A 57387-nucleotide genomic window follows, 5' to 3' on the forward strand; every position below is an offset into this window, starting at 1 on the left:
GTCGGACAACATGATTGTGAAGTTGCCTTGCGCTTCTCGCCTCGTTGGGGTGGGTGTGTGGGTGCGTCCGATCCTTGAGAACTCAACAGCGTGCACTTGTCAAATGCCAAATTATCCTCGTCCAGCTTTTTGCTGGGTTGAGAATTCCTTTGGATCAAAGTCCAATCCTCTTCTTGGGGGTTGGCGTATGGATATGTCAGCAATGATTTATTCATTTTGGTCATGATTGAACTCGCTGCCTTCGAACCGTTTTCCCGGTTGTTGGTGGCTATCGTTTTTTACGGAGAGTTTGATCCTGGCTCAGGATGAACGCTGGCGGCGTGCTTAACACATGCAAGTCGAACGATGAAGCCCAGCTTGCTGGGTGGATTAGTGGCGAACGGGTGAGTAACACGTGAGCAACCTGCCCCTGACTCTGGGATAAGCGCTGGAAACGGCGTCTAATACTGGATATGTCCCATCACCGCATGGTGTGTGGGTGGAAAGATTTTTCGGTTGGGGATGGGCTCGCGGCCTATCAGCTTGTTGGTGAGGTAATGGCTCACCAAGGCGTCGACGGGTAGCCGGCCTGAGAGGGTGACCGGCCACACTGGGACTGAGACACGGCCCAGACTCCTACGGGAGGCAGCAGTGGGGAATATTGCACAATGGGCGCAAGCCTGATGCAGCAACGCCGCGTGAGGGATGACGGCCTTCGGGTTGTAAACCTCTTTTAGCAGGGAAGAAGCGAAAGTGACGGTACCTGCAGAAAAAGCACCGGCTAACTACGTGCCAGCAGCCGCGGTAATACGTAGGGTGCAAGCGTTATCCGGAATTATTGGGCGTAAAGAGCTCGTAGGCGGTTTGTCGCGTCTGCTGTGAAATTCCGAGGCTCAACCTCGGGCTTGCAGTGGGTACGGGCAGACTAGAGTGCGGTAGGGGAGATTGGAATTCCTGGTGTAGCGGTGGAATGCGCAGATATCAGGAGGAACACCGATGGCGAAGGCAGATCTCTGGGCCGTAACTGACGCTGAGGAGCGAAAGGGTGGGGAGCAAACAGGCTTAGATACCCTGGTAGTCCACCCCGTAAACGTTGGGAACTAGTTGTGGGGTCCTTTCCACGGATTCCGTGACGCAGCTAACGCATTAAGTTCCCCGCCTGGGGAGTACGGCCGCAAGGCTAAAACTCAAAGGAATTGACGGGGACCCGCACAAGCGGCGGAGCATGCGGATTAATTCGATGCAACGCGAAGAACCTTACCAAGGCTTGACATATACGAGAACGGGCCAGAAATGGTCAACTCTTTGGACACTCGTAAACAGGTGGTGCATGGTTGTCGTCAGCTCGTGTCGTGAGATGTTGGGTTAAGTCCCGCAACGAGCGCAACCCTCGTTCTATGTTGCCAGCACGTAATGGTGGGAACTCATGGGATACTGCCGGGGTCAACTCGGAGGAAGGTGGGGATGACGTCAAATCATCATGCCCCTTATGTCTTGGGCTTCACGCATGCTACAATGGCCGGTACAATGGGCTGCGATACCGTAAGGTGGAGCGAATCCCAAAAAGCCGGTCCCAGTTCGGATTGAGGTCTGCAACTCGACCTCATGAAGTCGGAGTCGCTAGTAATCGCAGATCAGCAACGCTGCGGTGAATACGTTCCCGGGTCTTGTACACACCGCCCGTCAAGTCATGAAAGTCGGTAACACCTGAAGCCGGTGGCCTAACCCTTGTGGAGGGAGCCGTCGAAGGTGGGATTGGTAATTAGGACTAAGTCGTAACAAGGTAGCCGTACCGGAAGGTGCGGCTGGATCACCTCCTTTCTAAGGAGCATCTGACACCTCCGGGTGTCCAGAACCCAGATCGAAGGCATACGTTCTTCGCTGGGAGCTCATGGGTGGAACATTTGACATGCCGTCAGCGCAGCTGACTTCATTTAGTACGGTCTTCGGATCTGGAACGGTGGGGGAAGCCAGCAGGCGGCTGCACGCTGTTGGGTCCTGAGGGACCGGGCCGGCCTTATGGTCGTTCTGAACCTCTAGGCCCCTTTCGTCGTTTCCTTTCGGGGTTTCGGTGTTGGGGGACCGCCCGTACTTTGAGAACTACACAGTGGACGCGAGCATCTTAAAGAATTATTGATCACCAGTCTTTTCCTGGACTGGTGGTTACTCATGTGATTTCAAGTCTTTAAGAGCAAACGGTGGATGCCTTGGCATCTGGAGCCGAAGAAGGACGTAGCAATCTGCGATAAGCCTCGGGGAACTGATAAGCGAGTTTTGATCCGAGGGTGTCCGAATGGGGAAACCCCGCCAGGCGTTTTGCGACCTGGTGACTCCCGCCTGAATATATAGGGCGGGTAGAGGGAACGTGGGGAAGTGAAACATCTCAGTACCCACAGGAAGAGAAAACAACAGTGATTCCGTGAGTAGTGGCGAGCGAAAGCGGATGAGGCTAAACCGGGTGTGTGTGATAGCCGGCAGGCGTTGCATGCCCGGGGTTGCGGGACTTTTTTGATCATTCTGCCGAGTGGTCGACGTGATGTGACGATATAGACGAATGGTCTTGAAAGGCCAGCCATAGTGGGTGCCAGCCCCGTAGTCGAAATGTTGTGCGCAGCGTGAAGAGTATCCCAAGTAGCACGGGGCCCGAGAAATCCCGTGTGAATCTGTCAGGACCACCTGATAAGCCTAAATACTCCCAGATGACCGATAGCGGACAAGTACCGTGAGGGAAAGGTGAAAAGTACCCCGGGAGGGGAGTGAAATAGTGCCTGAAACCGTTTGCTTACAAACCGTTGGAGCCTCCTTAGTAGGGGTGACAGCGTGCCTTTTGAAGAATGAGCCTGCGAGTTAGTGATATGTGGCGAGGTTAACCCGTGTGGGGTAGCCGTAGCGAAAGCGAGTCTGAATAGGGCGATTCAGTCGCATGTCCTAGACCCGAAGCGAAGTGATCTATCCATGGCCAGGTTGAAGCACGTGTAAGAGCGTGTGGAGGACCGAACCCACTTAGGTTGAAAACTGAGGGGATGAGCTGTGGATAGGGGTGAAAGGCCAATCAAACTTCGTGATAGCTGGTTCTCTCCGAAATGCATTTAGGTGCAGCGTTGCGTGTTTCTTACCGGAGGTAGAGCTACTGGATGGCCGATGGGCCTCAACAGGTTACTGACGTCAGCCAAACTCCGAATGCCGGTAAGTGAGAGCGCAGCAGTGAGACTGTGGGGGATAAGCTTCATAGTCGAGAGGGAAACAACCCAGACCACCATCTAAGGTCCCAAAGCGCGTGCTAAGTGGAAAAGGATGTGGAGTTGCTTAGACAACCAGGAGGTTGGCTTAGAAGCAGCCACCCTTGAAAGAGTGCGTAATAGCTCACTGGTCAAGTGATTCCGCGCCGACAATGTAACGGGGCTCAAGCACGCCACCGAAGTTGTGGCATTGACATTTTTGGTAGGCCTTCGTGGTCCAGCCGTGTTGATGGGTAGGAGAGCGTCGTGTGGCGAGTGAAGCGGCGGTGTGAACCAGCCGTGGACGCTACACGAGTGAGAATGCAGGCATGAGTAGCGAAAGACGTGTGAGAAACACGTCCTCCGGAAGACCAAGGGTTCCAGGGTCAAGCTAATCTTCCCTGGGTAAGTCGGGACCTAAGGCGAGGCCGACAGGCGTAGTCGATGGACAACGGGTTGATATTCCCGTACCGGCGAAGAACCGCCCAAGCTAATCCAGTAGTGCTAAGTATCTGAATCCCAGTGACTGATCCCTTCGGGGTGACGCTCTGGGCCTAGCGTACGACCCCATTCTGGTGCGGTTAGCGTATTAACAGGTGTGACGCAGGAAGGTAGCCCAAGCCAGGCGATGGTTGTCCTGGTGCAAGCGTGTAGGCCGAGTCGTAGGCAAATCCGCGACTCATGCAGGCTGAGACGCGATGCGGATAAAAAGTGGGTGATCCTATGCTGCCAAGAAAAGCATCGACGCGAGGTTCAAGCCGCCCGTACCCCAAACCGACTCAGGTGGTCAGGTAGAGAATACCAAGGAGATCGAGAGAATCGTGGTTAAGGAACTCGGCAAAATGCCCCCGTAACTTCGGGAGAAGGGGGGCCACCCGCTTATACGGACTTGCTCCGAAAAGGGTGTGGTGGCCGCAGAGACTAGTGGGTAGCGACTGTTTACTAAAAACACAGGTCCGTGCGAAGACGCAAGTCGATGTATACGGACTGACGCCTGCCCGGTGCTGGAAGGTCAAGAGGACCGGTTAGCCGCAAGGCGAAGCTGAGAATTTAAGCCCCAGTAAACGGCGGTGGTAACTATAACCATCCTAAGGTAGCGAAATTCCTTGTCGGGTAAGTTCCGACCTGCACGAATGGCGTAACGACTTCCCAACTGTCTCAACCGCGAACTCGGCGAAATTGCATTACGAGTAAAGATGCTCGTTACGCGCAGCAGGACGGAAAGACCCCGTGACCTTTACTACAGCTTGGTATTGGTGTTCGGTGTGGCTTGTGTAGGATAGGTGGGAGACTTTGAAGCCATGACGCCAGTTATGGTGGAGTCATTGTTGAAATACCACTCTGGTCACTCTGGATATCTAACTTCGAACCGTGATCCGGTTCAGGGACAGTGCCTGGTGGGTAGTTTAACTGGGGCGGTTGCCTCCCAAAAAGTAACGGAGGCGCCCAAAGGTTCCCTCAACCTGGTTGGTAATCAGGTGGCGAGTGTAAGTGCACAAGGGAGCTTGACTGTGAGACTGACAGGTCGAGCAGGGACGAAAGTCGGGACTAGTGATCCGGCAGTGGCTTGTGGAAGCGCTGTCGCTCAACGGATAAAAGGTACCTCGGGGATAACAGGCTGATCTTGCCCAAGAGTCCATATCGACGGCATGGTTTGGCACCTCGATGTCGGCTCGTCGCATCCTGGGGCTGGAGTAGGTCCCAAGGGTTGGGCTGTTCGCCCATTAAAGCGGTACGCGAGCTGGGTTTAGAACGTCGTGAGACAGTTCGGTCCCTATCCGCTGCGCGCGTAGGAAGTTTGAGAGGATCTGACCCTAGTACGAGAGGACCGGGTTGGACGAACCTCTGGTGTGCCAGTTGTTCCGCCAGGAGCACCGCTGGTTAGCTACGTTCGGGATGGATAACCGCTGAAAGCATCTAAGCGGGAAGCCGGCCTCAAGATGAGACTTCCATCACCTTCGGGTGGAGAGGCTCCCAGCCAGATTACTGGGTTGATAGGCCAGATGTGGAAGCACCGCAAGGTGTGCAGCTGACTGGTACTAATAAGCCGATGACTTGATAACACCAATTCTTTCTAGATGAACGCGTCCACTTTGTGGTTCTCGACGTACGGTCGGGAACCGAACAACCACACTCAACGTGTGTGTTGCCTGATACATGTCAATAGTGTTTCGGCGGCCATAGCGTGAGGGAAACGCCCGGTCACATTCCGAACCCGGAAGCTAAGCCTCACAGCGCCGATGGTACTGCAGGGGGGACCCTGTGGGAGAGTAGGACACCGCCGGACTTCTCTTAAGTAAGATGGCCACCCAGGGTTGGGTGGCCATCTTGCGTTAACAAACAAACAGGGAGTCAGAATGTCGGATGAGCAGCGGGACCGCCGAGACGGTGAGGGCGCGCGCGATCGACGTTCGGACTCCGAGCGCAAGCCGCGCTCTTCGGACTCCTCGTCACGCACCCCTCGAGGGGCTGGCGGAGACCGTCGCCCTCAGGGCGATCGTGATCGTTCCGGTGAGCGTCGCCCATACGGTGACCGCCCGCAGTCGGGTGAGCGTCGCCCTTATGGGGACCGCAAGCCCAACGATCGCCCGCAGGGTGAGCGTCGCTCTTACGGCGATCGTGACCGCAGCCAGGGTGACCGCCCGCAATCCGGTGAGCGTCGTCCCTATGGTGACCGCCCGCAGTCCGGTGAGCGTCGTCCGTATGGTGACCGTTCCCAGTCGGGTGAGCGTCGTCCGTATGGTGACCGTTCCCAGTCGGGTGAGCGTCGTCCGTATGGTGATCGCGACCGCAACCAGGGCGACCGCAGCCAGTCGGGTGAGCGTCGTCCGTATGGTGACCGCCCGCAGTCGGGTGAGCGTCGTCCGTATGGTGACCGCCCGCAGTCGGGTGAGCGTCGTCCGTATGGTGACCGCCCGCAGTCGGGCGAGCGTCGCCCGTATGGCGATCGTCCCCAGTCGGGTGAGCGTCGCCCGTATGGCGATCGTCCCCAGTCGGGTGAGCGTCGGCCGTACGGTGATCGCGACCGCAACCAGGGCGACCGCAGCCAATCGGGCGAGCGTCGTCCGTACGGTGACCGCCCGCAGTCTGGTGAGCGTCGCCCCTATGGCGATCGTCCGCAGTCCGGTGAGCGTCGTCCGTATGGTGACCGCCCGCAGTCGGGTGAGCGTCGTCCGTATGGTGACCGCCCGCAGTCGGGTGAGCGTCGTCCGTATGGTGACCGCCCGCAGTCGGGTGAGCGTCGTCCGTATGGTGACCGCCCGCAGTCGGGTGAGCGTCGTCCGTATGGTGACCGCCCGCAGTCGGGTGAGCGTCGTCCGTATGGTGACCGCCCGCAGTCGGGTGAGCGTCGTCCGTATGGTGACCGCCCGCAGTCGGGTGAGCGTCGTCCGTACGGTGATCGCCCGCAGGGTGAGCGTCGTCCCTTCGGTGACCGCGACCGCAACCAGGGCGACCGCCCCCAGTCGGGGGAGCGCCGTCCGTATGGTGACCGTAAGCCCAGCGATCGCGCCGGCAGCGAGCGGCGCTCGTTCGGCGACCGCGACCGTGGCCAGTCCGGTGAGCGCCAGTCGTTCCGCGATCGCCCGCGCGGCGGGGTGGACCGCCCGATCAACGAGTTCGCGCCGGTTCGCGAGCACATCCCGGAGCCGCCGCTGCCCGATGAGATCACGGCTCGTGACCTGCCGGCATCCGCACGCAACGAACTGAAGACCCTCAGCAAGGAGAACGCCGAGCAGACCGCTCGCCACCTCGCGATGGCCGCGCAGCTGATCGACGACGAGCCCGAGCGCGCGCACGAGCACGCGCTGGCCGCCTCCCGCCGAGCCGGCCGCATCGCCGTCGTCCGGGAGACTCTCGCGATCACGGCATACGCCACCGGGGAATTCGCCCTGGCGCTGCGCGAACTGCGCACCGCCCGACGGATCTCCGGCAAGAACGACATGATCGCGCTGATCGTCGACAGCGAGCGCGGTGTGGGCAAGCCCGACCGCGCCCTCGAGGAGGGTCGCACCGTCGACCGCTCCGAGCTGACACCCGAGGTGCGCGTCGCGCTGGCGATCGCCATGTCCGGCGCCCGGCTTGACCGGGGAGAGACCGAGCTGGCACTGGGCGAGCTGGAGATCCCGGAACTCGATCCGGACCGCGCCTTCGAGTGGAGCCCAGCGCTGTTCTCCGCGCGCGCCGCGGTACTCGAGGACCTGGGTCGCGCCGACGAGGCCGCATTCTGGGCTGAGCGGGCAGACGTCGCGGCATCCGCTCTCGGTCTGGACGGCCAGTTCGACGAGATGATCGTCGAAGACGGCTTCGACGAGGACTACGAAGACGAAGACGCAGACGACGAGGGCGCGCCCGAATCGCAGGACGACGATGCAGACGACGACGAGGCTGACGCAGTCGACGACGCTGAGTCCGAGGAGAACGTCGAGCCCGAGGGCGAAGCCGATTCCGACACCGACGAGCCCGAGCTCGCTTCGGAAGAAGCGGCTGACGAGGCACGCGATGACGTGCAGGACGACGTGCAGGCCGAGGAGACCGACGACTGATGGCGCTGTTCCGCCGCGCGAAGACGGCATCCACTCCGCTGACCGACCGCGACGCGCTGCTCGCCGATCTCGACGGCGTGGTGTACGCCGGACCAGGGGCGCTGCCCCATGCGATCGAGAGCCTCAACCGCGCAAGCGAGTCGATGCGGCTCGGGTACATCACGAACAACGCATCCCGCACCGACGCTGCCGTCGCCGAGCACCTCACCAGCCTCGGCCTGACCGTGGCCGCGGATGACGTGGTGACCAGCCCGCAGGCCGCCATGCGCCTGCTGGCCACGATGGTCCCGGCACCGGCGACCATCCTCATCGTCGGGGGAGACGGGCTCGTCGACGAGGCGCACAAGGCCGGATACACGGTCACCCGCAGTGCGGAGGACTCGCCGGCCGCGGTCGTGCAGGGCTTCGCCCCCGAGGTCGCCTGGACGGATCTCGCCGAGGCGGCCTTCGCTCTCCAGCTGCCGGAAGACGAGGGCGGCATTCCCTGGATCGCCACCAACACGGACTGGACCATCCCGCGCGAGCGCGGTGTGGCACCCGGCAACGGCACGCTGGTCTCCGCCGTGCACACCGCGATCGGGCGCCTGTCCGTCGTCGCGGGCAAGCCCGAGAAGCCGATCTTCGAGGTCGCGGTCGAGCGCTTCGACGCGCAGCGTCCGCTGTTCATCGGCGACCGCCTCGACACCGACATCTCCGGCTCGACTCGGGCCGGCATCGACTCGGCCCTCGTGCTGACCGGCATCGACCGGCCCAAGCACGTGCTGGCGGCACCGCAGGGCTCGCGTCCGGACTACATCCTCAGCGACCTGCGCGAGCTGCACGAGCCGTATCCGGAGACCGTCGAGAAGAACGGCGTGTTCACGGTCGGCAGGTCCTCCGTGCGCGTCGTCGACGCCGATGTGCAGATCATCGAGGCGGGCGACGCGCAGATCGACCTGCTGCGTGCCGGCGCCGCGGCCATCTGGGCCACGGGGCTGGCGATCTACGCCTTCCGGGTTCCCGAGCAGCTCTACGCGGATCCTTTCCACAGGCCCTGAGCGTCGCCGGGCGCAGCCCAGCCCCGGGCGTTACAGTGGTCGGATGGAGCACACGCGCGACGAGCCCACCGACGCTCTCTGGAGTCGGCTGCGCCTCATCGAAGGACAGCCCCTCGCTGCCCGCGCCGATGCCTACGGCGCCGTGCACGACGAACTCATGAAGCGACTCGAGAGCGCACCCCGCGGCGACGCCGCACCGGGGAACCGATGACCAGACTCGACGCCGCCCTCGCCGCGCGCGGGCTCGCACGCTCGCGCACGCACGCCGCCACCCTGATCGCCGACGGACGCGTGCGCATCGACGGCCATCCCGTCGTGAAGGCCTCCACACCGGTCGCCGACGATGACGTGATCCGCGTGGACGGCGACGACCACTACGTCAGCAGGGGAGCCCACAAGCTCATCGCCGCGCTCGACGGCTTCGGCATCGCGGTGCAGGACCGCCTGGCACTGGACATGGGCGCCTCCACCGGCGGATTCACCCAGGTGCTCCGCGAGCGCGGCGCACGCCGCGTGCTCGCCGTCGACGTCGGACACGGACAGCTCGCCGACGTCGTCGCCGCCGACCCGGGTGTGACCTCGGTCGAGGGCTTCAACGTGCGGAACATGACTGCAGAGAATCTCGGCGAGGCGACCGGGGAGAGCGGGCGCCCCGAGCTGGTCGTCGGCGATCTGTCGTTCATCTCGCTCGCCCTGGTGCTGCCTGCTGTCGCCGGTGTCGTCGCGCCCGGCGGGGATGTCGTGCTGCTCGTCAAGCCGCAGTTCGAGGTCGGCCGCACTGCCGTCAGAGGCGGGCTGGTCACGAACCCCACCCTGCGCACCGATGCCGTCGAGCGCACGCTCTGGGCCGCGCACGACGTCGGACTCGGGATGCTCGGCATCATCGCCTCGCCGATCCTCGGAACGCACGGCAACGCCGAATTCCTGGTCCACCTCGCGCCCGGGCGGGGAACCGATCCGTCAGAATGGACCGAGCAGATCACGCACGTGGCAGGAGGACGATGAACGAGCGCCGCATCCTGGTCGTCGCCCACGCCAAGCGGCCGGACACCGTCACCGCCGCTCTGCGCGTCATCGATGCACTGCGCGAGGCGGGAGCCGTGCCGGTCATCCCCGCTCCGGACCGCGACGAGCTCATCGCCGCTGACCCGCGCTTCGCGGGCATCGGTCTGCTCGGCGAGGACGTCGCGGCCGACGACCTCGAGCTGGCCATCGTCCTCGGCGGCGACGGGACGATCCTGCGTGCGGCAGAACTGGTCCGCGACTCCGGCGCCCCGGTGCTCGGCATCAACATGGGGCACGTCGGATTCCTCGCCGAGATCGACCGTGAGGACATGGACGCCGCGGTGCGCCGCGTCATCGACCGGGACTACGAGGTCGAGGAGCGTCTGGCCCTCTCCGTGCGCGTCAAGGACGTCGCAGGCCACGTCGTCTACGAGACGTGGGCTCTGAACGAGGCGACCGTCGAGAAGGCCAGCCGTGAGCGGATGATCGAGGTCGTCATCGAGATCGACGGCCGCCCGCTGTCGAGCTTCGGATGCGACGGCATGGTCGTCTCCACTCCCACAGGTTCGACGGCGTACAACTTCTCCGCCGGCGGGCCGGTCATCTGGCCGACCGTCGAGGCGATCACCGTGGTGCCGCTGTCCGCCCATGCCCTGTTCGCCAAGCCGCTGGTGGTGGGTCCGGAGGCTTCGGTGGCCATCGAGATGCTCGAGCGCACCGACGGCTCCGGCATCCTCTGGTGCGACGGGCGACGCTCTCACGAGCTGCCGCCGGGTGCACGCGTGGTGGTGCGCCGATCCTCCCGGCCCGTGCGGCTGGCGCGCCTGCATCCGACCGCGTTCACCGAGCGTCTGGTGCGCAAGTTCCAGCTGCCCGTCGCGGGATGGCGGGGAGCGTCGTGATCGACGAGATGCGCATCCGCGGTCTCGGCGTCATCGACGACGCCGTGCTGCCGCTCGGGCCCGGATTCACCGCCGTGACCGGCGAGACCGGTGCCGGCAAGACCATGGTCGTCACAGGCCTCGGCCTGCTGCTGGGTGCTCGTGCGGACTCGTCCGCCGTGCGCGCCGGCGCCGCCCAGGCATCGGTGGCGGGCGTCTGGCTGGTGCCGCAGCAGGGGCCGGTCGCCGACATCGTGACGGATGCCGGCGGCGAGCTCGAACCCGCCGGAGGAGACTCCGCCGAGCTGTACGTCTCGCGCACGCTCAGCACCGAGGGGCGCAGCCGCGCCAGCGTGGGCGGTCGCGCGGCCCCGGCATCTGTGCTGGCGGCCCTGGCCGACGAGCTGGTCGTCGTGCACGGTCAGTCCGATCAGCTGCGCCTGCGATCGGCTTCCGCGCAGCGCGATGCCCTGGACCGTTTCGGGGGCGGGCGGGTCGCCGCGGCCCTGGCCGCGTACACGGAGCGGTTCGACGCCTGGCGGCGACTGGATGCCGAGATCACCGATCTCACCGAGAACCGCGACCGCCGCGCGGCCGAAGCCGCGGCGCTGCGCGAGCAGCTCGCCGAGATCGAACAGATCGAACCCCAGGCCGGGGAGGATGTGTCGCTGAGCGAGCGCGCCGAACGCCTGGCCAACGCCGAGGAGCTGCGCCAGGCGGCATCCGTCGCGCGCTCCGCGCTCTCGAGCGAGGACGACGAACCGGATGTCACCCTGCTGCTCGCGGAGACCCGCCGCTCGCTGGAGCGCGCCGCCGACCCGCAGCTGGCGGAGATCGCCGAAGCCGTCGCCGACCTCGGCTACCGCGCCGCCGACCTCGCCGGGCAGCTGTCCACGTACCTCGCCGACCTCGACGAGTCGGGCCCGCACGAACTGGCCGCCGTCGAGGAGCGTCGCGCGGCGATCGGCGGACTCGTCCGACAGCACGGCTCCCTCGATGAGGCGCTGGAAGTCTGGCGCACCGGATCGCTGCGACTGGCCGAGCTCGATGACGACGGCGACCGCATCGAACGCCTGACCGCCGAAGCCACGGCCGCCCGCGGCAGCCTCGACGAAGCGGCAGCGGCTCTCAGCGCCACGCGCACCGAGGCCGCGGTGCGGCTGTCCGCGGCCGTCACCGACGAGCTGCACGCCCTCGCCATGCCCGACGCCCGGCTCGAGGTGCGCGTGGCGGAGGGCGCCGAGTCCCTGCACGGGCGCGACGACGTGTCGATCCTGCTCGCGCCGCATCCCGGCGCCGAACCGCGGTCGGTCTCGCGCGGAGCATCCGGCGGCGAGCTCTCCCGCGTCATGCTCGCGATCGAGGTCGTCATGGCCGGCACCGACCCGGTCCCCACCTTCGTGTTCGACGAGGTGGATGCCGGCATCGGCGGTGCCGCCGCGATCGAGGTCGGCAGGCGCCTCGCGCAGCTGGCCCGCACCTCCCAGGTCATCGCCGTCACCCATCTCGCACAGGTCGCCGCCTTCGCGACCAACCACCTGTCCGTCGTGAAGTCGAACGACGGAGCCGTGACCGCCTCCAGCGTGACCCGACTGGCGGGAGAGCAGCGCGAGGCCGAGATGGCCCGACTGCTCTCCGGACTCGCCGACTCGGATGCCGCTCTCACCCATGCCCGTGAACTTCTGAGCCTCGGCTCGCAAACGAACTGATAGGATAAAAGCCCGTGATGAACTCTTCTGTTGCGGCGCCCAAGAACGACACCACCCGACACATCTTCGTGACCGGAGGTGTCGTTTCGTCGTTGGGGAAGGGTCTCACAGCGGCCAGCCTGGGAAACCTGCTCACCGCGCGCGGTCTGCGCGTCGTGATGCAGAAGCTCGACCCGTATCTGAACGTCGACCCGGGCACCATGAACCCGTTCCAGCACGGTGAGGTCTTCGTCACCGACGACGGCGCCGAGACCGACCTCGACATCGGGCACTACGAGCGGTTCCTCGACATCAACCTGTCGCAGGCCGCCAACGTCACCACCGGCCAGATCTACTCGCAGGTCATCGCGCGCGAGCGCCGCGGAGAGTACCTCGGCGACACCGTGCAGGTCATCCCGCACATCACCGACGAGATCAAGCGCCGCATGCGCCTGCAGGCCACCGAGGAGCCCCGCCCCGACGTGATCATCACCGAGGTCGGCGGCACGGTCGGCGACATCGAGTCGCAGCCGTTCCTCGAGGCCGCACGCCAGCTTCGCCACGAGCTCGGCCGCGGCAACGTGTTCTTCGTGCACGTCTCGCTCGTGCCGTTCATGGGCGCCTCCGGCGAGCAGAAGACCAAGCCCACCCAGCACTCCGTGGCGGCCCTGCGCCAGGTCGGCATCCAGCCCGACGCCCTGGTGCTGCGCAGCGACCGGCCCGTCAGCGCGAGCAACCGCAACAAGATCGCGCTGATGTGCGACGTCGACATCGAAGGCGTCATCAACACCGTCGACCTGCCCAGCATCTACGACATCCCCTCGACCCTGAACGACCAGGGCCTGGACTCCTACATCACCCGCCGCCTCGACCTCGACGAGAAGGCCGCCGCGGATGTCGACTGGACGCGCTGGCAGAAGGTGCTGCACGCGGTGCACAACCCCAAGCACGAGGTCACCATCGGCCTGGTCGGCAAGTACATCGACCTGCCCGACGCGTACCTGTCCGTCACTGAGGCGCTCAAGGCCGGCGGCTTCGCGCAGGAGACCAAGGTCAACATCCGCTGGATCCCCTCCGACTCCTGCGAGACGCCAGAGGGCGCCGAGAAGGCGCTCGGCGAGCTCGACGGCATCTGCGTGCCCGGCGGCTTCGGCATCCGCGGCATCGAGGGCAAGCTCGGCGCGCTGCGCTTCGCCCGCGAGCAGGGCATCCCCACGCTCGGTCTGTGCCTGGGCCTGCAGTGCATGGTGATCGAGTACGGCCGCAACATGGCCGGCATCGCCGGAGCCTCGTCCACCGAGTTCGACCCCGAGACCGCCGAGCCGATCATCGCGACGATGGCCGAGCAGGTCGAGATCCTCGACGGCGGGGACCTGGGCGGCACCATGCGCCTGGGTCTGTACGAGGCGGCTCTGTCCGAGGGATCGCTGGCGCGCGAGCTCTACGGCTCGGACGTCGCATCCGAGCGTCACCGGCACCGCTACGAAGTCAACAACGCCTACCGTGGTCGTCTCTCCGACGCCGGCCTGGTGTTCTCGGGTCTGAACCCCGACCTCGACCTCGTCGAGTACGTCGAGCTGCCGCGCGACATGCACCCGTTCTACATCGCCACGCAGGCGCACCCCGAGCTGCGTTCGCGTCCGACCTCGCCGCACCCGCTGTTCCGCGGACTGGTCGGTGCGGCCATCGAGCGCTCCCGCTCCAGCGAGCTGTTCGACGATGACGACGACGCCTGATCCGATGCCCGGGACCCACGGACCGTTGAAGGACGAGCCCTTCGAGCCCGAGGTCCTCTCCAGCGACCTGGTCTACAAGGGCTGGGTGTGGGATGTGCGCTCGGACCGGGTGGCGTACGGCGACGGCGAGATGGTGCGCGAGTACGTCGCGCACACCGGTGCCGTAGCGGTCGTCGCCCTCGACGATCAGGGTCGCGTGCTCCTGATCCAGCAGTACCGGCATCCGATCCGTCATCGCGACTGGGAGCTGCCGGCAGGGCTGCTCGACATCCCGGGGGAGGACCCGCTGGTCGCCGCGCAGCGCGAGCTGGCGGAGGAGGCGGATGTCACCGCCGGCCATTGGGAGCACCTGGTGTCGTCCTGGACCACGCCGGGCGGCAACGACGAGATGATCCACATCTACCTCGCCACCGACATCGCGTCAGCGGAGACAGCGCACGAGCGCGAGGACGAGGAGGCGGACATCCGCGTCGAGTGGGTGCCGCTGTCCGAAGCCGCGGATGCGGTGCTGGCAGGACGGATGCACAACGGCATCCTCTCCATCGGCGTGCTGGCCACCGAGCGGCGGCTGCGCGAGCGGACCTGAGATGCAGCTCGATCGTGCACTCAACGCATATCTGCGCCACGTCACGATCGAGCGCGGTCTCTCCGAGCACTCCATCGCCGCCTACCGACGCGACCTGAACGGCTACCTGGACTGGCTCGCCGAGCAGGAGGTCTCGGAGACCGGGGAGATCACTCCCGCCGTCGTGGCCGCATTCATCGCCGACCGCTCCGCCGCCGACCCGCCGCCCGCCGCGACGAGCCTGGCGCGCCTGCAGTCCTCGGTGCGCGGCTGGCACCGGTTCCTCGCCCGCGAGGGCATCGAGCAGGACGACCCGACCGGCCGCCTCCGGCCGCCGAAGACGCCGCGCCGGCTGCCGAAGGCTCTGACCATCGAGCAGGTCGAGCGGCTGCTGGGTGCGCCCTCGCCGGAGGACCCCCTCGGCATCCGCGACCGCGCCCTCCTCGAGCTGCTGTACGCGACCGGCGCCCGCGTCTCAGAGGCCGTGTCCCTCGATGTCGACGACCTCGCCTACGGCGACGTGCTGCGCCTGCGCGGCAAGGGCGACAAGGAGCGCATCGTGCCGGTGGGCTCATACGCCCGAGCCGCCGTCGACGCCTACCTGACCCGAGTGCGTCCGCAGCTCGCCGCGAAGGGGAGAGCCACGGCGCGGCTGTTCCTCGGCGCTCGGGGAGCCCCGCTGTCGCGGCAGAGCGCCTGGCTGGTGATCCGCGCCGCGGCCGAGCACGCCGAGATCACCAGCGAGGTGTCGCCGCACACGCTCCGGCACTCGTTCGCCACGCACCTGCTGCAGGGCGGCGCCGATGTCCGCGTCGTGCAGGAGCTGCTCGGCCACGCGTCGGTCGCGACCACCCAGATCTACACGCACGTCTCGGTCGACACCCTGCGCGACATCTACATCACCTCGCACCCGCGCGCCCGCTAAATGGATTGAAGTCAGACCATTGACACGGTTGACTCCCGAAGGCCAGAATCGCTCCAAACGCTCCCTCCACTGAAAGCAGGTAGCAATTCCATGAGCGAATCCACACAGGCCGTGGGTGCTGGTCCCGTCGATGATGACGCCGCCGCCCTGGCCGAACTCGGTTACAAGCAGGAACTCCATCGCGGGATGTCGGGGTTCTCGAACTTCGCCGTCTCCTTCTCGATCATCTCCATCCTCGCCGGCTGCATCACCTCGTTCAACATCGCGCTGAAGTCGGGGGGACCCAGCGCTATCACCATCGGCTGGCCGCTGGTCGGCGTCTTCGTGCTGTGCGTGGCGCTGGCGATGGCAGAGGTCTGCTCCCGCTATCCCACAGCCGGCGGCCTGTACTTCTGGGCCGGACGCCTGGCCAAGCGCGACAAGCGCAAGTGGGCCTGGTTCGTCGGCTGGTACAACTTCCTCGGCGAGGTCGCCGTCACCGCGGCGATCGACTACGGCGCCGCCGCCACGATGATGGCCTTCGCCAACCTCATGTGGGGCACCGAGGTCACCGCACTGAACACGTTCCTGCTGTTCGTCGTCCTCATCGTCATCCACGGTCTGCTGAACACCTTCGGCGTGAACCTGGTCAGCCTGCTGTCCTCGGTCTCGGCCTGGTGGCACAGCGTCGGCGTGGCGATCATCGTCGCGATCCTGTGGATCATGCCGGCCGAGCACCAGGACATCGGCTGGACCTTCACGACCTGGCACAACGAGACGGGCTGGGGCTTCGGCCCGTACGTCTTCCTGATGGGTCTGCTGATGGCGCAGTACACGTACACGGGATACGACGCCTCGGCGCACGTCGCGGAGGAGACGAAGAACGCCTCCGTCGCCGCGCCCAAGGGCATCGTGATGAGCGTGCTCGTCTCGATCATCGGTGGATGGATCCTGCTGTTCACGATCGTCGCGGCGATCCAGGACGGCAGCCAGGAAGGCCTGTCCAAGATCGTCAACACCGATCTCGGCTCGGGCCCCGCGCAGATCTTCATGGACGCGCTGGACAACCCGGACGTGGCGAAGTTCCTGCTGTTCATCGTGTGCGGCGCGCAGTTCTTCTGCGGCATGGCGTCTGTGACGGCCAACTCGCGGATGAGCTACGCGTTCTCACGGGACAACGCCATCCCCGGTTCGCGCCTGTGGGCGAAGGTCAACAAGCGCACCGGCACCCCGACCAACTCGATCTGGCTGTGCGTCGTGCTCTCGATCCTGGTCACGATCCCCGCCCTGTTCAACGTCACCGCGTACGCGGCGGTCACCTCCATCGCGGTCATCGGTCTGTACATCGCCTATGTGACGCCGGTGCTGCTGCGTCGCCTGAACCCCGACTTCGCACCCGGCCCGTGGAACCTGGGCCGATGGAGTGCGGTCGTGGGCTGGATCGCGGTGGTCTGGGTGGTCTTCATCGTGATCCTGTTCGTGCTGCCGCCGGTCACACCGGTCACGGTCGAGACGTTCAACTACGCGCCGATCGCGGTGGCGGTCGTGGCCATCCTGTGCGTCGTGCTGTGGTTCGCCTACGGCAGGCGCGACTTCATGAACCACGACGAGGCCGAGCACCTCACCAAGGCCTCGGACAAGCTCCTGGAAGAGTGAGCCCGAGACCGCCGGAGACAGAACGGACATGATGGATTCCCCCCTGGTGGATGCCGCGCTGCACCCCGTGCGCGGACAGATGGCCTTCGAGTCCTGCGTCGAGCAGCTCGGATCCGCCATCCAGCTCGGCATCTTCCGGGTGGGGGAGAAGCTCCCGGGTGAGCGCGCGCTCGCCGAACGACTGGGCGTCTCGCGCGCCACCCTCCGGGAGGCCATCAGCGCCCTCCGCGCCGCCGGGCTCGTCACCACGACCCGGGGGCGCGGAGGAGGCACCTTCGTCGAGCCGCTCGTTCGGAGATGGCCCGAGGGCCAGCATCCGCCCCGCCGCGCCGAGATCGATGACCTCATCGTCTTCCGCTCCGTGATCGAACCGGGAGCCGCCCACCGGGCCGCGATGACCGAGCTCACCGTCGAGCAGCGCGAGCTGCTGGCGGAGAGCCTCGCCGAGGTCGACGCGGCCACGGAGCCGGCCGACTACCGGACAGCGGATGCCCGACTCCACCTGGCCATCAGCACCGTGTGCGGTTCGGATGAGCTCGCACACGCCTGCAACGGCGTGCAGGTGAAGATCCACCAGCTCCTCGCCGAGATCCCATTCCTCAAGAAGAACATCGAACACGCGGACGCCGAGCACCGTGAGATCGTCGCGGCGATCCTCGCGGGCGAGGCGGAGCGTGCGCGCCAGGTGATGGCCGCGCACTGCGACGCCACGGCCGCACTCCTGAAGGGCCTTCTGAAATGAGCACGATCACCACCGCCTCCGAACCCCGCAACGAGCGGATGCTGAGCGTCGACCGACTGCGCAGCATGATCCTGGAAGACGAGATCGACACCGTCGTGCTCGCCTTCACCGACATGCAGGGGCGACTGCAGGGCAAGCTGCTGCACGCCCGCTTCTTCCTGGACTCCGTCCTCGGCCACGGCACGGAGGGCTGCAACTACCTGCTCGCCGTCGACGTCGACATGAACACGATCGACGGCTACGAGCACGCCTCCTGGGCGAGCGGGTACGGCGACATGGAGTTCGTCCCCGACCTGTCCACCATTCGCCGGATGCCGCACCGGGCGGGCACCGTGATGATCCAGTGCGATCTGACCAGCACCACGGGCGAGGCGCTGCGGGTGTCGCCGCGATCCATGCTGCGCGCCCAGACCGACCGTGCCGCCGCGCACGGCTGGAAGGCCGTGGCCGGCACCGAGCTGGAGTTCGTGATCTACAACACGCCGTACGAGAAGGCGTGGGACGACGGCTACCGCAATCTGATCCCGGCGAACCAGTACAACGTCGACTACTCGATCCTGGGCTCCTCCATCGTCGAACCGCTGCTGCGTGACATCCGCAACACTATGTACGCGTCGGGACTGACGGTCGAATCCGCCAAGGGGGAGTGCAACTTCGGTCAGCATGAGATCGCGTTCCTGTTCGACGAGGTGATCGCCACGGCCGACAATCACTCGTACTACAAGACCGCGTCCAAGGACATCGCCCGCCAGCACGGCCAGTCGCTCACGTTCATGGCCAAACCCAATCAGCGCGAGGGCAACTCCTGTCACGTGCACATGTCGCTGCGCGGCAAGGACGACGACTCGCTGGTGTTCTGGGACGAGGAGCGCGGCGCGCGCTCGGCCGTGTACGAGCACTTCATCGCCGGAGTGCTGGCCACCATGCGCGAGTTCACGCTCTTCTACGCCCCGAACATCAACTCGTACAAGCGCTTCGTGAAGGGCTCGTTCGCGCCCACCGCGGTCGCCTGGGGCGTCGACAACCGCACCACCGCGGTGCGCCTGGTCGGCAGCGGGCGCAGCGCCCGCATGGAGAACCGACTGCCCGGAGGCGACATGAACCCCTACCTGGGTCTGGCCGCCATGCTCGCGGGCGGGCTCTACGGCGTCGAGAACGAGCTGAGCCTGGAAGCGGAGACCGGCGGCAACGCCTACGAGTCCGGGGCACCGACGGTGCCGACGACCATGCGCGAGGCGCGGGATGCGCTCGCGAACTCCGCGATCGCGGCGGAGGTGTTCGGCGAGGACGTCGTGCGCCACTACGTGCACTACGCCGACGTCGAGATCGAGGCCTTCGACGCCGCTGTCACGGATTGGGAGCTGACCCGCGGATTCGAGAGGCTGTGAGCATGAGGATCCCCACCACCCCGTTCGGTGCCGCAGGCACCTTCACCGTGCTGAACCCCGCCACCGGCGTCGCCGTCGCAGACGTCCCCCAGGCGGACCTCGGGGAGACGGATGCCGCGATCGAACGCGCCCACCGCGCGTTCCCCGCCTGGCGCGCGATCGCCCCGGCCGAACGCGCACGTCTGCTGCGGTCGTTCGCCTCGGTCGTCGACGCGCACATCGACGAGCTCGCCGATCTCGAGGTGGCCGGCTCCGGCCACACGATCGGCAACGCCCGCTGGGAGGCGGGCAACGTGCGCGACGTGCTGAACTATTACAGCGCGGCGCCGGAGCGGCACTTCGGCCGTCAGATCCCCGTGCCCGGAGGCGTGGACATCACCTTCCACGAGCCGCTCGGCGTGGTCGGCATCATCGTGCCGTGGAACTTCCCGATGCCGATCGCCGGCTGGGGCTTCGGTCCCGCGCTCGCCGCGGGCAACACCGTCGTGCTCAAGCCCGCCGAGCTCACCCCGCTCACCGCTCTGCGCCTGGGTGAACTGGCGTCGGAGGCAGGCCTCCCCGAGGGCGTCTTCACGGTGATCCCCGGCAAGGGCAGTGTCGTCGGCGATCGGTTCGTCACACATCCGCTGGTGCGCAAGGTCTGCTTCACCGGATCCACCGACGTCGGCAAGGGGATCATGCGCGGGTGCGCGGATCAGGTCAAGCGGCTCACGCTGGAGCTCGGCGGCAAGAACGCGAACGTCGTGTTCGAGGATGCCGATCTCGAGCTCGCCGCCGCAACGGCACCCGGTGCGGGGCTCGACAACGCCGGCCAGGACTGCTGCGCGCGCTCGCGCATCCTCGTGCAGCAGAGCGTCTACGACCGCTTCCTGTCGCTGCTGCAGCCGGCGGTGGAGGCCTTCCGGGTGAAGGACCCGGCGGCGGAGGACGCCGAGATGGGCCCGCTGATCTCCGCCCGTCAGCGCGACGCCGTCGCCGGGGCCCTGGACGGCGCAGACGTGGCCTTCCGGGGTCAGGTTCCTGACGGCTCGAGCGGATACTGGCTCGCGCCCACGGTCGTGCTGCCGCGCGACGCGACCGACCCGGTGTGGACGCAGGAGCTGTTCGGCCCGGTGCTGGCGGTCATGCCGTTCACCGACGAGGCGGATGCCATCGCCAAGGCCAACGACACCGAGTACGGGCTGTCGGGCTCGATCTTCACCCGGGACGTCGGCCGCGCGCTGCGGGTGGCCCGCGGGGTCGACAGCGGCAACCTCTCGGTCAACTCGCACTCCTCGGTGCGCTATTGGACCCCGTTCGGCGGGTTCAAGCAGTCCGGGCTCGGACGCGAGCTCGGACCGGACGCGCCGGACTCCTTCTCCGAGGTGAAGAACGTCTTCATCTCGACCGACAATTGATCAGCAGCGACGAAAGGCAACAGGGAGAACTGATGGGAAAGCTCGACGGCAAGGTCGGCGTCATCACCGGCGGATGCAGTGGGATCGGACTCGCGACCGCGAAGAAGTTCGTCGCCGAGGGCGCGAAAGTGGTCATCGGTGATCTCGACGAGGTCAACGGGCCGCGCATCGCCGAGGAGCTCGACGGCGTCTTCGTGAAGGTGAACGTCACGGATCAGGCGCAGGTGGAGAACCTCTTCAAGGTGGCGAACGACACCTATGGTCACATCGACATCGCGTTCAACAACGCCGGCATCTCCCCGGCATCCGACGACTCGATCCTGAAGACCGGGATCGAGGCGTGGAACCTGGTGCAGGACGTCAACCTCACGAGCGTCTACCACTGCTGCAAGGCCGTGCTGCCGTACATGCTCGCGCAGGGCAAAGGGTCCATCATCAACACGGCCTCGTTCGTGGCGATCATGGGGGCTGCGACCTCCCAGATCTCGTACACCGCGTCCAAGGGCGGCGTGCTGGCGATGACTCGTGAGCTGGGCGTGCAGTTCGCGCGCAAGGGCATCCGGGTGAACGCGCTCTGCCCCGGACCGGTGAACACGCCGCTGCTGCAGGAGCTGTTCGCCAAGGATCCCGAGCGCGCGGCCCGACGCCTGGTGCACGTCCCGATGGGCAGGTTCGCCGAGCCCGAGGAGATCGCGAACGCGGTCGCGTTCCTCGGCAGCGACGAGTCCAGCTTCATCACGGCGATGGACTTCCTCGTCGACGGCGGGCTCTCGAACGCGTACGTGACCCCGCTGGAGAGCGACTTTGATTAGTGCACCCGTCATCGGGATCACCATGTACCGCCAGCCGGCGGACTGGGGCGCCTGGCGCGGGATCCCGGCCGACCTGCTGCCGGCGGACTACGCGATCTCGATCGATAAGGCGGGCGGGGTGCCGGTGCTGCTGCCCCCGCTCGCCTCGCCCGAGGCCGCGCGGGTCGCGCTGAGTCGCCTGGACGGGCTGCTGATCGCCGGCGGCGCGGACATCAACCCGGCCAGGTACGGGCAGGCCCCGGACGCGCACGTGACGACCTGGTACGACGATCGCGACGCCTGGGAGATCCAGCTGCTCGCCGAAGCCGATCGCGAGCGGCTGCCGGTGCTCGGCATCTGCAGGGGGATGCAGATGATGGCCGTGGCCGCCGGCGGCACTCTCGTGCAGCACCTGCCGGATGTCGTGGGCCACGCCGCGCATGCCGGAACAGCCGTCGGGTACAGCAGCACCGAGGTCACCGTCGACGGCGAGGGACGCATCGCGTCGCTCATCGCCGAACGCCTCACGGTGCCCAGCCACCACCATCAGGCAGTGGCCGAACACCCGGGATACCGCGTCGTCGCGCACGATGCGGACGGCGTCGTGCAGGCCATGGAGGCTGACGGCGCGCGCTTCGCGGTGGGAGTGCAGTGGCATCCGGAGACCGACGACGACTCCGGCGTGTTCGACGGTCTGGTGGCGGCAGCACGGGAGCGCGCCGCGCGCCGACCCTGACCGCGCCCGCCCTGCGGCTACAATCGAGCAAGCACGAAGGAGCAGGAGCACTGGTGGCGGAGAAGGCGACGAAGTCCAGGTCGAAGGCGACGAAGGGGGATGACACCCCCATCGGTCCGACCGGCCGTCCCTATCAGGGCTTCGCGACCCCGGAACCGCTGGCCTCGCACGGGCCGGCGCGGATCATCGCGCTGTGCAACCAGAAGGGCGGCGTCGGCAAGACGACCACCTCGATCAACCTGGCTGCGGCGCTCGCCGAGTACGGTCGCAAGGTGCTCGCGGTCGACTTCGACCCGCAGGGCGCCCTGTCCGCCGGTCTCGGCATCATCGTGCACGACGTGCCGACGGTCTACGACCTGCTGCTGGACACCAAGCGCGACCCGCGCGACGCGATCGTGCACTCCGCGACGCCGAACCTCGACGTGCTGCCTGCCAACATCGACCTGTCCGCCGCCGAGGTGCATCTGGTCAACGAGGTCGCCCGCGAGACGATCCTCTCGCGCGTTCTGCGTCAGGTCGCCGGCGAGTACGACGTCATCCTCATCGACTGCCAGCCCTCGCTGGGGCTGCTGACCGTGAACGCGTTGACCGCCGCGCACGGCGTGCTCATCCCGCTGGAGTGCGAGTTCTTCGCCCTGCGCGGTGTGGCGCTGCTCATCGAGACCATCGACAAGGTGCGCGACCGGCTGAACCCGTCCATCATGCTGGACGGCCTGCTGGCCACCATGTACGACCCCCGCACGCTGCACTCCCGCGAGGTTCTGGAGCGCGTGGTCGAGGCCTTCGGCGACGACGTGCTGGAGACCGTGATCGGCCGCACCGTGAAGTTCCCGGACGCCTCCGTGTCGGGCGTGCCCATCACCGAGTTCGCGCCGGAGCACGCAGCCGCCCAGGCCTACCTGCGACTGGCGCGGGAGCTGGTCGCCCGTGGCGCCGTCGCCTGAGGAACTGCCCGCCACCACTGTCGATCCGATCGACGAGAGCGTGGTCGTCGAGCCGGTCGAAGGGTTCCGCGTCTCGCTGACGAACTTCGACGGACCGTTCGATCTGCTGCTGAACCTGATCTCCAAGCACGAGCTCGACATCACCGAGGTGTCGCTGAGCAAGGTCACCAACGAGTTCATCACCTACCTGCGGGAACTGGACGGGGATGAGGAGCTCGATCAGGCCTCCGAGTTCCTCGTCGTCGCGGCGACCCTGCTGGACATGAAGGTCGCAGGACTCCTGCCGCAGGGCGAGCTGGTGGATGCCGAATCCGTCGCGCTGCTCGAGGCGCGCGACCTGCTGTTCGCCCGCCTGCTGCAGTACCGCGCCTTCAAGGAGGTCTCGGCCTGGTTCGCACGATGCCTGCAGCGCGAGGACCGCCGTCACGTGCGCGCGGTGCCGCTGGACGAGAAGCATCGCGGCCGCACGCCAGAGCTGGTCTGGTCGCTGAGCGCGGACGACTTCGCCGCGCTCGCGCTGATGGCCTTCGCGCCGAAGGAGCTGCCCACCGTCGGGCTGGATCACCTGCACGCGCCGCTGGTCAGCATCCGCGAGCAGGCGGCCGTCGTCGTGACGCTGCTGCGCAGCACCGAGTCCCTGACCTTCCGAGAGCTCGTGAGCGGTGTCGCCGAACCAGGCATCATCGTCGCGCGCTTCATCTCCGTCTTGGAGCTGTACCGGCACGCCGCGCTCTCTTTCGAGCAGCTCGAGCCGCTGGGAGAGCTGACGCTGCGATGGTCGGCGGAGACCTGGTCCGACGAGCAGCTGGCGACCCTTGGGGCGGACTATGACAAGTGAGCCGACTATGACCGATGAGACGACGATGACCGAAGTGACGATGACAGAAGAGGCGGATGCGTTGGAGGCGGAGCGGGAGACCGGCACCGACGCACCGCTCGCGGAGCGCGTGGAGGCGATCCTGCTGATCGTCGACGAGCCGATCGCGCTGGTGGCGCTGGCCGCGGCCGTGCACGCACCCGTGCCCGCCGTCCGCCAGACCCTGGAATCGCTCGTCGAGGACTACGACGGGCGAGGCAGGGGGCCCAGACGAGGCTTCGAGCTGCGCGAGGTCGGCGGAGGCTGGCGGCTCTACGTCCGCGAGGATCACGACGACCTGGTGGCCGAGTTCATCGGCGGGCAGGCGCCGGCGCGGCTGTCGCAGGCGGCGCTGGAGACCCTCGCCGTGATCGCGTACAAGCAGCCGGTCACCCGCGGCCAGGTGGCCTCGATCCGCGCCGTGAACGTGGACTCCGTGGTGCGCACGCTGCTCGCCCGCGGGCTGATCACAGAGCTGTTCGCCGACTCGGAGACGGGCGCGATCAACTACGGCACCACCGACCAGCTGCTGCAGCACCTGGGGATCAACTCGATCGACGAGCTGCCCCCGATCTCGCCGCTGCTCGACGACGGCGCCGAAGGATTCGACGAGGGGAGTCTGCGGTGAGGATTTCGCGACGAGAGGGTGCCGAGACTGGATTCCGGGCCGAAGGATTCGATGAAGGAGTGATCCGATGACCGGCTCAGAAGCCCAGGGGGCCCAGGACGGACAAGCAGAGGGTGGACAAGCAGAGGGCGTCCGCCTGCAGAAGGTGCTCGCGAACGCGGGCGTGGCATCCCGCCGCGTGATCGAGAACTACATCGTCGAAGGCCGCATCCGCGTGAACGGGCAGACGGTCACCGAGCTCGGCAGGCGCATCGACCCCGAGACCGATCTGGTCGACGTCGACGGCACCGCCGTTCAGTTGGACGTGTCCAAGCGGTACGTCATGCTCAACAAGCCCACCGGCATCTACAGCACGATGCGCGACGAGAACGGGCGTCCTGACCTGCGCCGGTACACGGAGGACTGGCCGGAGCGGCTGTACAACGTCGGTCGGCTGGATGCCGAGACCAGCGGACTGCTGATCCTCACCAACGACGGCGACCTCGCGCACGTGCTCGCGCACCCGTCGTTCGGGGTCACGAAGGTGTACATCGCGAAGGTGAGCGGAGAGGTCACGGCGCAGACGATCGCGAAGCTGACCCGCGGCTTCGATCTGGAGGACGGTCCGATCAAGGCCGACAAGGCGAGGCTGCTGGACGTCTCCCGTGGCGCGAGCCTGGTGGAGCTGACACTGCACTCCGGGCGCAACCGGATCGTGCGCCGGATGATGGCCGAGGTCGGGCATCCCGTCGAGGATCTCGTGCGCCGCCAGTTCGGTCCGCTCCACCTGGGAACTCTCCCGGTCGGGCAGACCCGGGAGCTGAGTAAAATCGAACGTGGCGCCTTGCTGACTCTGTCGCGCCAGGATTCTCCTGCGGCCGCCGGAGACGACGACCCGCAGGAGACCGAGTGAGCGATTCCACGAACGGACGTGCTGCGCGCGTATCCGGCACCGTGCGCATCGTCGGCGCGGGTCTGCTCGGATCCAGCATCGGCCACGCACTGCGGGCCAAGGATGTCGACGTCGTGCTCGCCGACGCGTCGCCGTCGCAGCTGCGACTGGCGATCGACTACGGCGCGGGACGTGCGGCGCGCGAGGACGACAGCCCCAGCCTGATCGTGGTGGCCGTGCCGCCGGATGTCACCGCCGACGTCATCCAGGCCGAGCTCGTCGCATACCCGCAAGCCGTCGTCACCGATGTCGCGAGCGTGAAGCTCGCGCCGTTCGTCGAGCTGCGCCGACGCGGAGTGGACCTGACCCGTTACATCGGCTCGCACCCGCTGGCCGGCCGTGAGCGCGGCGGGGCGATCTCCGCGCGCGCCGACCTGTTCATCGGGCGACCGTGGGTGGTGTGCCGCGACGAGGAGACCCGCGCCGCAGACCTGGCCGTCGTCGAGGCCCTCGCGCTGGACGTGGGTGCCATGCCGCTGGAGATGACTCCCGAGGAGCACGACCGCTCGGTCGCGATCACCTCGCACGTGCCGCAGGTGGTGGCGAGCCTGCTGGCCGGACGCCTGGCATCCGCCGATGAGGACTCGCTGACTCTGGCCGGGCAGGGCGTGCGCGACACGACCCGCATCGCGGCATCCGCCCCCGAGCTGTGGGTGCAGATCCTCAGCGCCAACGCCGAGCCGGTGGTGGAGGTGCTCGACGCACTCGCCGCCGACCTTCAGGAGCTGACGAGCGCGCTGCGCGAGCCCGACGCACCCGGTGCCCGACGTGCGGTCGCGGATGCCATCCGCCAGGGCAACGAGGGCGTGGAGCGCCTGCCGGGCAAGCACGGTCAGAACCGCCGCTTCGAGCAGCTCGTCGTCATGGTCGACGACACCCCCGGTCAGCTCGGACGCCTGTTCGGCGAACTGGGTGAGCTCGGCGTGAACGTGGAGGACCTGCGCCTGGAGCACTCTCCCGGGGCGCAGTTCGGCCTCGCCGACATCAGCGTCGCGCCCGCCGCGCTGCGCGGCGCCATCGAGGGCCTGGAAGAACGCGGCTGGCGGATTGCGGGGAACACCAATGACTGACCTGTCTAACACCGATGCGCGCAAGTTCATCGCGATCGACGGGCCGGCCGGTTCCGGCAAGTCCAGCGTCTCCAAGGCGATCGCGCGCCGGCTCGGCTATGGCTACCTCGACACCGGGGCCGCGTACCGCGCCCTGGCCTGGCACGTGCTCGAGCAGGGCGCGGACACCGCGGATGCCGATGCCGTCCGCTCGGCGGCATCCGCCTTCCCCCTGAACCAGGGCCTGGACCCCGACGACCGCCGCGTGCGGGTGGGGGAGACCGATGTGACCGACGCCATCCGCGAGCCGCGCGTGTCCGCCGCCGTGAGCGGCGTGGCGCGCGTGCCCGAGGTGCGCGTGCAGGTCAACGAGATGTTCCGCAGGATCGTGGCCGAGGCCGACTATCCCGCGGTGGTCGTCGAGGGTCGTGACATCACGACCGTCGTCGCCCCGGATGCGCCCGTGCGCATCCTGCTGACCGCCGCGCCCGAGGTGCGGGCCGCGCGCCGTGCGGGGGAGCTCGCGGGCGAGAACGCGGCGGCCGTCGCCGAGGCGCTGCACAAGCGCGACGCCTCCGACAGCAGCGTGGTCGACTTCCTCAACGCCGCCCCGGGCGTGGATGTCGTCGACTCGACAGAACTTGATTTCATGCAGACAATCGATGCCGTGCTCGCAGTGATCGAGCACCGGCGCGATGCCGATAAGGAGCTTGACCATGGCTGAAGACGACTACGAAGGCGGTCCGGACGACCTGGCCGAGAAGATGGCCGACCTGGATGAGGAGCTCGCCCAGAAGCGCGCCGATCTCATGCGGGCGACCCTCTCCGACTACGACCTGGACGAAGACGACGCCCACCTGCTCGACGGGGTGACCCGCGGCGAGGACGGCATCGAGTACATGCCGGCGCTGCCGGTCGTCGCGATCGTCGGCCGCCCGAACGTCGGCAAGTCCGCGCTCGTGAACCGCATCCTCGGCCGCCGTGAGGCCGTCGTCGAGGACACCCCCGGCGTCACCCGCGACCGCGTCACCTACAAGGCCGAGTGGATGGACCGTCGGTTCTCGATCGTCGACACGGGTGGCTGGGAGCCGGATGCCAAGGGCATCGACCGTTCCGTGGCCGCGCAGGCCGAGGTGGCCATCGACCTGGCCGACATGGTGCTGTTCGTCGTCGACGCGAAGGTCGGCGCGACCTCGACCGACGAGCACGTCGTGAAGATGCTGCGCAAGAGCGGCAAGCCGGTCTTCCTCGTGGCGAACAAGATCGACGACGCGCGTCAGGAGCCCGAGGCCGCGGCGCTCTGGAACCTGGGTCTCGGCGAGCCGTACCCGGTCTCCGCCATCCACGGGCGCGGCGTCGCCGACCTCCTGGACATGGTCATGGAGAAGCTGCCCGAGGTGTCGGCGGTCGCCAAGGCCGAGATCGGCGGACCGCGCCGCGTCGCGATCCTGGGCCGACCGAACGTGGGCAAGTCCTCGCTGCTGAACAAGGCGGCGAAGGAAGAGCGCGTGGTCGTCAACGACCTCGCCGGCACCACCCGCGACCCGGTCGACGAGATCGTCGAGCTGGGCGGGAAGATGTGGCGCCTGGTCGACACCGCAGGCATCCGCCGCCGCGTGCACCTGCAGCAGGGCGCTGACTTCTATGCGTCGCTGCGCACCTCCGCCGCGCTGGAGAAGGCCGAAGTGGCGATCGTCGTGCTCGATGTGAGCCAGTCGATCAGCGTGCAGGACCTGAACATCATCGACATGGTGCTCGAGTCGGGCCGTGCGCTCGTGCTCGCGTTCAACAAGTGGGACCGCCTGTCGGACGACGACCTGGAGAACGCCGATCGGCGCCGCTACCTGGAGCGCGAGATCGAGCAGGACCTCGCGCACGTCGCGTGGGCGCCTCGGGTGAACATCTCGGCGAAGACCGGATGGCACTTCGACAAGCTCGTTCCGGCTCTGGAGCGTGCACTGGAGAACTGGGATCGCCGCATCCCGACCGGCAAGTTCAACGCATTCATCACCGAACTCGTCGCCGCGCACCCGCACCCGCTGCGCGGAGGCAAGCAGCCGCGCATCCTGTTCGGCACGCAGGCGATCACGCGTCCGCCGACGTTCGTGCTGTTCACGACCGGATTCCTCGACCCGGGCTACCGCCGGTTCATCCAGCGCCGCCTGCGCGAGCTGTACTCCTTCGAGGGCACGCCGATCGTCATCAACATGCGCGTCAGGGAGCGCCGCCAGCGCTGACGCACTCTGAGGCAGAATGGGAGCGGATGCCATGATCCCGGCATCCGTTCCCGCCCGGCCCACGAGGCCTGCCGAAGGAGACTGCGATGACGCACACCCTGCCCCTGCCCGATTTCGCCCACGAACGCGTGGAGGTGATCACGGGCCCGCGCAGCGGCCTGTTCATCACCGTCGCACTGCACTCGTCCGTGCTCGGCTCCGCCCTCGGCGGAGCGCGGCTGTGGACCTATCCGCACTGGAGCGACGCGCTCGGCGACGCGCTGCGGCTCTCCGCGGCCATGACGCTGAAGAACGCCGCGGCCGGCCTGGATGCCGGTGGCGGCAAGTCCGTCATCCGCCTGGAGCCGGGTGAGACGCTGGATGCGGATCGCCGTCGTGCTGCGTTCCTCGATCTCGGGGATGCCGTCGAGCTGCTGGATGGCCGGTACCGCACGGCGGAGGACGTCGGCTCAACCACGGATGACATGCTCACCGTCAGCGAGCGCACGCAGCACGTCGTGGGTCTGCCCTCGACCGTCGGCGGCTCCGGCGAGCCCGCAGGCCCCACGAGCCTGGGTGTCTACGCGTCGCTGCAGGCGGTGCTGGAGCGCGTGACCGGATCGGCCTCCCCGGAGGGACGCCGGGTGACGATCTCGGGTCTCGGCCAGGTCGGTGGTCGTCTGGCGTCGCGTCTGGCCGAGCAGGGCGCTCAGCTGACCGTCACCGACATCAACCCCGCACGACGGGCGTTCGCGACCGAGATCGGCGCGACGTGGGTCGAGCCGGGCAGCGAGCACCTGGTCGCCGGCGATGTGTTCGTGCCGGCCGGCATCGGCGGCGTGCTGACCGATGAGGTCATCGACGCGCTGGGCGTGAAGGCCGTGTGCGGTCCGGCGAACAACCCGCTCGCTTCGCATTCCGGAGCGGCGCGCCTCGCGGATCGCGGCATCCTCTACGCCCCCGACTTCGTCGTGAATGCGGGCGGTGTGATCTACCTGGATCTCGAGGCGAAGCAAATCGGCACGAGCGAGGAGATCATGGCTCGGGTGGCCGGCATCGGAGACACCGTGCGCACGATCCTGGATGGGGCGGAGGAGCGCGGTGTCACGCCGTTGCAGGCCGCCGAGGAGCTCGCCGCGTCTCGGCTGCGCGCCGGCGCCGAGGCGGGCGTCCGCTGAGGACCGGGGGAGGGCTGATCGGATGACCGGGATGCAGCGCGAGGTCGAGATGCTTCGGGGCCTCACCGCGGAGGACGCGGAGGATCTCCGGCATCTGCTCGGTCAGCTCTCCTCGACCGCGGTCTTCGACGCGCAACGCGTGGAGTCGATGATCAGTCACGACGCGACCGACATTCTCGTCGTCCGTGATCACGGCAGGATCGTGGGCATGGCGACGATGGTGACCTTCCCGCTGCCCACCGGCATCCGCGGCATGGTGGAGGATGTGGCGGTCGACGAGTCGATGCGCGGGCAGGGAATCGCCCGGCTTCTCCTGCAGCGGATGACACGGCTCGCGGGAGAACGCGGATTGCGGACGCTGGACCTGACCTCGCGACCGTCGCGGGAGGCCGCGCAGCGGCTGTACGAGTCCGTGGGGTTCGTCCGGCGGGACACCGATGTGCTCCGCTACACGCCCGGGGTCTGACTCACTTCGTCTTCGTCGCCGCGGCGCGATGCGGCTGTGAAAAGCTGGAGGGGTGACGATCATCCCTCCAGCTCCCGGTGAGCCGCGCCGTCCTGACGGCCCGAGAGACAGCGGAGACGCCTGGGTCGTCGCCCCGACGGGGGAGAAGTACTGGGGCCGATACGGGGCCGCGGGGCTGCTGGCAGTGGATGCCGAGCGCGGCGTTCTGCTGCAGCACAGGGTCGGCTGGAGCCACTTCGGCGGCACCTGGGGCATGCCCGGTGGGGCGCTGCACGAGGGTGAGGCGCCGCTGGCCGGCGCGCTGCGCGAGGCGCAGGAAGAGGCCGGGATCCCGGACGGCGCCATGCGGGCGCGGTTCGCGAGCGTGCTGGATCTCGGGATCTGGTCGTACACGACGGTCGTCGCGGATGTCGTGGAGCCGTTCGAGCCAGTGATCAGCGACCCGGAGAGCCTGGCGCTGGAGTGGGTTCCGGTGGACGAGGTGGATCAGCGTCCCCTGCATCCGGGTTTCGGGTCGGCCTGGCCGATGCTGAGGTCGCTGCTGCCCGTGCGTCCGGTGATCGTGGTGGATGCCGCGAACGTGGTCGGCTCGGTGCCCGACGGGTGGTGGAAGGACCGGCCTGGTGCGGCCACGCGGCTGCGCGACCGGTTGTCCTCCTGGGCCCCGGGTGGGGTGGCTGCGGACGAACTGAGCCTGGAGGCGTACCGCTGGTTCCCGCGGGTGTCGTTGGTGGTCGAGGGCGAGGCGCGTGCGATCCCGGATGCCGACGGTCATCGCGGCGTGCACGAACGGGTGGATGTCGTGCGGGCGGATGCGAGTGGCGACGACGCCATCGTCGACGAGTCGCGCCGGCTGCTCTCCCGTGGCTCCCGGGTCACGGTCGTGACGAGCGATCGTGGCCTGCGGGCGCGCGTGGAGGAGCTCGGCGCGGAAGTCCATTCAGCGGGCTGGCTGCTGGGCGTGCTGGGCTGAGGCGTCACGGTGAGCGACCGGGTTCGATCGATCATCGAGCGTCTTCGGGATCTTGCCTTTTCGGGCCGCGCAGTGGTGGTCGGCATAGACGGTGTGGACGGAAGCGGCAAGACCCGTTTCGCCGCGCGACTCGCCGACGGTCTGCAGCCGATGCCGGTCAGGGTGGTGCATGCGGACGATCACCTGAACCCGCCCGAGATCCGTCACGCGAGGGGCCGGAACTCCCCGGAGGGGTTCTGGCTGGACACCTACGATCATGCGTCGCTGCTCGGCGCGGTGGCGGCGGCCAGGGCGGCAGGTGGAATCGTGCTCGTGGAGGGGATGTTCCTGCACCGCGTCGAGCTGAGGAGCCTGTGGGACTTCTCGGTGTTCCTCGATGTGCCGTTCGCGGTGACGGCTGCACGCATGGCGGTCAGAGACGGCAGCCATCCTGATCATCGGCACGCCAGCATGCGCAGATACGTCGATGGACAACGGCTCTACTTCGCTGCGGCCGAGCCGTGGCGGCACGCGAGCGAGATCCTGGACAACTCGTCTGAGGACCCGACACGGATTCACGCAGAGGACTGCTTCGCCGCGCGGGAGCATCCGGACGGGCCCTGAAACCGATCGGTACTCGCGAGCTCGGTCAGAAGGGTGCGCCGGCCATCGCCGGTGCGGTGGTGCTGTCGAAGGTGAAACGTCGGTCCGGTGGTGGGCTCGACGTCGGTGAGTTCGACGGTGATCGGTTCGACGCTGATGAGCCGGGTGGTCGGGTGTCCGGTGGTTCCGCTGCCGATGGCTCGGTATCCGCTTCGTCGGACGGCACGAACATGACGCGTCGGCGCGCGGGGTCGGTGTACTCCCGACCGGTCGGACTGGTCCACGTGACCGTCTGATCGGGAAGCTGTCGGGCTGTCCAGCGGTGCTCGTCGGGGATGGACGGGTGCTTGAGAGTGTGGTGGGCGAGACAGAAATGTGAGAGGTTGCCGATCTCGGTACGTCCGCCGAGGGCGTAGTCGTGGTTGTGGTCGATCTCGCAGTAGTGGATGGGCCGGCGGCAGCCGGGGAACCGGCAGTGCTGGTCACGGGCGCGGAGGTAGCGGCGCATGGGCTCAGTGGGGGTGTAGGTATCGGTCTCAGTGACGAAGCCGCGTGGGCCCAGGAACAGACGCGTCCAGCCGGTGCGGGCGCCGGCGAGGGCGCGCGCGGCGTCGGGGTGGAGCGGGCCGTGTCCGTCGAGCTCAGCAGGCAGGTCGTCGGCACCGGTGAGGGTGGTCGCGGCGACGGTGACCTGGATGATGGCGTGGATGTTGTCCAGTCCTGTGCCGTGCACGGTAGAGGGGGCGCTGGCGAGGAGGAGGTCGGCGAACAGGTCCGCACGGCGCTGGTCCATGGTGCGGGTGTCGTCGGGGATGTGGATGATCAGCGGGCTGTCGGGGTTGGATCGAGGGTCCGTGGTCAGGTCGGCCTCGACGGCATGGGCATCTCTGATCACGGCGGCCTCGGCTTCGATGTCGTCCCACTCCTGACGGGAAAGCGGGTCGATGCTGAAAGTGTCCCCGGCGAAGATCGCGTCGACGAGCCGGTCATCCTGAGCCTCGGCGAACAATTCTTCCTCGTCATTCCATCCGGCCTCTTCCGGGGTTGTGGGCGGGAGGACCGGAGTGCGGTCCTCAGGATGCTGCGTCTGGTGCCTGGCCATCTGAGTGAGCCGGTCCATGATGCCGACAGCGAGGTGCTCCGGCAGCACGGCCTGCAGCAGGGCCATCCCGTCACCGACGGAGCGGATGGTGACCGCGCGCTCTTCGGCGGCCTTCTTGTGCTGCTCGACGATGGTGAGGCCTGCAAGAGCCGCGGCGACCTGCCGGGCATGCGTCTTGGTGCGGGCCGGGGTGTCGTGCTCGGCGACCTCCAGCACGGCAGCCTCGTACAGGGCGAGGGTGTCGGGGGAGACGGTTCCGGTGCGGACGGCTTCGCGCACGGCATCCGATTCCCGGATGATCTCCCGCACATGCCCCGGGCTGAGCCGCCCGGCCTGGAACGCAGCGCGAGTGAGGTCGAACTCCTCGGCCAGCATCCGCGCGTCGGAGAAAGCGAACTCCATCGACCCCTTCGAAACGTGCCCGGCCGCGGAGTGCTCCGCGATCATCGAACGGATGATCACCTCCCGGTGCAGGGGAGCGGCCTCGATCTCGTCCTCCATCAGGGCCCACCGCTGCGCGAGCAACCCGGCAGCCTCGGACTGCAGCACGGCGATCTGCCGCTGCTTCGCACTCCACGCATCCAACAGCGCCACGCGCTGTGCGATGAGGGTGGAGACGTCCTTGGTCATGCCTCCAGTTTAGAACAAAACTACGAAAAAGGGTAGTGATTTCGAGATTGTGGAGAACTCAATCGTCATCCGATTCTCGGCCCCTCAGCCGGTCGATCTCGCGGCGCTCGCGCTTGGTCGGGCGGCCCGCACCGCGATCGCGCACGCCGAGCATGGCGACCGGATCGCGGGGAGGTGTGCGGTCGTCGTAGGCGGTCACGGCGATCGGCGCGCCGACCCGCTTCACGAGAGTCTGCTTCACGGTGAGGATCCGGTCGAAGCCGGCGATGCGCACCCGCACCTCGTCGCCGGGCTTCACCGTCTGCGCGGCCTTGGTCTTCTCGCCGTTCACACGCACATGCCCCGCGCGGCATGCCGTGGTGGCGGCTGAGCGGGTCTTGTAGATCCGGATCGCCCACAGCCAGCTGTCCACGCGGACCGGCTTCACGGCATCCGTCATCGCGACTCCCGCTTGGCGAGGGAGCGGAGCACGCCCCAGACGATCAGCCCCTGACCGATCGTGTACGTGGCCATGACGGCCGGGCTCGTCCAATCGGGCATGACGTCGGGCAGGAAGAGCCGGAAGGCGAGAATCGAATCGCTGGCGAGGAAGAACGCACCGCCCAGCGCGACGATGGGGTGGCATCGAGCCGAGGTGGCCGCGGTTCCCGCCAGGACCAGGCCGTAACCGGCGACAGCGGGGGAAGAGCGCACCGGTGTGCGGGCCGAGCGTCGCCAGCATCCCGACCCACCAGGCGGCGTAGACCAGGGTCCACCAGGGCAGTCGGCGGATGCGCGCGAAGCGCAGGAACACCACGATGTAGCCGATGTGCGCGATGCCGAAGAAGAGGAGCATCAGCGGCAGTTCCGGGCCGTCCGGGAAGAACGTGCCCGCGCCGTCGCCCAGCCAGGAGAACGCGATGGCGCCCAGCAGCAGAGCGAGGACGACGCGCGGGCGCAGGCGTGGGGCCGTGACGAGAACGGCGAATGCCAGCAGCGGCATGAGTGCCAGCTTGGTCGGCCCGGCGAGCGGGTTGCCGAACGCGAGGGACAGCACGTGGATCACGGACAGCGCGACGTACGGCACCCAGGCCACGACCTCGAGAATTCGGATGTCGCCGGGAAGAAGCGCGCCGCTCCTTCCCGGTGCGGTGGGGGCGCTGCTCACGACTCGACCGTGACCGCCGTGACCGCGCAGTCGCCGTCGAGGTGCGCGGCCGGCCAGTATCCGTCGGGGAAGTGCTCGCCGCAGGTGTCGGCGAAGTGCAGCACGAACGTGCCGTCGGCGGTGGCTTCGATCGCCTCCAGGCGCAGGTCCTGCGCTCCCTCATCGAGTTCGTGCGGTTCGGGCTCCACATCACTGAATTGCGTCACGACGGCATCCGAAGCCGTGCGGCGGATGATGTCGAGATCCGCCACCACGGTGCGCAGCCTGGGGAGCAGCGGCTGCACGGCAGCGGCGTCGGTGCCGTCGATCATCAGCTCGATCTCGGAATCGCCGTACGGGATGCTGCCGACGTACCAGTCATGGACCGCGAAGGTGCCGTCGTCGAAGACGCTCTCGCCGCGGACGAGTCGGCCGAGTTCGGGGTCATCGAGGGACGGATGCTGTGCAGTCATGGCTTCACGGTAGCGCGGCGCGTCACTTCAGCTCGCGAACCACGAGCACGCGTCCTCGGGTGAGAGGCTCCGCCTGCTGGAATCCATGGGAGAGGAAGGTCGAGAGGGTGCCGTGGAACAGGTCGTTGGAGCGGTGCTCTCCCTCCGAGGTGTCGACGGGATACGCCTCCATGAGCCGTGCGCCCGACTCCTTCGCATAATCGATCGCGGCGTCGAGCAGCTGCGCGTTCAGACCCATGCCGCGGAACTCGCGGCGCACGACGAAGCAGGTGACGGCCCAGGTGCTCGGGTCGTCGAGAGGTTCGTCGGTGGCGGCGGCGATCGCCCTGGTGTGGAGGATGCGGGTCTGCACGGTGCGCGGACCGACGCGGATCCAGCCGGCCGCCTGACCGTCGACGTAGGCGACGAGCCCGGGTGGAGGGCCTGCGGCGATCTCGTCGTGCAGCATCTGCTTGCGCTGCTCGAGGTTCGTCGCTTCCCAGTCCTTGTTTCTCACCACCGGCCAGATGCACTGGCAGCCGTACCCGTCTCCTCCGCCGGAGAGCGAGTGCTGCACGTCATCCCACCTGGTGATCGTCGCGCGTTCCGTGGTGATCGTGGCCATGCTGGCACGCTACGCGCGGGAACGGACATCGGCAACGGATGCTGTGCGCCACGCCCGGTCCACGCTGTTTCGCGGAGGCCGTTCGGGTGGGCTAGGATAGTGGAGTTGCCCGCGCGAAAGCGCGGACTGCCACGGGCTGTGGCGCAGCTTGGTAGCGCACTTGACTGGGGGTCAAGGGGTCGCAGGTTCAAATCCTGTCAGCCCGACAGAAAATCCCTGATGAGAAGCAATTTTCATCAGGGATTTGTTGTTTCTGAGCGTCATTTTCGCTGGTCCCCCTGGTCCGGAAGGCGTGGTCGACCTGTGGATGACAGCATCCGTCGCGATGCCCTGTCTGTGGACAAGGGGACCAAAACGGTGGAAACCCACGACTGAGCCGCTCATAGCCCGCGTCCGGTGCCTTGCCGTGGCCGTCCTGAAGTGTTCGGACGGGCGTCTCTGCTGAGGACGGCGGTGGCTTGTTCGGCAGCGGAGAAGGATGTTGGAGCCATAGCTGGCGGCACTCGTCACGGGGCCAGGAACCGCACCGACTGAGCGACCAAGCTCCACTGCTTCGTTGGCGACACGCAGCGATCCTGACCGGGCCCCCGCCTCAACGATCACCGTCGTCGAGGAGAGCGCGGCCATAATCCGGCCACGATCGAGAAAGCGCTGCCGTGTTGGTGCAACACCCGGTGCAACCTCAGAGACGAGGAGACCTTGTTGCTCAATACGCGCAAACAGATCCGTGTGTCCGGCAGGGTATGCGCGATCGACCCCACCCGCGAGGACTGCAATCGTTTTTCCACCGGTCACAGCGCCGACTGGTGTGCGACTGCTTCGATACCGTAGGCACCGCCAGCGACGACGACACGGCCACTGAGCGCGAGGTCACTGGCGAGTTCAATCGCCATGTGGTCCCCAATACGCGGTGGAGGCGCGCGCACCGGTCAGCGTGATGCGGTCGGCGGGAGGCTTGGCCAGAAGCGCAGTCTCGCCACGCGTCCACAGCGCATATGGGGTGCGTGCTCCAAGATCGTTGAGGGCGATTGGCCAATCCTTCTCACCCGGAATCAGGACCAGGAGGCCTGGTCGCTCGAAGGCGGCCATCTGTGCGGCCAAGGTCTCGGAGCGGCTCACAGCGTGCAAGCGTTCGCGCCATACTGCCGCTGCAATTTGGTCGAGGCCGGGCACCGCACTATCAGAATCAGCGAGGCGCAGCAGCTCGACAGCGCCGACTCGGGCAAGGAGACGACCGGTCGACGGATCATTTGGTGCGGCCACGAGCGAGAGAACGGTACGCGCGCTCCGCTCGTCGTGTCCGAGGGAAGAGAGGGAAGACATCATCGGGCTCCTTCACAGCCAGTCATCACCGTGCAGGTGCGCGGCACCGCCCTTTCCTATGTCGTTGGTTCGGCGTACCCTTGGAAACAGGCGACACACTCAATGTTCGCCATCGCCCGCGCGATGGCAGGGCAGTCCTCCAAGGTTCAACGTTGGCGAGCCATGAGAGGACCGTTGTCATGTTTCGAATCATCTGGGTTATCAGCATTCACCTCCGCAACTTCATGCGCAGGTACATGCCCACCAACATCCTGATTGACGCGATTCGAACCCGCCGGGCTCAAGTGGGGCGTGCCCGCGATGCTCCTCGCAATCCCGTACCTTCTCGCCGCGAGCGTCTGCACTGCGCTCGTCGACGGGAGAGCGCCCCACTGGCTCTACGTCGTTGCTCTTGTCTGCATCTGGAATGCGCTCAAGTTCATCGTGATCGGGCCGGTCTCAGCCGTGATCCCTTCTTAGGGTGCGGAATGCGGAGCGCCGGAACAGGCGACGTCAGCCACGCACAACCAGTGCACAATGGGCGTGAAGGGCGAGGGCGCACCAAGAGGATGGCAACGGCACATGCATCCGGTGGTTGCTGATGGCGCAGAACAGCGGCCATTAGGGGATCTCGGGGCTTCCTAGCGTATTTATGGCGCGTCTACGAGCCGGGCAGGTGGCTTCATGACACTCTAAAATCAGTCTGCGGAACAGGAGGTTCGGATGAGGCGAGTTAAGGTCGGACGCCATACCGTCGAAGCTTCAGACGTTCTAGCGTCGTATTGGCGTTTCGCTGCTGAGCGGCAGAATGTCTATCGCGCGCGGCTGCTTGGCGAACCCGGACCCTGGACGGATGACCCGGTCATCTCACGATTCCGCTTCACAAATGCCTACCGCGCAGCTGACCGCGTCTCACAGGACCTGATTCGTGTCGCATACGAGGGACCTCAGGATGCGGAGAACCTCGTGTTTCGTGTCATGTTGTTCAGATTCTTCAACAAACCATCGACATGGGCGGCGTTGGAATCGCGGTTTGGCGAGATATCGGTTGATTCGTTTGACGTCGATGCCTTCGATAGCGTCCTGGACCGTCTACTTTCAGAAGGCGAACGGATCTACTCAGCGGCCTATATCGTCCCGCCGCCGCCGTTTGGAGCAGTCAGGAAACACCGCAATCACTTGCTGCTCATCGATCACATGATGCACGCCGGGGTCGCGGGTCGGATAGCCGCGGCGACATCGCTCCGTGAGGTCTTTGAAACCGTTTCGTCGTTCCCTTCCCTGGGCCCATTCTTGTCGTACCAGCTTGCGATCGATTTCAACTACACGACCGTCATCGACTTCGATGAGAACGATTTTGTAGTTCCTGGGCCTGGCGCACGCAGTGGAATCAAGAAGTGCTTCCCAGATTTAGGCGAGGCATCGGCAGAAGATGTCATACGTTGGATGGTCGACACTCAAGCGGATCAGTTTGAGCAGAACGGAATCGCGTTCCCCGATCTGTTTGGTCGTGCATTGACCCTCATCGACTGCCAGAATCTCTTCTGCGAAACAGACAAGTACGCAAGAGTCATGCACCCCAACGTACGAGGAGTCGGGAACCGCATTCGCATCAAACAGCAATTCCTTCCTCAAGGAAATCCAAAGCTTCCATTTTTCCCGCCCAAATGGGGCATCAATGAACGCGTCTCAATGAGCTCCGCGGCGCGAGCGTCCCAGAAACTCGACAGCAGCGGCCTCAAGATCATGGTCCCCGACTCCTTGGACCAGCCGGTTGAGCACATTGCGCTCCACCCCGTTCTGGGCTGACCAAAAAAGCTCGATCATTCGAATAAAGGCGAGCAGGAGGGGATCAGTAAGCGACGGTTCGAGATCGACTAAGCGTTCGCCTGACCGCAACCCGTTCTCCAATCGCATCCACTCCCGCAACTCTCCGGCCGAATCCTCCCAGTCCGTGTCGAAGAGAGCACGGACTCCACTGGAGCCTCCGTCTACGGTTTCCCGATTCGCGTTCACGACGCGCTCAGCTCTGTCGAAATGTCGCTCATACAGGTGCATGGAGGAGCTGAAGAAGACCAGGTGTCCGGGCTCGTAGCCCAGCCAGCGGGACATCATCTCTAACAGCACCGTCCACTCGAAGGCGTTGATGCCGGAAAATCCCCACCAGATGTCCGTGCTGCGTGCCGCAACATGGAGATGGAGCTTCCCATCCCGAACCAAAAAATGTAGCCAGTTGTTGCACGGAACGTCGCGGCTTTCAACAAAATCGCGATCAGGATCGTAGATGCCGATGACCGCACGCCGTGATAGAGGGTCAGCGCGAAGAATTCTGACAACTTCCGAAATCTGATCGATTCCGTTCCAGTTCCGGATACGCGGGCCGTAGCCAGCTCTCCACGTAGTTCCATCATCTGAGAATTCCGAGGCGCGCTTCAGATACGCTCCGAGATACTCCAAGTCGTTTCGTCCGCAGATCACCCACATGCTTTCCGCAATCGACGCAAAGACATTGTTGTGGCGATTCGTGACGATGACCTGACGAGAACGAATATCGGAGATCTCGACGAGTCGTGCCAGTAATTCACGTGTTGAATAGCCACGGACCTCGACGTTTTCACCAGATTCGAGGATGCACCTCAGCTCCTCAACGAAGGCGGTCTGGACATCCCTGTACACGGTCACGGCGGATTTCACGCATCCTCGGCGATGGACGCGAGCCCGCGGGCGAGTAGAGCATCAGTGATCAACGTATGGGTTGCGTCCTCGCCAGCGCTCGGAACGATGACCGTGAGGTCGTGATGCTCGTCGATGAGCGCTCGGTAGCCTGTTTTCACACCTTGCGTGTTGTTGTCGTCAACAAGATGGGGCTCAAGGAAAATAAACACAACGGAGGGGACGATCGGGTTCCAAATTGTATGGACAAGCTCCCGAAAACTCGACTCGGATAAGCCTGATTGCTCGACTGATCCGCCGTACCATCCGTACGCGAGTGTCGACCACCACCAGCGGTCGAGGATCAAGGACTGTGTCCTGACTGCTTCTTCAAGATGGCAGATCGCCTCTGCATGACAAGCAAGATGGGCAAGTTGTTGTGCAAGCCCTGATCGCGGCCTCTCAGCGTCAGCCACGCCCTCCAATGCCGTGTAAACCTGTTTGGTAAAAGTGGTGAAGCCGCTTGGCATGTGGGCAAACACAGTTGAGTTCGCAGGTACCGCGGCTTGAAGACGCTTTAGCTGTGTCGACTTTCCGGTCTGGTCGAGACCCTCGAAGACGATGACGGCACCGGGGCGGATGATGATGCTAGCAGCAGACATCGCCAACTCCTTCGCTCTGCCCAGCGTGGCTCCAAGGTGGTGTCAGAGGTCACCCCTAGCATCAAGGTATGCGAGACGATGGGATCGACATGGGAGGCACAGCGGCGCGTCGCCCTGGCGAGCCGTGGCGTGAACTCAATGACGTTGGCCGCGGTTATCTGTCGGTCTACTTCTCGGAGTCCCTTGCACGCTGGCCGATTCGTGAGATCACACGACCTGCGGACAACAAGAGCGACCCGAACATCGAAACTGGCACATACGGCCTGTTCTCAACGTGTGAGCCGGGGATGCGGAATCGAATTGTCCACGATGGTGCAGCGACTGTGTTTTTCCTCACTACACGTAAGAAACACCAAGGCCGAGTCATTTCAGGCTATTACCACTTGGGCTGGTACACCGAAGGTACTCAAGGAGCGGTCAACCGCGATTACGCGCTCGCTGCCGATACGGTGCGCTTCATCGACCCGATCCTTGCGACCGACCTGCCTGAACCGCTGGCCACACTCTGCTCGGCGCCGTTTCGCACGATGAAGCCAATCGATGCGTTGGCCGTCGCTTCACTTCGGTCTCTCTGCGACGAGCGTCCCGACCGTACGAAGGAGTATCTCGGCGAGGTGACCCGAATCGAAAGCTTCGCCCGAGCAAGATCGGGCTACGCCTACCCGTCATGGGCGAGAGAAGGCGGGTTCACTTGGGACGATGCCGACGATTATTACCAGACTGACGCTGAACTCTCCAAGGTTCCAAACAGCTCCAAGAGCCGCAAATGGCGTTGTCGGGTGTGTGGATACCTCATCAAGAGCGGCGCCCTGTTGAAGAGGTGCCCCCTCTGTAAGCAAATGGCCACTCTCGCTCCAGAAGAGGAGGTTGCATGACTCGTCGAGTTTTCATCAGCTACCAGCACGATGATCAAATGAAGGCGCGAGGCCTCAATCTGATGACACACAACAAGAACGTCAACGTGGACTTCACCGGTCGGCACCTCCTCGACCCGGTTAAGAGCCAAGACTCTGACTACATCAGCCGAAAGATCAGGGAAAAGATCACAGGCTCATCGGCAACGATCGTGCTCATCGGGAAGGAAACGGCTCAGAGTGACTGGGTTGAGAAAGAAATCCAATGGAGCAAAGGGCAGGGAAAGGGGATTATCGGCATTCGAATTGATCCCGACGCGCCTGTACCTGACGGCCTGACCGAGTACGGCGCCGAGATTCTTAACTGGTTTGAACCCGCGGATGTGAACCAGTTTGACGATGCGATTGAACGAGCCATCGCTGCCAGCTCCCGAGGGCGTTCCATGCCAACCAACACGATGAGTACGTGTACGCGATGAGACCACATCGAACCAATGGCTTGATCGGTGGTGAGCAAGCGATGGAGCTCCCTGGCGTTCATGACGCCGCTGACCAAGCCTCGGGAACGGGGCAAAGGACCTATCTCGCTCTTAGCGCCATCCGCTTGATCTCGCTCCTTGTCGCTGCGCTGGCGGGTGCAATCGCGATAATCGCATCGCAAGGTCAGTGGTTGGGGTGGATTATGCTCGCGGCCTTCTTCGCCGCAGGCGTGTCGGAAGTGCTGCTCATAACACTTCAGCCAGAGCGCGCTTGGTACGCGGGTCGCGCAATCGCAGAATCGACCAAGACGCTTGCTTGGCGCTACGCGGTAGGTGGAGAGCCATTCCCACTCACCCTGGACGACGACCAAGCAGGTTCGCTCCTGCGGATGAGAATCTCGCAAGTCTTGGACAAAGGAAGGGATCGTCTTGACCTCAGTTCCAAGCCGCTGGTCGTTACCGCCTCAATGAAGGGACTACGTTCCAGCAGCTTCGACGTGAGGCGTGAGGTGTACCTCGCGTCGCGTACAAAGGACCAGCGCGAGTGGTATTCGAGTAAGGCTAGGTCGAATGCCAAATGGGCGACCGCCGGTCGGTATGCCCTTCTTGTAGGAGAGTTCGGTGCCGTTGTGGCCGCTGCGCTTGCGCTTCAGGCGGACAGGTTGATCGACTTCGCGGGAATCATCGCTGCGCTCGTCGCATCGGGTGCAGCCTGGCTGGCAATCAAGCAGCACTCTCAACTGACTTCGGCATACCGTGTGGCGGCTGTTGAACTGGCGCTACAAGAAGAGACTTTGGCTGCGATCGTCCCGGAAAAGTGGGCACAAGCAGTGGCTGATGCTGAGGAAGCCATCAGCCGTGAACACACAATGTGGCTAGCTTCGCGAGGGAATGAGCGGGTTCCAGGAGCTACGACAAGAGCTGAGGAAGACGGGTAGAAGGTCCGACGTACCATTCTCAAGAAGAGAGTAGTGCCTGTAGGACCGCGATCCGCAGTTGGGAGAACCCGGACCATGCGGACTCCCATCGCCCGTCAATGGGACCAGAAGGGGACCAGAACCATGAGATCCATGCATCTCGTGACGTGCTCCGCATGACCTGAACCGCAGAACTACGCGGAAGCGGCACCAGATTACGAAGTTTGGACGCCTGGGGGTCAAGGGGTCACAGGTTCAAATCCTGTCAGCCCGACTTTAAGGTCGGAATCCGCGAGAAATCAAGGATTCCGACCTCTTTCATGGGGCGTTGGTATCAACATGTAGTGGGCGTCAACGGGCGGTGTGCGGCGGCGGATCGGTGTTTCAAGGATGCGCTCAATCCCTCTGCGAGTGGCGGCGTGATCTACGAAAGAGCAGGCGGCGGGGTCTCTGCACGGGACAGCGTTGCCGGAGAAGGCGCTGAGATGCCACGCGGGCGGCGGGTACTCGGGGCGGGCTGTGGGGACACGGTGACACTCCTCGTCGGGTGGATGCCATATCGCTGCGGAGATACACCTGGGAGGGCAGAGGCTGTCGTCTAACGGCGGAACTCAATACGTGCGGGTAAACGGACACATCACGCTACTGGGAACGCTTAAATCGCAGACTAGCGGGCCAAGCGGCCTACCCGCTCCGCTACGCTGCGAGCATGGCATCCAATGACGGCTTCTGGTCCTATGTTCACAATGACGACGACGCATCATTCGGCAAGATCGTGCAGCTGGGGCGTGATCTGAAAAGTCAGTACGAGATGGTTACTGGCACGAGCGTCGAGTTGTTCCTTGACCGGGACTCATTGGCGTGGGGAGACGCGTGGGAGTCGGTCATCCACAGCAACCTCGGTACCGTCGCCTTCTTCATCCCCGTCATCACGCCGGCTTACTTCAAGAGCGCGGCATGCCGGGCGGAGCTTGAACGCTTCGCCGAGCGTACGTCCAAGGAAGGACTGAAGGGGCTGTTGCTTCCGATTCTGTGGGTGCCGAGCAGTGAACTCGATGAAGAAGCCTCGACAGATCCGCTCGTACAGATCGTCAAGGATCGCCAGTGGGAGGACTGGACGTACTTGCGTCACGACGAGCGTGGATCTTCCGAGTACAGCAAGACGCTCGAGAAGATGGCGAAGCGCATTCAGCGGGCCAACGAAGCAGCCGACCTCGCCGAAGCCGCTGCGCTTCCTGAGAGTGACGACGCGGCGGACGGCGACGAGGCGGACGACGAACCCGGGCGTCTCGAGAAGCTCGCTGAGATGGAAGAGAACGTAAACCTCTGGATGGATGACATTGTCGAGGCGAACGAGGGCTTGAAGCAGATGGGGGAGATCGCACAGGCCCGCACCGCTGAAATGAATGTGGATCCCCGGGCGAGGACTTTCGCAGGAAGGCTCACGCTCGTTCGACAGATTGCAGGCGAACTGCAGGCACCCGCGGATCGGATCAAGGAAGCGGGAATCGCCTTCGCGATGAAGGTGTCTGCCGTCGACGAGGGGGTGCGTATCATCATCGATTCCGCGCCCGAAGAGATTGCCGCTGATCCGGAGGCGATCGAGCAGTTCAGGTCGTTCTTCAACCAGCTGCGCGATCTCGACGCGGTGACGACCACCGTTGACAGTCAACTGTCTGGCTTCGTCTCATCGATCGCTCCCTTGCAGAAGCAGTCGCGCGACATGAAGAAGCCGGTCGAGGCCGCAACGGTGGGCGTGACGCGCATTCAGGCAGCGATCGGCATCATCCACGACTGGATCGCCCTCATCGATTCGGCGGAGATCCCGGACGAGGAAGAGTAATCGTCAAGGCCATCGATGGCGAACGTTTGGTGCGTATCAGGCGGGCGCAGGCCGCCGTCTAACGGCGTAACTCGACGCATATGGGTGACGATGCGGGTAGTGGGTGTGACCGCTTAGGTCGCAGTGAAGCGATGAACGTAACGCGTCGGTCGGGATAGCCTCAACAGGTGGTATCAACATCGGAGCATGAAACCGCCATAGCCCGGCAAAATCGCGGAATCTCGCTCATCTTCAGCCCTAGAGTCAAATCCTGTCAGCCCGACAAAAAGCCCCGGTGAGAGAATCTCTCACCGGGGCTTCGTCGTTTCCACAGCTCGCTTGAGCAGTTCGGAAGCATCCGAAGGCAGTTGCCGCAGCCATACGGGATGCCCCGGGCAGAGGCCGCTGTCACAGACCCCGACGTGGAGCGCGCTTGACCTCTCGCCGCGACCTCTTCCGCTCCGAGTCGGGGCGCTCCGACGCGGCGGAGCCGAACGACCTGGCGTCGAGCCGGACGAACTCGATCTCACAGCCTGCCGGGCATGGGCTTCTTGTGATCGGGAGCACGTTCCATGCGAGAACGTGAACAGCAAGAGGCGCATCATGCGATCCCGCGAACGCCTGACGAGGTCGTATCGGACGATCGAGCGCGGGCGGTCACCGATCTGACGGAAGGGGAGGCCATGCGGCAGATGAGCTCGGCTGATTCGTCGGGAGACCGGAAGAAGCGCGTCATGATCTTCCGGGAGATCTCCGCCTCGCTGCCGGACCTGTTCTCGACCGACGAGCAGATCCGGGACTGGATGGCCGCGGCGCACACCTCCGAGACGCGGGTGCGGATCCGGCGGTGGGCGACGATCGAGGCCATCGGCATGACGACGCTCCTCGTCGGCTTCACGCTCGCCATCCTGGCCATGATCGCCTCCATCGCGTTGGCTGTGTGGGCCGGGATCACCGGCATCGACACCCTGAGTCTGTTCTGGGGGGTCTGGGGCGTCACGACCGGCGTCACCGCGTGCGGCGTCACCACGCATCTGATCGCCACCCGGCGGCGGGTGGCAGCCTGTTTCGCGGACGGGCACGTCTCCGTCGGCACACTGGAGCGGGCGATCGAGCATCCCGGAGGCGGAGACGACACGACCTGGTATGACCTGCGGATCAGTGCCAGTCTGGCCGACGGGACGCCGCTGCGCCGACGGCTGCACGTCGAAAGCGGGAGGCTCGAGCGCCGTGTCGGAGGTCGCATGTGGTTCCGACACAACTCGCTCGACCCGGACGCGCTGGACGACGTCCACTTCGTCGGTTGGATCGACAAGAAGTCGCCGCGTGCGCCCCGCGAGAGGGGCAGCCGATGAATGAGTGGATCAAGACGACGACCCGTACACACGTCGGCGTCGGGGCCGTCGGTCTGTTCGGGATAGCGGGCTTCGGTATATGGATGCAGACCGGCGGATCGCTCCCGGCGCTCGATCGCATCCCAGGGTCGGTGCAGGTGATGTTCAACACCGATGACGCCGATGGTCGTCAGAGCCTCTGTCGCGATCAGGACGCTGAACCAGACCCGCAACTGCTGGAGAATCCGTCTGGCAGTTGAGAAGCATCCGGACCCCGCCTCAGACCTCACGGTCGGCGGGGGGTCTTCTGTCTCATCCCGAACTCACAGCCCACTCATACTCTCGCGGGACCAATCCGGGGGACTGCCGCGTTATCCCCTATGACGCCGCAGCCAGCGACGCCGACGAAGGAGAGAGAGCATGTCGCACGAGTACAGCAAGACCCCCGAGGCGCTGAGCCGTCTCACCGCGCACCAGTACGACGTCACGCAGAACGGTGGCACGGAGCCGGCGTTCCGCAACGAGTACTGGGACAACCACGAGGACGGCATCTACGTCGACGTGGTCTCCGGACAGCCGTTGTTCTCGTCGATCGACAAGTTCGAGAGCGGCACGGGCTGGCCGAGCTTCACCAGGCCGATCGAGGCGGATGCCGTCCGCGCGAAGAACGACTACTCGCACGGGATGATCCGCACCGAGGTCCTCTCGGTCGGAGCGGAGAGCCACCTCGGTCACCTCTTCGACGACGGGCCGGCTGCGGCCGGCGGGCAGCGGTACTGCATGAACTCCGCATCGTTGCGCTTCGTGCCTGCGTCGGAGCTCGATGCAGAGGGATACGGACAGTTCCGGGCGCAGTTCGAGGCGGCCGGAGACGAGGAGAAGGCATCATGACAAGCGGAATCGACGACAGCGGAGAGATCACCCGCGACCCCGGGACCGAGACCGCCGTCCTGGGCGGGCGGCTGCTTCTGGGGACTGGAGGATCTGATCCGCCGTCAGCCCGGCGTGCTCGACACGCGGGTGGGCTACACCGGCGGCGACAACGACCACGCGACCTACCGCAACCACTCCGGCCACGCGGAGGCGGTCGAGATCGTCTTCGATCCCACTGAGACGACCTACCGCGACATCCTGGCCTTCTTCTTCCAGGTGCACGACCCGTCGACGAAGAATCGTCAGGGCAACGACGTGGGCACGAGCTACCGCTCCGCGATCTTCCCGCTCACCCCCGAGCAGGAGACCGTGGCGCGCGACACGATCGCGGACGTGGATGCCTCCGGCCTGTGGCCCGGCCGCGCCGTGACCACGATCGAGCAGCCCGGACCCTTCTGGGAGGCGGAGTCGGAGCATCAGGATTATCTGATCACCTACCCGAACGGGTACACCTGCCACTTCGTCCGCCCGGACTGGGTGCTGCCTCGTCGCGCAGCGGCCTGAGCAACGCGGCCTGACCGCCGCTGTCCGACTGCCGCTGTCGGACAGCGGCGGTCGGACCGTGCATCTCTCGACGCCACCGCTCAGTGCCCGACGGCTCTTCGGATCATGCTCATCAGCGCTTCAGTGAGCGCGGGCAGGTCACTGTCGTCGACGTCCTGCGACATGAGCCAGACATCCATGGCCTCGCCCATGCCCATCACGACGGCGATCAGCAGGGAGGGTGGGACGTCATCGCGCACCGCTCCGATCCGTTGGCCGGTGGCGAGCACCTGCGCGACCCAGGGGGAGGAGGACTGCTCCAGCTCCTCCCTTGCCTGCTGTGACGCCGGACTCTTCGCCGCCGCGGCCCAGCCGCGCAGCATGGCCGCCAGTTGCGGTGAAGCGGCGAGCACTCGCATCAGCCGGAGGTAGTAGTCGCTCAGAATCGACCAGAACGCGTCGGCATCGCCCGAATCCAGATCGGGAAGCGGACCGACCTGCTCGAACAGCCCGGCAAGACCCGACTGCGCGACGTAGGCGTACAGGTCCTCCTTGCCGTCGAAGTAGTAGTACATCGACCCCTTCGAGATGCCGGCGGCATCGATCACCCGATTGAGCGATGCGTCATGGAACCCTCGTGTCGCGAACTCGTCGAGGGCCGCCTGGACGATCGCCTGCTGCTGAGCGGCGGGCAATCGGGTGAATCGGGGACGGACCATTCCCTCAGTGTGCCGGAGTCTGCTCGGGGAACGCCGGAAGCTCGACGCGATCATGGAAGCTCCGGCCCATCACGATGTCGCCGATCTTCGGCAGTCCCATCAGCTTCATCGCCGAATTCCTCACGAGAAGCTGGAACCTGTTCTTCGGCGCGAATGCCACACCCAAGCCCCGTGCTGCATCCTGCTTGGACCGGATCAGCGGCATCAGACGCTCCTCGTAACGGGCGAACGCCTCCCGGTGGTCGCTCGTTCGGGCGAGCTCCGCAGCCAGCGTGTACGCCTCCACCATCGCCAGTGCCGAGCCCTGGCCCGCCAGGAACGACGGACATGCGCCGGCATCGCCCACCAGAGCGATGCGACCGGTCGACCACGACGGCATCCGGATCTGGCTGACAGCATCGAAGTAGAAGTTCTTCGCATCGCTCATGGCAGCGAGCATCTGCGGAACCTCCCACCCCTTGTCGCCCAGCTTCAGGCGCAGCAGGCTCTCCTGTTCCGCGCGCTCGGTCGGCACCTCGCCGTCGTACCGGAGGCTGAACAGGAGCAGCGTGGCGTCATCGCGGAAGGATAGGCGGATCGCCTGGAATCCGACATCGGCATGCATCATCGCGACGAGCTCGTCCCGCTCTGGATACTGATCCACGTCGATCGCGGCCACCACCATGCCGAGATACTTCTCGAACTGCTCCTCCGGTCCGAAGGCGAGCTTGCGCACCCGCGAGTGCAGGCCGTCCGCTCCGATGACGAGATCGAAGTGACGGGTCACTCCACTCTCGAAGGCGACCTCGACGCGCTGGCCGTCATCGACGACGTCTTGCACGGTGTCGCCGAGCATCAGCTCCGCTGCGCCTCCGAGGGATTCGTAGATGACAGCGGCCAGATCCGTGCGCGGGATGCTCAGATACCGCTCGTTCGACTCGATCACCGATTCCGGATCGAGCGATGCGATCCTTCGGCCGTTCCGATCGACCGCTCTCGCCTCGGTGAACACGTAGCCGCGCCTGCACAGTTCGGGCACGATGCCCATTCGCTCCGCCACATCGAAACCGGCGCCCCAGAAATCGACCAGATAGCCGCCGCTGCGCAACGTCGGGGCGTGTTCCACGATGGTGACCTCGTGTCCTGACCTGTTCAACCAGAACGCCAGGGTCGGGCCGGCGATCCCGGCCCCCACGATCAGGATCTTCATGGCGTATCCTTCCCAATCAATGATTAGACCACCAGTTTAGACTGATGGTCTAAAGACGTCAACGAGTCCGCCGTCGGTATCCCCATCACCCTCCCCGCGCAACCCGTTGCCTCCGCACGGGCAGGGGAGTAGGACAGAGGGCGAAGAGACAGACCGGACATGAGTTCGACGACCGGAGGAGTGATCCCGATGCCCGCCATCGCAGCCGCCACGCGACCCCTGATCCACTGGATCCAACGCCAGAAAGCACTGGATCCTCTTGGGGAGAAGGTGTCCGGGTGGGTGCACGCGGCCACCCGACCCAAGTCGGTGAAGAACGTGCTCTCCGGCTCCTGGCTCGGGCACCAGCTGCATCCGATGCTCACGGATCTGCCGATCGGAGCGTGGGGTGCGGCTGTTGCCCTCGATCTCACTGGAGGTGAGAAGACCGCGGCGCGCCGGCTCGTCGGGCTCGGGATCCTGGCATCCGCTCCGACGGCGCTCGCAGGAGCATCCGACTGGTCGGACACCTACGGCGAGGACAAGCGCGTCGGGCTCGTGCATGCCCTCGCAAACGCCTCGGCGAGCGCGCTGCAGACGACGTCCTGGCTGATGCGCCGACGCGGGCACCACATGGCCGGCGCAGCCCTGAGCCTCGTCGCACTCGGACTCACGCTCAGCTCCGCCTACCTGGGAGGTCATCTCTCCTTCGTCCGCGGCATCGGCGTCAACCGCACCGCCTTCCAGGAGCCCGCGGATTCGTGGACCGACGTCGCGACGGATGCCGAGATCACCGAAGGGACTCTGCGACGCGTCGAGGTCGACGGGGTGCCCGTGCTGCTGGTCAGGACCGCGGGCACGGTCCGAGCCCTGTCGGCTGTGTGCACCCATGCCGGCGGGCCGCTCGACGAGGGCACCCTCGACGCGGACGGGTGCGTCACCTGCCCCTGGCACGGCAGCCGCTTCCGCCTGCAGGACGGCACGGTCGATCGCGGGCCGGCCAGCGTGCCCGAGACGTGCTGGGACGTGCGCGTCGACGACGGGCGCATCCTCGTGCGGCCCGCCGGCTGAAGGGCCTGACCTCAGCGCATCACCGCCGCGGCCACGATCGCGCCGAGTTCGGCGGCGCGATCCAGGTGCGTGTCCGTCCGCGGCAGTATCCCCGTCCACCCAGACGCGGTCAAGCCCCTCGGAAGCTCACCGGCGCGGATCGTAGGTTCGTGACACCGACGAACAGGAGAGGCACGATGAGCGATCCGTCGAACACGCAGGGGACCCCCGGACCGGACGAGGAAGCGGACGTCGCGTCGGGCGGCGCTCCGGAGAAGCCTGACGAGGTGCTGGAGGAGGAGACCACCGACGACGAGGGCAGGCCGCTGGAGAATCCTTCCGGCGGCTGAACTCATCTGAACCCCTGACCCCCGCATCTGACCGAACGATCAGCTGCGGGGGTCACGCGTCTGACCATTGAATCAATTCATTTCCGGTCTTGCGCGACTCGTACAATGCTGGCAGGATGACCGGAAAGCGGTTACCCAGTGAAGGTGCCGTCGGACCGTGGACGGTGACGTCGGGGTCCGAAACGAGAAGAGAGCCGCGGCGGCCGACAGGCCCGCGACTGCCCGAGACGAGCCCGCCGAAGGCATTATCCGGCGTGCCATGTCTCCGTGAAGATCATCGAGAAGCAAGGACGCAGAAGGTGCGAAACACACCACGAAGAATTCTTCCACTATCCCTGGCAGTGACGGCCAGCCTCGCAGTGTGCGGGCTGGGCGGTCCGCTCGCCGCTGTCGGCGCCACGACAGCGAACGATTCGCCGGACACGGCGCATCACCTCGAATACCTGACCCGGGGACTCGTCGCCGCTCAGGTACCCGAGGGCGTCTTCCTCAGCTGGCGGTTCCTGGGCGACGAGCCGGACGGCATCTCCTGGAACGTCTACCGCAAGGATGCCGGCGCGGAGTTCGCGAAGATCGCGACGATCGATCCCCGCGACGTGCAGCCTGAGAACGACTACGACACCAACCCGGGGGTCGTGAAGAAGGACGTGACTCCGTCCAGCTACACGGATCCGGGCGGCCGGCTCACCTCCGACTACGAGGTCGCACCGGTCATCGACGGCGTCGAAGGCGAGCGGCAGGGTCTCAGCGTGCCGATGCTCGACGCACTCGCCGGCGGTGCCGGACAGGCGAACCGCGGTGCCGTCGACTACATCCCCCTCAAGCCCGCTCCTGAGCCCGTCCCGCTCGCGCACTTCACCTATCGCGACCACCAATTCGGCCCCGGTACCAACCTGCGGGCGGCCGACATGGTCGTTCCCGGCACGGCAGGCGAGAACTGGTACGTCCTCGACATGGATCTGCTCAAGGAGTTCCGCAGCGCCTTCGAGGATCAGAAGAGCGTCACCCAGGAACAACTGGACGACTGGACCGCGCGTCTCAACGAGCACAACACCACGGCGAACGCTCTGGGGGATGCCACCTACAGTCAGCCTCGCGCGCTGAAGAACGGTCTCGCCGCAGGCAAGATCACCCAGGCGCTCTACGACGAGCTCGAGGGCGAGTTCATCAAATACGTGAAGAACACGGATGCCGGTGAGTCGCTGCCCTATGCGCTCAACGACGACGGCTCGATCCTCACCACGATGAGCAGCAATTACTCCACGCACGACATGACCGTGGGCGACTTCGACGGCGACGGCGAATACGAGATCGTCGTCAAGTGGCGCAGCACACAGCAGGACCCGATGTACTCGGAGCCGATCTTCAACGGCGGCAACACCACGACCGCTCCCGAGTACATCGACGTCTACAAGCTCGACGGTTCGCTGATGTTCCGCGTCGACATGGGCTACAACGTCCGTGCCGGCAACGATCACGAGACGACGCTGTTCGCCGAGGACTTCGACGACGACGGCGTCTCCGAGCTCATGCTCAAGACCGCACTCGGTACCCGGATCGGCAACTGGGATGAGGCGCAACAGAAGGTCGTGTACGAGAACACTCCCGGCACGGTCGTCGGCGGCGTCGACGGCGTGGCATCGACCACCGACAAGTTCAAGGAGTACTTCGCCGAGGGCGACACCGCCGACCTCGACACCTACTGGTCGCTGCTGAACAGCTTCGCGATCAGCTACCGCAGCCCCATCGCGGGTGGCGGAAACGACGGCGTGAACGATCCGGCGGTGAAGCGCTGGATCAAGACCTACCACGTCGGTCCGATGGGTTCCGCGAAGGACGATCAGGAGTTCTTCTCGGCATTCGAGTGGGATGCCGATGCGGCCAAGGGAGTGCTCGTCGACAGCGCCGACTACCCGCACACCTATCAGGGGAGCGTCGACGGTGACGACTGGGCCATGGCGCCGACCACCCAGCGCGGCAATTTCTCGTACCTCGTGTACCCGGGCCCTGGCGTGGGCAGCGGGCCGGGCGACTACAAGTCGCAGATCATGGCGGAGTCCGAGGCCTACTGGCTGACCAACCCCTGGAAGGCGGCATCGTGGGGTGACGCCCAGGGCAACCGCGCCAACCGCTACGTCGGCGTCGTCGCGTCTCTCGACGGTGTGCACAAGTACGCGGTCTCGCAGCGCGGCTACTACGTGCGGACCACGTTCGCGGCCTTCCGCATCGAGGACGGCGAGGTGAAGCTGCAGGCGGGCTTCGACTCGGCGGACTCGCAGTACTGGTCGCTGGGCGGCGAGGCCTACGACTACCAGAACCGCGGCAATCACCAGACGCAGACCGCAGATCTCGACGGCGACGGTCGCGACGAGATCGTCATGAAGGCGATGGTGCTCGACCTGAACAAGGCAGGGGACAAGATCCTGCCGCGCGTCATCAACGGAGACGTCATGCCGACGATCGCCGGGCAGGACGGCGTTCCGCCGACCGCGGGCACCTTCGAGTTCGCGACCGACGAGATCCGGAACAACCCGCTGAACGAGTGGGCTCCGCTCCGACACGGCGACCGCAGCGCGCTGCTGCCGGTCGACAAGGACGACACCATCCGGATGTGGTCCGGCAGCGAGGAGAACCTCTACGACGACAACCGCACCGGCAGGCAGCTGGGATGGATGCCGGGACCCGAGGCTCATGATCCCCTCAAGGGTCGGCATCTGGATGCTGAAGGTGAGGTCGTTCAGGACAACGCACTGATCTACAGCGAGTACGCCGGCACCGACGACGAGGGCAGCGTGGCGGGGAACTTCTCCAACCGCTGGCCAGGAGCTCAGGCCGGGGCATCGTCCTCGTCGAAGAACGTCCGCAGTCTGGTCACCGGTGAGGTGCTCACGACGACGAACACCGCCCGCGGCATCGCCCAGGGCGAGAACGCGATCTGGTTCGGCGGCGGCCTGACCCACATGGGCGTGAACGGCGCGAACGTCGACTCGATCGATGACGCGACGTTCGCCGCGACCCGGTATCTCGCGACCGGGCTGACCTCGACGGGCAGCAAGAGCACCCCGACGCTGAAGGCCGACCTGTTCGGCGACTGGCGCGAGGAGCTCGTGCTGCGGGCATCCGGGAACAGGCTGGCCATCGTCACCACCCTCGCACCCACCGAGTACGGCATCCGCACGCTGATGCACGACCCGATGTACCGCGCGGGCGTTGCCAACAAGAACACCGGATACGACCAGATCGGCTTCGCCAGCTTCTACCTCGGCGACGAGGCGGCACTGCCCACGCAGCGCGCGGACATCGTCGTTCCTCCGGCAGCTGTCGGCGTTCCGGTGGACTGGAAGCTCGAGGCCTCGGTCGAGAAGCTGAAGGGCAGCCAGAACGAGCTGACGATCACGGTCACGGAGATCGATCGAGACGGCACTGAGACGCCGATCGTCGCCACGGTCCGGATCGAGAACAACGCCGCTGGCACCTACGAGGTCGGAACGTACCAGGTGTACGTCGACACGAAGGGCGATACGCAGGTGCGGGAGATCCGCTTCGCGGACTGACGCACGTCCTGCACGCATGGGCGGTCCCTTCGAGAAGGGGGCCGCCCATCCGCGTGCAGGTGCACCAGCCGTCGACGGCCGGCGCCCCGGTGCTCAGCCCTGGCCGAGCGACCCGCTGCGCGCCCGGGCCACCACGATCCCGCGCTGCGACGTCGGGAAGCGCTCCAGCATGGCACGCAGCTCGCGGGAATCGACGTCGGCGCCGAACGCCTCCGCACCCGGCTCGAGCATGATCCCGGAGGCCAGGTCTCCGGCGACCACCGGATCGAACCCCAGATCGTCGACCAGCCGCGCGACCAGCGCCACATCGCCGTCGCCGTCGCCCGCGATGGCGATCGCCTTGCGCTCCGCGGCACCCGAGGGTCGCGCCTCGTCCTCGAGATCCTGATAGCCCATGTGTCCCAGGGCCTTGACCACTCGTGCGCCCGCAAGGAAGGCCTGCACGAGTTCGCTGGTCGAGGTGCGGGGGTCGGTCAGGTCGGGGCGGATGCCGTCGGCGCCCCACCAGTAGTTCATGGCGTCGATCACCAGCATCCCGCGCAGGCGCTCCGCCGGCAGTGTCCGGTAGCGTCCGAGCGGCAGCGCCAGCAGCACGGCATCCGCCCCGTCGATGACGGACCCCACGGATCCCGCCGACGCGCCGATCGCGGCCATGGCCCGGGCGATCGGTTCGGGCGCCCCGGAGCGGGCGACGCGCACTCGGTGTCCCGCGGCGACCGCGAGCGAGGCGATCACGGTTCCCAGCCGTCCTGCGCCGATGATGCCGAGCGTGCGGATGCGGGCGTCCATATCGCCATGCTACGGCTCGACGCGACACCGGGCTCGTCCGGGATCCCGGGCCCGACGCGCTACCGTGGAAGGAGATCTTCACTCAGCAGACGCGGTCGACGCCGACCGCCTGCTCCCGAAACCGAGGAAGCAGGCCATGCCGTCTCCCCTTCATCGTGTGCTCGCCGCGTGGGCGGTGCACGCCTTCACCCTCACCGGTGCCATCTGGGCCACCCTGGCCCTGCTCGCCCTCGTCGACGATCGTCCCAAGCTCATGTGGCTCTACCTCGGCATCGCGCTGGTCGTCGATGGCGTCGACGGCACTCTGGCGCGGAGGGCAGAGGTGCGCCGGTTCGCGCCGCACTTCGACGGCGTCATCCTCGACTCGATCATCGACTACCTCACCTGGACCTTCATCCCCGCCCTCTTCCTGTACCGGGCGGGCCTGCTCGGCGAGGGCGCCCTCGGCATCGCACTGCTGCTGCTCATCAACGTGTCGTCGATGTTCTGCTACGCCAACACGAGGATGAAGACAGGTGACAACTACTTCCTCGGGTTCCCCGCGGCGTGGAACATCGTCGCGCTGGCACTCTGGATCCTCGACGGGGGCATCGCGGTCAACGCGGTCGTCGTCCTCGTGCTCTCGCTGCTGACCTGGGCACCGATCGCCTTCGTGCATCCGCTGCGGGTCACCCGCCTGCGCATCGTCACGATCATCGCCACGGCGGCATGGATTCTGGCATCCGCGGCGCTCGTGGTGTCGCATCCGGTCGTCGACGCCCGGATCGCCGCGGTGTGGGCTGTGTCCGGCGCCTGGGTGATCCTGGTCGGGCTGATCCGCACGGTGGGCGCAAGCGCCACGAACCGGCGCGCGAAGGTTCGCGCCGCGCAGGTCGAACCGGATCCCGAACCGCTGCGCGCCCGCCGGTCGTAGTCGGCTCGCGGTCGCACAGCCTCAGACGGTGACGAGGCGTGCGGCGGGCGCCATCGCGTCCGCATACCGGCGGCGCAGGCCCTGTTCCTGCAGGTACTTCACGACCTCGATGAGGATGCTGGCCGCGGTCAGCGCGGCGATCACGATGACGACGTAGAGCGGATAGTCCCGCCCGTGCATCCAGAAGTACACGTACGGGGCGGCGAACGTGGTGACAGTGGTGAGCGTCGCCAGCATCCGGATGCCGCGCCGCGGCGCGAACAGCATCGCCAGCACGCCCCAGGTGTACGGCACCGCGGTGACCACATCGATGAGCCACAGCATGAGCAGACTGCCGTGGAACTGGGGGATCAGCGCGACGGGCAGGGCGCGCAGCGCCGAATAGATTCCGACGGCCAGGTAGACCGGCACCCGCGGATCGCCGACCAGGCGCCGCAGGGGATGCGCGCGCCGCACATCGAGCGTCGCGGGCAGGAGTGCCAGTGCCCGGCCGTCCATGTGCCGCGTCGGCATGCCGGTGAGAGCGAGGGAGGTGCGCTCGGGGTCGGATGCCAGACAGTGCTGCAGCAGGGCGGTGACGGCGATCCCGTGCAGCGATCCGGCATCGGGTGCGGTGCCGTCATCGAGGCGGCGGACGATCCCGGGCAGGGCATCGGTCAGCTCGGCCTCAGCCGGCGAGGAGGACTCGACGAACAGCATCCGCACGCCCTGCTCCACGGCATCCCGCAGCACGACGAGCCGCTCCGTCGGGTCGAGCAGCTGCTCGGAATCGATGATCCGGGTGCTGCGCGGCCCGAGTTCGGCGAGGCGTCGCACCCCGGCGACCTCGCAGACCGCATCCGGATCGAGGGTCCGCGCGGCCAGCCGCGCGTCTGCCGCCAGAGCCTCCGGCGAGACCAGCAGCGTTCGCTGCAATCGCCGGATCCACCCGTTCCCCATGGTCGAAGCCTACCGACGGCGCGCTGAACGCCCGCCGGATGGGGAGGCCGCGCCGGAGCGCCAGCAGCGCGATGTCTGACGGAGTCGGCATCATGCGCTGACGTCGGAGACGATGCAACCCCATCGTCGTACCGCTCGTCGCACGGTACGACGGAGAGAGGATCCATACCGGAGGAGTGGTCGATGTCGGATGCGGAGCGCCCTGGTGCGCAGGAGTGGGTCCCGGACGGCGGCGGTGTGCGGGCGCTGCGCCGCGCGGCCGAGGACTGCCGGGGCTGCGAGCTGTGGCGGGATGCGACCCAGGTCGTGTTCTCGCAGGGCCCGTCCTCGGCGCGGATGATGCTGGTGGGCGAGCAGCCGGGCGACAGGGAGGACCTCGAGGGCGAGCCGTTCGTCGGGCCGGCGGGGCGGATGCTGTCGGAGGCACTCGACGCCGCCGACA

At 65.9% G+C, this 57387-nt stretch carries 54 protein-coding genes, 1 tRNA gene, 3 rRNA genes and 2 pseudogenes (1 of these 60 only partly in view); 44 read left to right on the forward strand and 16 right to left on the reverse strand.

What is annotated here, in order from left to right; genetic code table 11:
- On the reverse strand, positions 1-224 hold a 224-nt coding region (locus tag QF046_RS00005), incomplete at its 3' end, for a hypothetical protein (protein WP_307364927.1).
- A 53-nt stretch (positions 225-277) separates the two neighbouring features.
- Here QF046_RS00005 and QF046_RS00010 point away from each other — a divergent pair.
- The 3 genes from QF046_RS00010 to rrf all read left to right on the forward strand — a co-directional run bounded on the left by QF046_RS00010 (position 278) and on the right by rrf (position 5484).
- Positions 278-1800, forward strand: a 16S ribosomal RNA gene (locus QF046_RS00010).
- Between the two features lie 354 nt (positions 1801-2154).
- Positions 2155-5260: ribosomal RNA gene (locus QF046_RS00015) — 23S ribosomal RNA — on the forward strand.
- A 107-nt stretch (positions 5261-5367) separates the two neighbouring features.
- A 5S ribosomal RNA gene (gene rrf / locus QF046_RS00020) occupies positions 5368-5484 on the forward strand.
- The 16S, 23S and 5S rRNA genes sit together here, the layout of an rRNA operon.
- 163 nt (positions 5485-5647) lie before the next feature.
- Here the strand turns inward: rrf and QF046_RS00025 are convergent.
- On the reverse strand, positions 5648-6835 hold the full coding sequence (locus QF046_RS00025; RefSeq protein WP_307364929.1) for a hypothetical protein: 1188 nt from the start codon (positions 6833-6835) through the stop codon (positions 5648-5650).
- Between QF046_RS00025 and QF046_RS00030 the strand changes: the two genes are divergently transcribed.
- The 26 genes from QF046_RS00030 to QF046_RS00155 all read left to right on the forward strand — a co-directional run bounded on the left by QF046_RS00030 (position 6794) and on the right by QF046_RS00155 (position 32111).
- Positions 6794-7741, forward strand: coding sequence for a hypothetical protein (locus QF046_RS00030; protein WP_307364931.1), 948 nt, complete (start codon positions 6794-6796; stop codon positions 7739-7741). The genes QF046_RS00025 and QF046_RS00030 overlap by 42 nt on opposite strands.
- A complete protein-coding gene (locus tag QF046_RS00035) occupies positions 7741-8778 on the forward strand; it encodes an HAD-IIA family hydrolase (protein WP_307364933.1) in 1038 nt (345 codons plus the stop codon). Before QF046_RS00030 ends, QF046_RS00035 begins: the two co-directional genes overlap by 1 nt.
- A gap of 43 nt (positions 8779-8821) precedes the next feature.
- On the forward strand, positions 8822-8989 hold the full coding sequence (locus QF046_RS00040) for a hypothetical protein (protein ID WP_307364934.1): 168 nt from the start codon (positions 8822-8824) through the stop codon (positions 8987-8989).
- Positions 8986-9783 carry a TlyA family RNA methyltransferase gene (locus tag QF046_RS00045; RefSeq protein WP_307364936.1) on the forward strand — a complete coding sequence of 266 codons (798 nt, stop codon included), beginning with the start codon at positions 8986-8988 and terminating at the stop codon, positions 9781-9783. Before QF046_RS00040 ends, QF046_RS00045 begins: the two co-directional genes overlap by 4 nt.
- Positions 9780-10685, forward strand: coding sequence for an NAD kinase (locus tag QF046_RS00050; RefSeq protein WP_307364938.1), 906 nt, complete (start codon positions 9780-9782; stop codon positions 10683-10685). Before QF046_RS00045 ends, QF046_RS00050 begins: the two co-directional genes overlap by 4 nt.
- Complete coding sequence (gene recN, locus QF046_RS00055) at positions 10682-12373, forward strand: DNA repair protein RecN (protein WP_307372588.1); 1692 nt, start codon at positions 10682-10684, stop codon at positions 12371-12373. Before QF046_RS00050 ends, recN begins: the two co-directional genes overlap by 4 nt.
- Before the next feature lie 17 nt (positions 12374-12390).
- Entirely contained in the window at positions 12391-14088 is a 1698-nt protein-coding gene (locus tag QF046_RS00060; RefSeq protein ID WP_307372590.1) for a CTP synthase, read from the forward strand.
- Positions 14072-14674 (forward strand): NUDIX hydrolase, encoded by a 603-nt coding sequence (locus tag QF046_RS00065; RefSeq protein WP_307364940.1) that lies wholly within the window; start codon positions 14072-14074, stop codon positions 14672-14674. The genes QF046_RS00060 and QF046_RS00065 overlap by 17 nt, the downstream gene beginning before the upstream one ends.
- Position 14675: 1 nt before the next feature.
- Positions 14676-15578 carry a site-specific tyrosine recombinase XerD gene (gene xerD, locus QF046_RS00070; RefSeq protein WP_307364942.1) on the forward strand — a complete coding sequence of 301 codons (903 nt, stop codon included), beginning with the start codon at positions 14676-14678 and terminating at the stop codon, positions 15576-15578.
- A gap of 90 nt (positions 15579-15668) precedes the next feature.
- Positions 15669-17213 (forward strand): amino acid permease, encoded by a 1545-nt coding sequence (locus tag QF046_RS00075; RefSeq protein ID WP_307364944.1) that lies wholly within the window; start codon positions 15669-15671, stop codon positions 17211-17213.
- 28 nt (positions 17214-17241) lie between these two features.
- A complete protein-coding gene (locus tag QF046_RS00080; RefSeq protein WP_307364946.1) occupies positions 17242-17955 on the forward strand; it encodes a FadR/GntR family transcriptional regulator in 714 nt (237 codons plus the stop codon).
- Positions 17952-19343 carry a glutamine synthetase family protein gene (locus QF046_RS00085; protein ID WP_307364950.1) on the forward strand — a complete coding sequence of 464 codons (1392 nt, stop codon included), beginning with the start codon at positions 17952-17954 and terminating at the stop codon, positions 19341-19343. Before QF046_RS00080 ends, QF046_RS00085 begins: the two co-directional genes overlap by 4 nt.
- A 2-nt stretch (positions 19344-19345) precedes the next feature.
- The gene (locus QF046_RS00090; protein WP_307364952.1) at positions 19346-20740 is read left to right on the forward strand and encodes an aldehyde dehydrogenase; all 1395 of its coding nucleotides are present in this window, start codon (positions 19346-19348) and stop codon (positions 20738-20740) included.
- A gap of 32 nt (positions 20741-20772) precedes the next feature.
- A complete protein-coding gene (locus tag QF046_RS00095; RefSeq protein WP_373425633.1) occupies positions 20773-21552 on the forward strand; it encodes a 3-oxoacyl-ACP reductase in 780 nt (259 codons plus the stop codon).
- Positions 21545-22267: a gamma-glutamyl-gamma-aminobutyrate hydrolase family protein gene (locus QF046_RS00100; protein ID WP_307364954.1), complete on the forward strand. Its 723-nt coding sequence runs from the start codon at positions 21545-21547 to the stop codon at positions 22265-22267. Before QF046_RS00095 ends, QF046_RS00100 begins: the two co-directional genes overlap by 8 nt.
- 53 nt (positions 22268-22320) lie before the next feature.
- A complete protein-coding gene (locus tag QF046_RS00105) occupies positions 22321-23211 on the forward strand; it encodes a ParA family protein (protein WP_307364956.1) in 891 nt (296 codons plus the stop codon).
- A complete protein-coding gene (locus QF046_RS00110; RefSeq protein WP_373425635.1) occupies positions 23195-24049 on the forward strand; it encodes a ScpA family protein in 855 nt (284 codons plus the stop codon). Before QF046_RS00105 ends, QF046_RS00110 begins: the two co-directional genes overlap by 17 nt.
- A 40-nt stretch (positions 24050-24089) precedes the next feature.
- Positions 24090-24695 (forward strand): SMC-Scp complex subunit ScpB, encoded by a 606-nt coding sequence (gene scpB / locus QF046_RS00115; RefSeq protein WP_373425744.1) that lies wholly within the window; start codon positions 24090-24092, stop codon positions 24693-24695.
- 67 nt (positions 24696-24762) lie between these two features.
- Positions 24763-25587, forward strand: a complete 825-nt coding sequence (locus tag QF046_RS00120; RefSeq protein ID WP_307364960.1) for a pseudouridine synthase — start codon at positions 24763-24765, stop codon at positions 25585-25587.
- Entirely contained in the window at positions 25584-26696 is a 1113-nt protein-coding gene (locus tag QF046_RS00125; protein WP_307364962.1) for a prephenate dehydrogenase, read from the forward strand. Before QF046_RS00120 ends, QF046_RS00125 begins: the two co-directional genes overlap by 4 nt.
- Positions 26689-27399 carry a (d)CMP kinase gene (cmk, locus tag QF046_RS00130; protein WP_307364965.1) on the forward strand — a complete coding sequence of 237 codons (711 nt, stop codon included), beginning with the start codon at positions 26689-26691 and terminating at the stop codon, positions 27397-27399. The genes QF046_RS00125 and cmk overlap by 8 nt, the downstream gene beginning before the upstream one ends.
- A complete protein-coding gene (gene der, locus QF046_RS00135) occupies positions 27392-28912 on the forward strand; it encodes a ribosome biogenesis GTPase Der (protein WP_307364967.1) in 1521 nt (506 codons plus the stop codon). The genes cmk and der overlap by 8 nt, the downstream gene beginning before the upstream one ends.
- 86 nt (positions 28913-28998) lie before the next feature.
- The gene (locus QF046_RS00140; protein ID WP_307364969.1) at positions 28999-30069 is read left to right on the forward strand and encodes a Glu/Leu/Phe/Val dehydrogenase family protein; all 1071 of its coding nucleotides are present in this window, start codon (positions 28999-29001) and stop codon (positions 30067-30069) included.
- Between the two features lie 22 nt (positions 30070-30091).
- Positions 30092-30535, forward strand: a complete 444-nt coding sequence (locus QF046_RS00145) for a GNAT family N-acetyltransferase (protein ID WP_307364972.1) — start codon at positions 30092-30094, stop codon at positions 30533-30535.
- 52 nt (positions 30536-30587) lie between these two features.
- A complete protein-coding gene (locus QF046_RS00150) occupies positions 30588-31508 on the forward strand; it encodes an NUDIX domain-containing protein (RefSeq protein ID WP_307364974.1) in 921 nt (306 codons plus the stop codon).
- A 9-nt stretch (positions 31509-31517) separates the two neighbouring features.
- Positions 31518-32111, forward strand: a complete 594-nt coding sequence (locus tag QF046_RS00155) for a uridine kinase (protein ID WP_307364976.1) — start codon at positions 31518-31520, stop codon at positions 32109-32111.
- A gap of 25 nt (positions 32112-32136) precedes the next feature.
- On the opposite strand, the gene QF046_RS00160 is transcribed toward QF046_RS00155, so the two are convergent.
- From QF046_RS00160 to QF046_RS00185, 6 genes and pseudogenes are all read right to left on the reverse strand, one after another.
- Positions 32137-33822: an HNH endonuclease signature motif containing protein gene (locus QF046_RS00160; protein WP_307364978.1), complete on the reverse strand. Its 1686-nt coding sequence runs from the start codon at positions 33820-33822 to the stop codon at positions 32137-32139.
- A gap of 58 nt (positions 33823-33880) precedes the next feature.
- Positions 33881-34261 (reverse strand): RNA-binding S4 domain-containing protein, encoded by a 381-nt coding sequence (locus tag QF046_RS00165; protein ID WP_307372596.1) that lies wholly within the window; start codon positions 34259-34261, stop codon positions 33881-33883.
- Entirely contained in the window at positions 34258-34515 is a 258-nt protein-coding gene (locus QF046_RS00170; protein WP_307372598.1) for a lysoplasmalogenase family protein, read from the reverse strand. Before QF046_RS00170 ends, QF046_RS00165 begins: the two co-directional genes overlap by 4 nt.
- Before the next feature lie 52 nt (positions 34516-34567).
- Positions 34568-34804: pseudogene (locus QF046_RS00175) on the reverse strand (lysoplasmalogenase family protein); the annotation flags it as partial.
- Positions 34805-34965: 161 nt separating this feature from the next.
- Positions 34966-35421 (reverse strand): hypothetical protein, encoded by a 456-nt coding sequence (locus QF046_RS00180; RefSeq protein WP_307364981.1) that lies wholly within the window; start codon positions 35419-35421, stop codon positions 34966-34968.
- A 22-nt stretch (positions 35422-35443) separates the two neighbouring features.
- Positions 35444-36025 carry a GNAT family N-acetyltransferase gene (locus tag QF046_RS00185; RefSeq protein ID WP_307364982.1) on the reverse strand — a complete coding sequence of 194 codons (582 nt, stop codon included), beginning with the start codon at positions 36023-36025 and terminating at the stop codon, positions 35444-35446.
- Positions 36026-36157: 132 nt separating this feature from the next.
- On the opposite strand from QF046_RS00185, the gene QF046_RS00190 reads away from it, so the two are divergent.
- Positions 36158-36231 (forward strand) — tRNA-Pro (locus QF046_RS00190).
- Here QF046_RS00190 and QF046_RS18235 read toward each other — a convergent pair.
- Entirely contained in the window at positions 36197-36820 is a 624-nt protein-coding gene (locus QF046_RS18235) for a DNA-processing protein DprA (protein ID WP_373425636.1), read from the reverse strand. The two genes, QF046_RS00190 and QF046_RS18235, sit on opposite strands and share 35 nt — an antisense overlap.
- A gap of 87 nt (positions 36821-36907) precedes the next feature.
- A complete protein-coding gene (locus QF046_RS00195) occupies positions 36908-37351 on the reverse strand; it encodes a hypothetical protein (protein ID WP_307364984.1) in 444 nt (147 codons plus the stop codon).
- Positions 37352-38050: 699 nt separating this feature from the next.
- Between QF046_RS00195 and QF046_RS00200 the strand changes: the two genes are divergently transcribed.
- Positions 38051-39136 carry a nucleotide kinase domain-containing protein gene (locus QF046_RS00200; protein WP_307364987.1) on the forward strand — a complete coding sequence of 362 codons (1086 nt, stop codon included), beginning with the start codon at positions 38051-38053 and terminating at the stop codon, positions 39134-39136.
- Here the strand turns inward: QF046_RS00200 and QF046_RS00205 are convergent.
- Positions 39017-40021, reverse strand: a complete 1005-nt coding sequence (locus tag QF046_RS00205) for a thymidylate synthase (protein WP_307364991.1) — start codon at positions 40019-40021, stop codon at positions 39017-39019. The genes QF046_RS00200 and QF046_RS00205 overlap by 120 nt on opposite strands.
- Positions 40018-40641 (reverse strand): hypothetical protein, encoded by a 624-nt coding sequence (locus QF046_RS00210; RefSeq protein ID WP_307364993.1) that lies wholly within the window; start codon positions 40639-40641, stop codon positions 40018-40020. The genes QF046_RS00205 and QF046_RS00210 overlap by 4 nt, the downstream gene beginning before the upstream one ends.
- Positions 40642-40709: 68 nt before the next feature.
- Between QF046_RS00210 and QF046_RS00215 the strand changes: the two genes are divergently transcribed.
- From QF046_RS00215 to msrA, 8 genes and pseudogenes are all read left to right on the forward strand, one after another.
- Positions 40710-41516, forward strand: a complete 807-nt coding sequence (locus tag QF046_RS00215; protein ID WP_307364995.1) for a rubredoxin-like domain-containing protein — start codon at positions 40710-40712, stop codon at positions 41514-41516.
- Entirely contained in the window at positions 41513-41974 is a 462-nt protein-coding gene (locus QF046_RS00220; RefSeq protein ID WP_307364996.1) for a TIR domain-containing protein, read from the forward strand. Before QF046_RS00215 ends, QF046_RS00220 begins: the two co-directional genes overlap by 4 nt.
- A complete protein-coding gene (locus QF046_RS00225; RefSeq protein WP_307372601.1) occupies positions 41971-42912 on the forward strand; it encodes a DUF4231 domain-containing protein in 942 nt (313 codons plus the stop codon). The genes QF046_RS00220 and QF046_RS00225 overlap by 4 nt, the downstream gene beginning before the upstream one ends.
- A 688-nt stretch (positions 42913-43600) precedes the next feature.
- Positions 43601-44734, forward strand: coding sequence for a toll/interleukin-1 receptor domain-containing protein (locus tag QF046_RS00230; protein ID WP_307364998.1), 1134 nt, complete (start codon positions 43601-43603; stop codon positions 44732-44734).
- A 713-nt stretch (positions 44735-45447) separates the two neighbouring features.
- Positions 45448-46068: a hypothetical protein gene (locus QF046_RS00235; RefSeq protein WP_307365000.1), complete on the forward strand. Its 621-nt coding sequence runs from the start codon at positions 45448-45450 to the stop codon at positions 46066-46068.
- Positions 46065-46307 carry a hypothetical protein gene (locus QF046_RS00240; RefSeq protein WP_307365002.1) on the forward strand — a complete coding sequence of 81 codons (243 nt, stop codon included), beginning with the start codon at positions 46065-46067 and terminating at the stop codon, positions 46305-46307. The genes QF046_RS00235 and QF046_RS00240 overlap by 4 nt, the downstream gene beginning before the upstream one ends.
- 160 nt (positions 46308-46467) lie before the next feature.
- A complete protein-coding gene (gene msrB, locus QF046_RS00245) occupies positions 46468-46938 on the forward strand; it encodes a peptide-methionine (R)-S-oxide reductase MsrB (RefSeq protein WP_307365004.1) in 471 nt (156 codons plus the stop codon).
- Positions 46935-47484: pseudogene (gene msrA, locus QF046_RS00250) on the forward strand (peptide-methionine (S)-S-oxide reductase MsrA). Before msrB ends, msrA begins: the two are co-directional and overlap by 4 nt.
- A gap of 80 nt (positions 47485-47564) precedes the next feature.
- Here the strand turns inward: msrA and QF046_RS00255 are convergent.
- Both QF046_RS00255 and QF046_RS00260 read right to left on the reverse strand, forming a co-directional pair.
- On the reverse strand, positions 47565-48182 hold the full coding sequence (locus QF046_RS00255) for a TetR/AcrR family transcriptional regulator (RefSeq protein ID WP_307365007.1): 618 nt from the start codon (positions 48180-48182) through the stop codon (positions 47565-47567).
- 4 nt (positions 48183-48186) lie between these two features.
- Positions 48187-49371 (reverse strand): FAD-binding domain, encoded by a 1185-nt coding sequence (locus tag QF046_RS00260; protein ID WP_307365009.1) that lies wholly within the window; start codon positions 49369-49371, stop codon positions 48187-48189.
- Positions 49372-49560: 189 nt separating this feature from the next.
- Here QF046_RS00260 and QF046_RS00265 point away from each other — a divergent pair, with 189 nt between their 5' ends.
- The 3 genes from QF046_RS00265 (at position 49561) to QF046_RS00275 (ending at position 54304) form a co-directional block, all read left to right on the forward strand.
- Entirely contained in the window at positions 49561-50421 is an 861-nt protein-coding gene (locus tag QF046_RS00265) for a Rieske (2Fe-2S) protein (protein WP_307365011.1), read from the forward strand.
- A 176-nt stretch (positions 50422-50597) separates the two neighbouring features.
- Positions 50598-50750: a hypothetical protein gene (locus tag QF046_RS00270; protein ID WP_307365013.1), complete on the forward strand. Its 153-nt coding sequence runs from the start codon at positions 50598-50600 to the stop codon at positions 50748-50750.
- Between the two features lie 341 nt (positions 50751-51091).
- Positions 51092-54304, forward strand: coding sequence for a hypothetical protein (locus tag QF046_RS00275; protein ID WP_307365014.1), 3213 nt, complete (start codon positions 51092-51094; stop codon positions 54302-54304).
- Between the two features lie 93 nt (positions 54305-54397).
- Here the strand turns inward: QF046_RS00275 and QF046_RS00280 are convergent, their stop codons facing one another.
- Positions 54398-55093, reverse strand: coding sequence for an NADPH-dependent F420 reductase (locus tag QF046_RS00280; protein WP_307365015.1), 696 nt, complete (start codon positions 55091-55093; stop codon positions 54398-54400).
- Between the two features lie 136 nt (positions 55094-55229).
- Here QF046_RS00280 and QF046_RS00285 point away from each other — a divergent pair, with 136 nt between their 5' ends.
- A complete protein-coding gene (locus tag QF046_RS00285) occupies positions 55230-56006 on the forward strand; it encodes a phosphatidylcholine/phosphatidylserine synthase (RefSeq protein ID WP_307365017.1) in 777 nt (258 codons plus the stop codon).
- A gap of 21 nt (positions 56007-56027) precedes the next feature.
- Here QF046_RS00285 and QF046_RS00290 read toward each other — a convergent pair whose 3' ends face one another.
- The gene (locus QF046_RS00290; RefSeq protein ID WP_307365019.1) at positions 56028-56945 is read right to left on the reverse strand and encodes a hypothetical protein; all 918 of its coding nucleotides are present in this window, start codon (positions 56943-56945) and stop codon (positions 56028-56030) included.
- Between the two features lie 183 nt (positions 56946-57128).
- On the opposite strand from QF046_RS00290, the gene QF046_RS00295 reads away from it, so the two are divergent.
- Positions 57129-57387 carry the 5' end (the start) of a UdgX family uracil-DNA binding protein gene (locus QF046_RS00295; protein WP_307365021.1) on the forward strand. It continues 380 nt past the right edge of the window, so only the first 259 of its 639 coding nucleotides appear in the window; the start codon lies at positions 57129-57131; the stop codon falls past the right edge of the window.

Source organism: Microbacterium sp. W4I4 (genome assembly GCF_030816235.1).
In the GTDB taxonomy this organism is placed as follows: Bacteria; Actinomycetota; Actinomycetes; order Actinomycetales; family Microbacteriaceae; genus Microbacterium.

Bases quoted from the DNA above. Each gene is read 5' to 3' on its own strand.
- QF046_RS00035 (WP_307364933.1), top strand. From the start codon at position 7,741: ATGGCGCTGTTCCGCCGCGCGAAGACGGCATCCACTCCGCTGACCGAC.
- QF046_RS00040 (WP_307364934.1), top strand. From the start codon at position 8,822: ATGGAGCACACGCGCGACGAGCCCACCGACGCTCTCTGGAGTCGGCTG.
- QF046_RS00045 (WP_307364936.1), top strand. From the start codon at position 8,986: ATGACCAGACTCGACGCCGCCCTCGCCGCGCGCGGGCTCGCACGCTCG.
- QF046_RS00050 (WP_307364938.1), top strand. From the start codon at position 9,780: ATGAACGAGCGCCGCATCCTGGTCGTCGCCCACGCCAAGCGGCCGGAC.
- QF046_RS00060 (WP_307372590.1), top strand. From the start codon at position 12,391: ATGAACTCTTCTGTTGCGGCGCCCAAGAACGACACCACCCGACACATC.
- QF046_RS00065 (WP_307364940.1), top strand. From the start codon at position 14,072: ATGACGACGACGCCTGATCCGATGCCCGGGACCCACGGACCGTTGAAG.
- xerD (WP_307364942.1), top strand. From the start codon at position 14,676: ATGCAGCTCGATCGTGCACTCAACGCATATCTGCGCCACGTCACGATC.
- QF046_RS00075 (WP_307364944.1), top strand. From the start codon at position 15,669: ATGAGCGAATCCACACAGGCCGTGGGTGCTGGTCCCGTCGATGATGAC.
- QF046_RS00080 (WP_307364946.1), top strand. From the start codon at position 17,242: ATGATGGATTCCCCCCTGGTGGATGCCGCGCTGCACCCCGTGCGCGGA.
- QF046_RS00085 (WP_307364950.1), top strand. From the start codon at position 17,952: ATGAGCACGATCACCACCGCCTCCGAACCCCGCAACGAGCGGATGCTG.
- QF046_RS00090 (WP_307364952.1), top strand. From the start codon at position 19,346: ATGAGGATCCCCACCACCCCGTTCGGTGCCGCAGGCACCTTCACCGTG.
- QF046_RS00095 (WP_373425633.1), top strand. From the start codon at position 20,773: ATGGGAAAGCTCGACGGCAAGGTCGGCGTCATCACCGGCGGATGCAGT.
- scpB (WP_373425744.1), top strand. From the start codon at position 24,090: ATGACAGAAGAGGCGGATGCGTTGGAGGCGGAGCGGGAGACCGGCACC.
- QF046_RS00120 (WP_307364960.1), top strand. From the start codon at position 24,763: ATGACCGGCTCAGAAGCCCAGGGGGCCCAGGACGGACAAGCAGAGGGT.
- cmk (WP_307364965.1), top strand. From the start codon at position 26,689: ATGACTGACCTGTCTAACACCGATGCGCGCAAGTTCATCGCGATCGAC.
- der (WP_307364967.1), top strand. From the start codon at position 27,392: ATGGCTGAAGACGACTACGAAGGCGGTCCGGACGACCTGGCCGAGAAG.
- QF046_RS00140 (WP_307364969.1), top strand. From the start codon at position 28,999: ATGACGCACACCCTGCCCCTGCCCGATTTCGCCCACGAACGCGTGGAG.
- QF046_RS00145 (WP_307364972.1), top strand. From the start codon at position 30,092: ATGACCGGGATGCAGCGCGAGGTCGAGATGCTTCGGGGCCTCACCGCG.
- QF046_RS00160 (WP_307364978.1), bottom strand. From the start codon at position 33,822: ATGACCAAGGACGTCTCCACCCTCATCGCACAGCGCGTGGCGCTGTTG.
- QF046_RS00165 (WP_307372596.1), bottom strand. From the start codon at position 34,261: ATGACGGATGCCGTGAAGCCGGTCCGCGTGGACAGCTGGCTGTGGGCG.
- QF046_RS00180 (WP_307364981.1), bottom strand. From the start codon at position 35,421: ATGACTGCACAGCATCCGTCCCTCGATGACCCCGAACTCGGCCGACTC.
- QF046_RS00185 (WP_307364982.1), bottom strand. From the start codon at position 36,025: ATGGCCACGATCACCACGGAACGCGCGACGATCACCAGGTGGGATGAC.
- QF046_RS00195 (WP_307364984.1), bottom strand. From the start codon at position 37,351: ATGATGTCTTCCCTCTCTTCCCTCGGACACGACGAGCGGAGCGCGCGT.
- QF046_RS00200 (WP_307364987.1), top strand. From the start codon at position 38,051: ATGAGGCGAGTTAAGGTCGGACGCCATACCGTCGAAGCTTCAGACGTT.
- QF046_RS00210 (WP_307364993.1), bottom strand. From the start codon at position 40,641: ATGTCTGCTGCTAGCATCATCATCCGCCCCGGTGCCGTCATCGTCTTC.
- QF046_RS00215 (WP_307364995.1), top strand. From the start codon at position 40,710: ATGCGAGACGATGGGATCGACATGGGAGGCACAGCGGCGCGTCGCCCT.
- QF046_RS00220 (WP_307364996.1), top strand. From the start codon at position 41,513: ATGACTCGTCGAGTTTTCATCAGCTACCAGCACGATGATCAAATGAAG.
- QF046_RS00225 (WP_307372601.1), top strand. From the start codon at position 41,971: ATGAGACCACATCGAACCAATGGCTTGATCGGTGGTGAGCAAGCGATG.
- QF046_RS00230 (WP_307364998.1), top strand. From the start codon at position 43,601: ATGGCATCCAATGACGGCTTCTGGTCCTATGTTCACAATGACGACGAC.
- QF046_RS00235 (WP_307365000.1), top strand. From the start codon at position 45,448: ATGATCTTCCGGGAGATCTCCGCCTCGCTGCCGGACCTGTTCTCGACC.
- QF046_RS00240 (WP_307365002.1), top strand. From the start codon at position 46,065: ATGAATGAGTGGATCAAGACGACGACCCGTACACACGTCGGCGTCGGG.
- msrB (WP_307365004.1), top strand. From the start codon at position 46,468: ATGTCGCACGAGTACAGCAAGACCCCCGAGGCGCTGAGCCGTCTCACC.
- QF046_RS00255 (WP_307365007.1), bottom strand. From the start codon at position 48,182: ATGGTCCGTCCCCGATTCACCCGATTGCCCGCCGCTCAGCAGCAGGCG.
- QF046_RS00260 (WP_307365009.1), bottom strand. From the start codon at position 49,371: ATGAAGATCCTGATCGTGGGGGCCGGGATCGCCGGCCCGACCCTGGCG.
- QF046_RS00265 (WP_307365011.1), top strand. From the start codon at position 49,561: ATGCCCGCCATCGCAGCCGCCACGCGACCCCTGATCCACTGGATCCAA.
- QF046_RS00270 (WP_307365013.1), top strand. From the start codon at position 50,598: ATGAGCGATCCGTCGAACACGCAGGGGACCCCCGGACCGGACGAGGAA.
- QF046_RS00280 (WP_307365015.1), bottom strand. From the start codon at position 55,093: ATGGACGCCCGCATCCGCACGCTCGGCATCATCGGCGCAGGACGGCTG.
- QF046_RS00285 (WP_307365017.1), top strand. From the start codon at position 55,230: ATGCCGTCTCCCCTTCATCGTGTGCTCGCCGCGTGGGCGGTGCACGCC.
- QF046_RS00290 (WP_307365019.1), bottom strand. From the start codon at position 56,945: ATGGGGAACGGGTGGATCCGGCGATTGCAGCGAACGCTGCTGGTCTCG.